Genomic DNA, 57,671 nt, shown 5'->3' with positions numbered 1-57,671 from the left:
GTTTTCGCCATACCAGCACACCGCTCCATTTTCATCTTCCTGGGGTACTCCCCGGATAAGAAACCAGCGGTACACACCGTCATGTCTGCGCAGTCTGGCTTCGTATTCACCGGGTGCGCCTGTGCGTAGTCGATCCTGAATGTAGGCACCCAGGCCCTGCAGGTCATCAGGGTGCAGCAACCGCCTCCAGCCACCGGAGCTTGCTTCCCTGATGGTCATGCCGGTGTACTCATACCAGCGGTCATTCAGAAAAGTCACGTAGCCATTGGGGGCGGCACTCCAGACGAAACCGGGGACAGCGTTGATCAGGTTTCGCAGCCGATACTCTGAACTTCGGACCTCCGCCAGCGCCTTTGCGATCAGCGCTTTGTCCCGCTTCTGCTCTTCGATCTCAACCTGAAGTACGCACCAACGGAGGATTTCTCCGTCTCGATTTCTAACGGGTAGTGCACGGCTCTCGATCCACCTGTACTCGCCATTGGCAACGCGTATCCGGTGCTCCATGTTGAAAGGTGCACCCGTGGCAAGAGAAATGCTCCACAGCTCAAGCATTCTCGGCAAGTCGTCCGGGTGGATCAGATCCGATCCTTCCCACTCCTTACGTTCCCGGAAAGATGCACCGATGTAATCCAGATTTTTCTGATTGGCGACTTCCAGAACACCATCAGGGGTCATGAAGACCACCATGGCTGGAATGCAGTTGATGATTGAAAGTGGGTCCAGCCCAAGTTTGGCTTCCGAGTTGTCGGCATCATGGATGTCGTAACACAGCCCGCACCACTTCTCGACGTTGCCCTCCGGGTTTCGCAGCGGGTTGGCGCGTAAAGAGAACAAGCGATAACGTCCATCCCGCCCACGCAAGCGGGCTCTTAGTTCCCGTCGAACACCTTCAGACGTCGTGACATGCCACCAACCAATGAAATGAACGTGATCATCCGGATGGAGGACTCCCTGCCATCCCCCGCGCACAGACTCTGCCAGCGTGTGGCCAGTGAACGCACACCAGGCTTCATTCACGTAATCAACAGCGCTGTCCGGCGTTGCAGTCCACACCATGCCTGGTAGCGCATCCACGACGCGTTGCAATTCACTGTCCATGATGATTCCGTCGATGTGTAACGCCAGTCGCCGAGACTGCATCGATTGCTGGCAATAGCCAATCATACTTGGGTCTCGGATGATTGTTCAGGCCATAGACGCTTTCTGGATACGATCAGGTTCCGGGGTAACGGGTGAAAGCGCTTGCAACGCAAAGCTTGCAATCCTGTTCAATTGCTGACGGGTTGCGCCACCTTTAGCGCTGACTTTCATGCCGCTCAGTGTTGCCATCAGGAAGTCGCAGGCCCCGGCGATGTCGGTATCGGCCTGCAACTGACCTGCCTCAACGGCTTGCTTCAGGGTTCGCTCAAATGCGGCGTTGAGCGTCCGAGCGGAGTTCTCATTGAGCTGATTGAGTTCCTCATCACGAAGGCCGAACTCACAAATCGCATTCACCCCCATACATCCTGCACTCCCCTCCCGTTCCTCGCGTGAAGCGAAAGAAATGAGGGTGTTGTGCAGTGACTGCAGTGGGGTGGCGTCCTTGTTCAAGCGCCAGATCAGGTCCTTTATGCTATTGGCCTGATACTGACGCATGGCCTCGATGTACAGGCTGCGCTTGTCGCCGAATGCGTTGTACATGCTCTGCCGGCTCAGTTGCATCGCCAGCATCAATTCGTCCGTCGATGCGGCTGAATAGCCCTTGTCACAGAACACTCTTATCGCCTGCAGCAACGCATGGGTTCGGTCGAACTGTCTGGGTCTGGCCATGGCGCGCCTCGGCGATGAAGAGTGTTGAAAGATCAGGCCAGATAGCCGCCATCGACCGTCAAGCTGGCACCCGTAATGAAGGAAGCGTCGTCGCTTGCCAAAAACGCAGCCATGCTCGCGATCTCGTCGGGTGTGCCCAAGCGTCCCAACGGCACCAACCCGATGACTTGAGCCATATACGGCGCGTCAGCGGGATTCATATCGGTGGCGGTTGGCCCCGGCTGAATGTTGTTGACCGTTATACCGCGTGGCGCGAAATCCAGCGCAAGGCCGCGAATCATACCGGCGATCCCGGCTTTGGTCATCGAGTATGCGCTTGAACCGGCAAATCCCGAACGCTGTCCGGCAACACTGCCAACGGTGATGATTCGATCCCCGGCATTCATGACTTTAGAGCTGGCCTGAGCGGCAACGTAGGTTGCGCGCACGTTGACAGCGTACATCTCATCAAGCGCCTGGACGGTGAAATCGTCGACCATGCCGAGCCCAAGAATCCCTGCATTGTTGACCAGGATGTTCAATGCACCGAAATGCTCAACCGTCGTGGCTACGGCCCTTTGAATATCCTCCGCAATCTTGCTGTCCGCCTGGATCACGAGCGCTCTTGCACCCTCGTTCCGAATGTGTTGTGCGAGCTCTTCTGCTTTGTCGGCGGCCGAGGAATAGGTAAACGCAACGGCTGCGCCTTCGGATGCCAGGCGACGGACAATAGCCGCCCCAATGCCACGCGAGCCGCCCGTAATCAGGGCTACCTTGCCGGTGAATCGTTGTGATGATGAAGACATGTGGGAGACCTATTTTGGATTAATTTATCTATAACGTATCTATTTACGCCACAGAATCAGCTACAAGGCAATCTTTAATAGATAAATAAATCCATAACAGGGAGTCGCCTGATGCCCAGACCCGCCACCGGTGACCCGGGCATTCAACCGAAAGTGAACGCGTAGAGTTCCGGGCCGGGATCGAGAAACTCGATCTCGATCTGATGATCGATTATCGGGGAAGGCTGACGAATCAACTGATACATCCTGGCAGTGTTGACGATGCCATTTCCGTCACTGTCAGTGTCTTCGCCATGCGCTGCGCCCGGGGCTTTTCCGTCCAGTGTTACACGTATACGGACCGGAGCACCGGATGATGACCGCATCACTAAATGGACATCCCTTGCATGGAAGCGGTAAACGACTTTACTTGCGCCCTGTTGCCCTATGGCGGATTCTTCGCCCACCCGCCAGTTTCCGGAAAAGGCCCACCGGTTGGATGGAAGGTTCGCAGGCAATGCGTAGCGGTGAGTGCGGTCCTGCACAATACCTGCCGCTGAGGAAAACCGTTCGGCGCGCCCATAACCGACATAGGTCTCCGGTGATCGCAGATTGTCCCAGTCAGCGGCAAGCTCGACCCCTTGAGCCGTCACGGACACCGGCTCACCGTCAGGCTGATGACTTCCGGCTTCGCGCAGCAGCTGTTCAATGACTTGCTCGGATGCAGCATAGTCGCCCTCACCGATGTAGACGTGGCGCACACGGCCCTGGGTATCGATGAAGTAGAGCGCAGGCCAGGCATTGTTGCCGAATGCCTGCCAAACGTGATGTTCATTATCCACCGCCACCGGATAATCGACTCCCGCCTCCTGAATACCGCGTCGCACGTTCTCGATATCGTGCTCAAACCCGAACTCCGGAGAATGCACCCCGATCACGACCAGTCCTTTGGATTCGTATTTGTCTGCCCAGGCACGCAAGTAGGGCATCTGGCGCAAGGAATTGATGCACGAATACGTCCAGAAGTTGACCACCACGACTTTCCCGCTAAGGTCCCCGACGCCTGAGGCGCTGGTATTGAGCCAACGCGTTACCCCCCCGAAACGATGAGCGGCTGCGGTCGGAATCGCGACCCGGGATTGGGAGGATACGGGCTCAAGCCCCAACTCCCCGGCGTAGATCCCGGGTGCGCTGATCAGGCTGGCGGCAATCAACAGGTTCACTGGCAAGCTGTTGCACTTCATGGACGTCGTCATCTCGCGTGAAAAACGTAACAGGAGCGTTTGACGCTACCGTTTTTGCAAGAGATTAAAGCCGGGCTTCGCGGGAGTGGCGATCGCACCATGGTATTGGTCGTGATAAGTCAGGGCTGATCGGTTGAATCCAAAAGCAGACTTCCCCTCTACTGCCCCCCACTCCCCTACACTGACCTCCAGATGACTTGATGGAGAAGGTGCTGCGACGATAGCCCGGTTCAGGCCGATTGTGCGCTCGGCCCCTGAATCGCATTTCTGGCGAGGACGCCAGGTTATTTTCCGAGACCGACTTTACGCAGGCGAAACAAGCCACGCCTCAGGACTCTGAAAAAACGCTCTGGCGTTACTCTCAAGCGTCTCCAGGTGATACCCGCCTTCCTGCACGATCACGCAGGGCAGCCCCAGGCTGCGAATGCGTTCGCCCAATCTGGCGAAGCCTTGTTGGGTGACCGCGACCTTGCTTTGCGGGTCCAGCTCATAGATATCGAAACCCAGGGAAAGCACCAGCGCATCGGCCTGGAAATCCTTCACGGCGCTCAACGATTGTTCGAGCTTTTCCATGAACAGGTCTTCGCTGGCGCCATGGGGCATCGGCAGGTTGAGGTTGAAGCCCTCGCCTTCGCCTTCACCGCGCTCGTCGTCGAACCCGGCCACGCCCGGATAGAAGTTGGTCGGGTCGCCGTGGATCGAGACGTAGAGCACATCGTTGCGGGCGTAGAAGATCTCCTGAATGCCCTGGCCGTGGTGCATGTCAGTGTCCAGCACCGCCACGCGCGGGAAGCGCTCGCGCAGCACTTGGGCGGCGACTGCGGCGTTGTTCAGGTAGCAGAAGCCGCCGGCCGCTTCGGCGCGGGCGTGGTGCCCCGGTGGCCGGCACAGCGCATAGGCCGCGGGCTCGCCGTCATTGATGGCTCGGGCTGCTGCGACTGCGCTTTGCGCCGACCAGTACGCCGAACGCCAGGTCATCTCGCCCACCGGGCAGCTGCCATCGGCCAGGTAACGGCCGGCCTGGGCGAGGATCCCGCGCAAGGCGTTGGGCTCACGCACGAAAATGTTCGACATGACCTCATCGCCCCAATCCTCTGGCACTTCCTTCCAGCGCAACCAGGCCTCTTCGAGAAACGCCAGATACGCCGCGCCGTGTACCGCCAGCAGTGGATCGAGGCCGAAATCTGCCGGTTGCTGGATCTCGAAACCCAATGCGTGGGCGGCTTTCAGCAGATTCTGTGCGCGCTCGGGCACTTCCTGGGGCGTGCGCATCTGCCCGCGGGAGTAGTAGCTGCGTGGGTGGTGCAAGAGTTGTTCAGGGTGAAAGAAACTGCGCATCACAGGTCTCCTTGGTCGACACGCCCGGCGCGGGCCAGCACGGCATTGAGCAGCACATCGGTGCCCTGGCGAACGTCTTCGGGCAAGGCGTCTTCGGCTTCGTTATGGCTCAGGCCGCCGACGCAGGGAATGAAAATCATCGCGGTGGGGCAGAAACGCGCCAGGTGAATCGCGTCGTGGCCGGCACCGCTGACGATGCGTTGTTGGGCGTAACCCAGGGCGTCCACGGCCTGTTGCACGGCCGCGACGCACTCGGCATCGAACGGCGTCGCCGGGCTGATCCAGTGCGGCTCGACGCTGACCTGCAGGCCGCGCTGATCGGCGATGTCCTGCAAACGCAGGCGCACCTGCTGCTCCATGGCCGCGATGGCTTCATCGCGATGGTGGCGCAGGTCGACGGTGAAGTTGACCAGGCCTGGAATGGTGTTGCGCGACGACTTGGCGATGCTCAATTCGCCGACAGTGGTCAGGCCCTCGGGGGCGAAATCGCTGGCCAGCGCTTCCAGCGCCTGAATCATTTGAGCGGCACCGTACAACGCATCCTTGCGCAGCTTCATTGGCGTCGTGCCAGCGTGGGCGGCGGTGCCCTCGACGCGCACGTCGAGCCAGCGAATCGCCTGGCCCCCGGTGACCACGCCGATGCTCTTGCCGTTGTCTTCCAGGATCGGGCCCTGCTCGATGTGCGCCTCGAAGTAGCCATCCACCGCGCCGCCCAATGGGCGCTCGCCGTTGTAACCGGTGCTGGCCAGCGCCTGAGCGACGCTGATGCCGTCGACGTCTTTCGAGGCCAGGCCCTGTTCCAGCGACAGGCTGCCGGTGAACACCGCCGAACCGAGCATGGCCGGGGTAAAGCGTGCGCCCTCCTCGTTGGTCCAGACCGCCACCTCCAGCGGCTTGCGAGTCTGAATGCCGAGGTCGTTGAGGCGGCGAATCACCTCAAGCCCGGCCAGCACGCCGTACACGCCATCGAACCGGCCGCCTTCGGGCTGCGTGTCCAGATGGCTGCCCATCATCACCGGCGCGGCATCCGGCTCCGTACCGGCACGGCGGGCGAACAAGTTGCCGATGCGATCGACGCTCAGGGTCAGGCCCGCTTCGCGGCACCAGTGGGCGAACAGCTCGCGGCCGGCCTTGTCGTCTTCACTCAGGGCCAGGCGGCAACTGCCGCCGCGCGCCGTGGCGCCGATTTCGGCCATGGCCATGAGGCTCGCCCACAGGCGCTCGCCATTGATTTTCAACATCGTCAAACTCCTTGAATCGTAGAACGTGTCAGGCCATTTCCAGGCGCTGAGCGGTGGCATGGCGGCGCGACAAGGCCAGGACGCAGACCAGCGACAGCGCCGCGATCAGGCTGTAGAACACCGCCATCGGCCACCACTGGCCGCTGTACTGGTGGGCCAGCCAGGTGCCGATCAGCGGCGTCAGGCCGCCGGCGATCGCGCCACAGATTTGATACGCCAGGGAGATCGCGGTGTAGCGCACACGGGTTTCGAACATGCCGCTGACGTAGCCGGCGATCACTGCGTAGAACGACGCCATGCACACCACGGCCAGGGCAATACCAGCGATGATCAACGGCGCCTGCGCAGTGCTGACCAGTACGAACATCGGGTACGGCGAGGCCATGGCCAGCAGGGTCATGACGCAGAGAAAGCGCGTCGCGCCGATCTTCTCGGCCACCCAGGCGGCCACTGGCTGGATGCAGAACTGGATGATCGCCACGAAAAACAGGCATTCGAGAATCAGCGAGCGCGGCAGGCCCAGCTGTTGGGTGCTGTAGGCGATCATGAAGGTGTTGGTGAAGTAGACGCCGGCGATGCCCAACGTGTTGGCGCCAATGCACAGCAGCAGCGGGCGCCAGGAGCTTTTCAGCACTTCCAGCACCGGTGTCTGCGCCTTGCGCACGGCTTTGGCTTGCTGGTCTTTTTCGGCGAGAAACTCCGGCGACTCGCTGACCCCGAGACGAATCGCCAGCCCCACCACCAGCAGCAGCGCGCTGGCCAGAAACGGCAGGCGCCAGCCCCAGCTCATCAGATCGGCCTCAGGCAAACGGGTCACGGCGCTGAAGGCCAGCAGCGACAGAATCAGGCCCGCCGGGCTGCCCAACTGGGCGAACGACGCGAAGAAATTGCGCCGGCCCTTGGGCGCATGTTCGCCAGCCATCAGCACCGCCCCACCCCACTCGCCACCGACCGCAACGCCCTGCACCACCCGCAGCAGAATCAACAGCACCGGCGCGGCGGCGCCGATCTGCGCATAGGTCGGCAGCAGGCCGATGCACACGGTCACCACACCCATCATCACCAGGGTGATGACCAACGACTTCTTGCGGCCGATCCGGTCGCCGATATGGCCGAACACCACGCCGCCCAAGGGACGCGCGAAGAAGCCCACGGCGAAGGTGCCGAACGCCGCCATGGTGCTGAACAGTTTATCGTCGGACGGGAAAAATAGCTGGCCGAACACCAGTGCCGCTGCGGTGGCGTAGATGTAAAAGTCGTACCACTCGATCATGGTGCCGATAAAGGCGGCGGCCGCAGCACGGCGTGGCTGGGGCGAAGCGGAAGGCTTCATGGGTCAGGCTCCTTTGGGGTTGTTTTTTTGGCAGGAGAAAAGCGGTTGCGATTCGCTCTGATGGCGATTGGATTGCAGTGATTTTTCGCGGCAGGCCTATGATTAGTCAATTTTCTATTTATTATTCAAACTATAAACACAGCTTATGATCGAGACTTCTCCTGTGACCGAGCCTCGCCGCGACATCCACCCGCTGCTCAACGACCGACTGGACTGGAACCTGCTGCGCACCTTTCGCGTCATCGGTCAGGAGCTGAGCATCAGCCGCGCCGCCGCGCGCTTGCACCTGACTCAACCGGCAGTCAGCCAGGCCCTCAAGCGCCTCGAACAACAACTGGATTGCCAACTCATCGCCCGACGCCGGCCGCGCTTTGCCCTGACCGAAGCCGGCGAGCACATCTTCGCCATCGCCGGCGAGATGTACGGCCAGGTGTCGCACCTGAGCAGCGTCCTGCAGCAGCCGGGTGATGAAGTGATCGGCAAGGTACGCCTGTTGATGATCAGCCGGATCGTCTCGGAGCGTTTCGACCGGTTTCTGGCCGACTTTCATCGCGACCATCCGCGGGTCGATCTGGAAATCGACGTGATGCGCAGCTCGGACATCGTCGCCGCGCTGCTGGAAAAAACCGCCACCCTGGGCTTGAGCCTGAATCGTCGGCCGCAACCCAAGCTTGAGCAGCGGCTGTTCCTGCGTCAGCGTTACGCCTTCTACTGCGGGCGCAACCATGGGCTGTTCGGGCGGGAGAACCTGAGCGAAAGCGATTTGCAGTCGGAAAACTTCGTGAGTTTCACCAGCGACCAGATCGGCGGGATGCTGTCGCCACTGACCATTTTCCGCGATCAGCAGGGCTTCAGCGGGCGGATCGTGGCCTCGTCGCCGAGCCTGGAAGAGGTGCGCAGGCTGGTGATCGCCGGCTATGGCCTGGGCTGCCTGCCCGAGCATGTGGTGGCCGAGGATGAGCAAAAGGGCCTGCTGTGGCGACTGCCACCACGAGAGGGAATCGCCGACGTGGACATCCACCTGCTGTGGAATCGCGAGCAGAAGATGAGCCCGGCCGAAACGGTATTCATCGCGCGGCTGTCGGCCAACAGCGCAGATTCGGATTAACAAGATTCAGATAAGATGCCCCACCAGAAGCGCCACCCACAATAAAACCCAGTTCAAGGCTCAACCATGACGGCAACCCAACCCTCGCGCCCTATCTTGCAGATGGAGGGTGTCGTTCCCCTGTTGATCATGGTCATTCTGGGGCTAACCAGTTTCAGCATCCTGCTGCCGTTGTCGCCGACCTGGGCGATTGCCCGGGGTGCGAGCGAAGCCGCCGCCGGCGGTGTGACCACGATCCTGATGGCGTTCACCATCCTCAGCCAGTTCGCGATGAACCGGCTGGTGAAGCAGTTCGGCTGGAGCCGCACGCTGGCCATCGGGCTCATTGCTTTGGGCCTGCCCGCAGGGCTGCAACTGGTGTCGTCAGGCTACTCGCTGATCCTGTTATCCAATGCCGTTCGCGGCGTGGGCTTCGGCATCCTCACGGTCGGCGGTGCCACCGCGATTGCCATGCTGGTGCCCGCCGAACGCAGAGGCGCGGCCATTGGCATCTATGGGCTGGCCATGGCGACGCCGCAATTGATCTTCATCTCGGCGGCCCCGGTGATCGATAAAACTCTGGGCAGTCATACCGTCGCGCTGCTGGCAACACTGCCTGTGCTGGGCCTGGTGTTTGTGCACCGCCTGGGCGGCCTGCTCAAACAGCACATGAGCGAGCACAAGACTGCGGCTCAATCGGCAGGTGCTTCGTATTTTTCCACGGTGCGCATTATCCTGCCGGCCCTGTTGCTGCTTCTGGTGGCCACCAGCACGGGCGGTGCGATCTTCACCTTTGCCAACCAGATTTCGGTCGACATCACCACGGCATCGATCACCCTGCTGTGCATTACCGGGTTTGCCACGCCGGCCCGATGGGTCTTTGGTGTGCTGGGTGACCGGATGAATCACCTGACCCTGCTGGCCCTGCTGTGCGTGATGTTCCTCGGCGGCCTGGCGATGCTCACGCTGTCGCTGTTCATGGCGCCGCCGACGTCCTTCCCGGCCCTGCTTTACTCGGGCAGCGTGTTGATCGGCGTGGCCTACGGCGGGCTGCAAAGCGCGACGATGGTGTACGCCTTCAAGGCGGCCGGTATCGAACGGCTGCCCCATGTTTCGGTGCTGTGGAACGTGACCTTCGATCTGGGCACCGGTGTCGGTGCGGTGATCGTCGGTGCCCTGGCCACCGTGGCCGGGTTCAACGACGCCTTTGCCTGCACCGCCGTGATTGCGCTGCTGGCGTGCGCCTATGCGATTTTCTCGCTTTCCAGAAAGCCGACCACGGCCTGAGTGCATTCGGCCAGAAACAGGATTTCAGGTTGCCGGACGGCCTTGCAAAACCGTCCGCGACCCTTGACAGGAGTTCACCGTGCGCAAGGATGACCTGGCGTTTTTCATCTCGCTGTTTCTCTCAAGGCTGGCGGATCAGATCCTGCTGTTCATCGTGCCGCTGGTGGTGTTCCAGTCCACCCACAGTGCGTCATGGGCGGGGTTGGCGTTCTTTGTTGAATCGCTGCCCCGCTTTCTCGCCTTCCCGTTGTGCGGCGCGCTGTGCGACAAGTACTCGCCGGTCAGGATTCTGCACGTCAGCCAGGTCTACCGCGCCCTGCTCTGCGTGCTGGCGATGGCGCTGTATGGCGTGGTTGGCGGCATCGGCTGGGTCGTGGCGCTGTCGGCGCTGTGCGGCGTGCTGACCACCCAGGGCATCATGGCGCGCGAGGTGCTGATGCCACAGATTTTCCCGCACTACACCTACAGCAAAACCCTGTCCTACTCGCAGATCGCCGACCAGACCGGGCTGGTGCTGGGACCATTACTGGCGGCGTTGCTGCTGGAGATCTGGGCGTGGCATTGGGTGGTACTCGGGGTGGCCGGACTGTTCCTGTTGGCCGACCTGAGCATGCGGGCGTGGCAGCGCCTGAGCCGTATCACGCTCAACCCGCCCGTCTCGCATCCGGGCCTCTGGCTGCAGCCGTTGAAGACGGCATTCGGGCACATCAGCCGCCTGGCCGAACTGAAAAAAATCATCACCCTGGCCGTCGGCGTCAACCTGATCGTCGGCGTCACCCTGGCGACCTCGGCGGCCATGGTCATCGGCCAGTACAGCGCCGACAAGAATCACTACGCCGCGCTGCAAGCGGCTGGCGCGATCACCACCATCGCGATCCTCTTCGTGCTCGCCCGGGTCGCGCTGCCACTGCGCGTGCTCGGTGGGGTCGGATACGCGATGATCGCAACCGGCGCATCAATCACCGCGCTGAGTCCCAACCTGCCCGGCTATGTGGCGGGTTTTCTGCTGATCACAGGCTTCGACAAGATGTTCAACGTCTACATGCGCACCCTGCGCCAGCGCGTGATCCCGCCGCAGGATTTCGGCAAGACGGTGGGCGTGATCACGCTGCTGAACAATCTGTCTCAGCCGCTGGCAGGCTTGATGGTGGCAGTGCTCGCTGCACCCATCGGCACGCAGCAGGTGATATTGCTGCTGGCCGTGCTGACGATTCTGCTTGGGGCGTTTGCTGTGTGGCGGTTTGCAAGCGCGGGCGATCGGAGCCCGCCCGCAGCGTTTGAGGCGGAGCAGGAAAGCTGATCGATGAGCGTCGGCCCATGGGCGGTATTCAGGACTCCACCACTGCACGCTGGCTGTACCCTGCCAGCCACACACCCAACTGATGTACCTCGTCGCGATACGGCCGCCCCTGATTGGCCATGAGGTAATAACCACGGCCTGAGCTGACCGTGAGGGACGACAGCCGGGCCAGCCGTCCGCTTCGAAGTTCCTGATCGAGCAGATGGCGCGTGCCGATGGTGACACCCCGGCCGCGCGTGGCGGCATCTACCAGCACGATGTAATTGTTGCCGTATTCGGTGGGCTTGAGTTGGCGGGCATCGATACCCAGCGAGCCGAACCAAGCCCGCCAGTTGATCCAGTTCGGTTCCAGTCGCTCGTAGTCCAGCAGATTGAGCTTGAACAGCGCTTCAGGCCGGTCGTTCTCCAGCGCATGGGCCGCGATGTAATCCGGGCTGGCGACAGGAAACAGCTGTTCTTCGAACAACAGTTGCGCTGACCAGTTCTCGCGGGCGACCGGGTCGTAGACGATGGCCAGATCGACACTGTCGTCGAGCAGATCGCGGGTGTGATCCGAGGTGATCATTCTGATGCTCGCCGAGAAATGCGGGTGATGCTCGCGGAATTCCCGCATCACTTCGCTGAGCCAGTAATGGGCGGTGGCGGTGTTGGCCGCCAGCGTGATGGGCTGCCATTGATCCCGCGCGCGAATCTCCTCCACGGCATCGGCCAGGTAGTTGAACGACGTGCTGACCTTGCCCAGCAACTGCTTGCCGCGAGGCGACAGCGTCACCCGTCGGCCGTTTCGCTCGAACAACGCGATCCCCAATGTTTCTTCCAGCTGGCGGATCTGTTTGCTGATCGCTGCCTGAGAAACATGCAGCTCCTCAGCCGCGCGGGAAAAATTCAGGGCGCGAGCTGCAGCTTCGAAGGCCATGAGGCTGGTGAGTGATGGAAGACGGTGGCGAAGGCTCTTCACTTGATAACCTCAGGTTGTCAAGAATCATGAATTTCCGTCTGTGTACACCTCGAACAGACGCCTTGTAAAGTCTGGCCAAGACGGAATGAAAGAACACACGCCACGCTCTGCCAAATCCGCTGCCGTTGATAACCGTCAGTTAACCTTGAGCCTGGACACCCACATGACAACCCTGGATTGGCATCGCGAACGCTCGGACCTTTCACACGCAAACCTGCTCGACAGCATCGCTGCCAGCGACGATATCGACGTGCGCGCCGTGCGGCTCTACCGCCTGGGCAGAGTTCGCGAACAGATGCGCAAGCGCGGCATCGCTGCACTGATCATCAGCGATCCTGTCAACATCCGTTACGCGACCGGCGCCCGCAACATGCAGATTTTCTGCGCACGCAATACACCTTCACGCTACCTGATCGTCACTGACAACCGGACCCTTCTGTTCGAGTTCACCGGGTGCGAGCACCTGGCCAACGGCCTGGAAACCATCGATGAAGTCCGCGCATCGTCCACTGCCAGTTTCGTTGCTGCCGGGCCTCATATTGCTGCGCGCGAAACGGCTTGGGTGGCCGAGATGCTGAGCACGCTGACAGAGCTGGTGGGCAGCAACGCGACCATCGGCATGGAACGGATGAACGCCGGCGTGTCGATCGCGATGGCCCAAACCGGCCTCAGGATCGTCGACGCCCAGGAGGCCATCGAAATGGCGCGGGCGATCAAGTCCAGCGAAGAAATGAAGTGCGTTGTCGCGTCGTTGCGGGCGACCGAACTTGCCGTCGGCAAGCTTCGCGAGGCCATCCGCCCCGGCATCACGGAAAACGCGCTGTGGTCGGTGCTGCACCAGTCGATCATCGAGCAGGACGGCGATTACGTGGAAACCCGGCTGCTGAGTGCAGGCAGCCGGACCAACCCCTGGTTCCAGGAAACCAGCAGCCATGTGATCGGAGACAACCAGTTGATCGCGCTGGATACCGATGTCGTCGGTTGCCACGGGTATTACTCGGACTTCTCCCGCACCTTTCATGCCGGCCCCAATGCGCCCACCGAGCGCCAACGCACCCTCTACAACCTGGCGTACGAGCAGGTGCAGCACAACATGGCAATCATCAAGCCTGGCATGACGTTCAAGGAGTACAGCGAGCAGGCTTGGAACATCCCCGAGAAATACCATGCCAACCGCTATTACCTGTCGGCCCACGGCTGCGGCATGACCGGGGAATACCCTTACCTCTACCACCACCATGACTACCCGGCATCGGGTTATGACGGCGAGATCCAACCTGGCATGACGCTGTGCGTCGAGAGTTACATCGGCGAAGAAGGCGGCCGCGAAGGCGTGAAGCTGGAGCAACAACTGCTGGTGACCGAGACCGGCACACAGCTGCTCTCGCTGTTCCCGTTCGAAGAACAACTGCTGCGCTGAACCCCGATGCGTGAACCGCATTGAATCCGGTCTGAAAAAAACAGGGCAATCCAAAATGATAAAAAAACTGCAAGCGTTGCTACTGGGGCTATGTCTGGTCGTGAGCGCCGTATCCCAGGCAGCGGACGCGAAGAAAATCACCATTGGCGTGAACAGCTGGGCAGAGAACATCGCCGTCGCCAACCTGTGGAAACTCATCCTTGAAGAGAAGGGCTACAGCGTGACCCTGCAGAACGCAGGCAAGATCATCCTTTACAACAGCGTGGCCCAGGGCAAGATCGACGTGTCGTTCGAAGTCTGGCTGCCGGCCTCCGACAAGGCGGCTTATGACAGCATCAAGGACAAGGTCCAGCTCATCGGCCCCTGGCTGGCCGAAGCGAATCTGGGGCTGGCCGTTCCCGACTACGTGAACATAAAAAGCATCGATGAGCTGAACGCGCACAAGGACGAGTTTCAATGGCGTGGTCGCTCGTCCATCTTCGGCATCGATGCGGGCACCGGGTTGATGGGCCTGACCGACAAGGCGATGACCGAGTACAACCTCGATTACACGCTACTGCCCTCCTCCGAAGCCGCCATGCTGCAATCGCTGGATCGGGCCATGAAACGCAAGGAGCCGATCGTCGTGACGCTGTGGAAGCCGCATTGGGTCTGGGCCAAGAAAGACCTGCGCTACCTCGACGATCCGAAGAAGGTCTTCGGTGCCACCGACTCGATCTACGGTATCGCCGCCCAGTCCTTCAAGGCAGAACACCCGCAAGCCGAGCAGTGGCTGCAGCAGTGGAAAATGGACGAGAAATCCCTCGGCGACTTGATGGCGACCATCAACGAAAATGGCGCGACCTCGCCTGAAAAAGGGGCCCGCGCCTGGATCGATGCCAACAGGTCGGCTGTCGAAGGCTGGCTCAGATAGCGTATCCGGGGCTGATTCGCCCTATTGCACGCAGCAAGGTCCAGAGCGTTATTGAACACTGTGGACCTTGCTCCTGAAGCCTCCCTCACCCTGCCGGGTCCGCAACACCTGAATCCACCGAAGGCTGGCGCACCAGGGAAATGCTCAGCAGCATGCCGCCGGCCAGACAAAGTCCGACGCACAGCAGCGCGGTCATGAACGCTTCTTTAATGGCTGCCGGGTCGCTCCGGGTGCCCAGCAGGCTGTAGAAAACACCGCCTATCACGGCAACGCTCAGCGCTGTGCTGATCTGCAGGGTTGAACTCGCAACCCCGGCAATCATGCCTGAATACGCCGGCGCTACGCGGCCCGTCACCATGCGCATGAGCGAAGGCATCGCGATGCCCTGCCCGAAGCCGATGCTGAACAGGATCGGAACAAGCAGCAGCGGCTGAGGATATTCAGCGCCTGAGGTCAGCAGAAGCAGCCCGATCAGCGCAAAAAAACCGGCGGCCTCCAATCCAAGCCCGATCGGGTTGACGTACTCGCCAAACGCTCGGCGGCACAACGGCGTCAACAATGGCCCGAGTAGAAACCCTGCACCAAACGGCAAGAAAACCAATCCTGCGCTCAGTGGCGAGACGCTCAGCGCAGCCTGCAGATAGACCGAGAACAGCAGGAAAAACGGCGCGATCGTGTAATACAGCAATGCGACGACCAGCGCACGCGCCAGTCCTCGCGCCTGCAAGGCGCTCGCGTCGATCAGCGGGAAACCGCCGCTGTGCTTCAGGCGGGCTTCGTACACCCAGAACGTGCGCACCAGTATCGGAACGGCAAGCAGCGACGCCCAGGCCCACCACGGCCACCCCGCCTCTCGCCCCTCGATCAACGGCACGATAAGCGCACCCAACGTCAGGACCGATAATGCCACCCCGCCCAGGTCCAGCCTGACCAGACTACGCGCCCGTGGTTGCTTGAGTACGGCCAGCCCAAATAGTACGACCAGCGCAGCTACCGGCAGATTGACCAGAAAGATGATCCGCCAGCCAAGCCCCAGCACATCCAGCGAAATCAGCAAGCCTCCCAAGGCCTGCCCGATCACCGAGGCCAGGCCGAAAACCGCGCCATACAGGCTCAGCGCAAAGGGCTTCTCAGTCTCGGGAAAAATCGCCTGTACCGATGCCAGCGCCTGTGGCGCCATCACGGCCGCCGTCACGCCCTGCAACGCGCGCCCGGCAACCAGTGTCCAGGAAGACCACGCCAGGCCGCACAACAGAGAAGCCAGCGCAAAGCCGACCAGGCCCAGCAGAAACATGCGGCCACGCCCATAGATATCGCCCAGGCGGCCACCGGTGATCAGGGTCACCGCGTACAGCCCGGCGTAGGTGGAGATCACCAATTGTTCGGCAGAGGCCGATGCCTGCAAATCGTGCCTGATCGACGGCAAGGCGACGTTGATGATGAAAAAATCCAGCGGTGGCAGGAAAGCGCCGACCAGCAGAATCACGAACATGGCCCAGCGACGCGGGTCAGGTTGGGATGTGTTTTCCCGGGACATTGAAGCCTCCATGGGCGACGCAAGCGCCGCAGGGGGGAATGAGAGGAGATGCAAATCAGGGGGCGCTTCGCAGAGTTCGAAGCGCTCGTCGATCAGAAACGCGCAGGCATTAGACGCGTTCGAATTTTTCCGAGCCGGCCACTGGCAGCCAGTTGTGCAGAGGCGTCAGGAAGTGCAGCTCGAAACGGCGTGACGCAAACCGCCACTCTCCCTCGCGCCGCTCGAATCGATCGTGATAAAGACCGCTGACCTGAACCGGACCCTGTTCAACGTCGTGAAACAGGCAGTCCGCAGCGACGGTTGCCGTCGCGCTGTCGCCATCGAGGCGAATCATGGCGTTGGACATCCAGTGGTGCATGTGCGGCATGCGGCGCCAGTTTCGGCGGGCCATGGCCAGAATCTCGTCAGGGCTGGCCCCGCCGCCGAAGCCGGGCAAGTCCAGTGTCGCGTCGTCATGCCAAAGGCTGTGCAAGAGATCGCTGTCCATCAGGTCAAAGGCGTTGGCGTAGCCGGATATCAGCGACTCGATCGCCAGGCGGCTTTCCAGTGCGTCCAGACGTGCGGCGAGGGCTTCGATATTCATTGAGCGTTACCTGTTTGAGTGGAGGCGTCTGCTGCGGTGGTGAATTTGTCCAGGCTGGCGAACACCGACCAGTCGCGATCGCCCAGGCCACGGGCAACCGCCTGGGACATGGCAGCCCGCACCACTCTGGCGGCGGGCAGTTGCAGGCCCTTGCCACTGGCGGCATCCAGCGCCAGGTCGACGTCCTTCAGACCAAGGGACAGCTTGAAGCCGGGCTCGTGAATGCCACTGACAATGAATGCCCCATAGCGTTGGTAGCTCGGGCAGTCGAACAACGTCTGCGTGAGGATCGCGCTGAAATCCGCAGGGCTGACCTCATACGCCTCGGCCAGCCTGAGCGCCTCACCCAGCGACTCGATGGCCTGGGTGATCATCATGTTGCCGGCGATTTTCGTGATGCAGGCGTGCACCGGACGCTCACCCAGCCGCCAGGTCTTTTTGCCAAGGACGTTGAACAGCGGTTCAACCTTTTCGATCGCCCAGGCAGGACCAGCCGCCAGAATGTTGGCCTGGCCCCGGCTCACGACCGCAGGCACGCCGAACACCGGTGCGGCGATCAGCGCAATGCCAGCTTCGACGTGTAGCGCATGCAGCTGTTCGACAAGTGCAGGCGAGAGCGTTGACATGACGATATGAATGCAGCGCTCGCCCGCATGCGCCAACGCGTTTGAAGACAGCAGCACCTGCTGCACTGCGTGGTCGTCGGCCAGCATGCTGATGACCACCTCAAACTCGAATGCCTGCGCAGGCGTATCCAGCGCGACCACGCCTTCAAGTTCGTCCAGACTGCGCCGGTTACGATTCCAGGCGCTTACCCGGTGGCCCGCCTGGATCAGCCGCGGGATCATTGCCCTGCCCATGCTGCCCACGCCAATAAAACCGATATTCATCAATGCCTCCCGTAGGCTCTTGTTCGCTTACGGGACCATTGTCCAGACGCCAGGCTTGCGGCGGGACTGCCATTGCTGCATCTTCGCCGTTCATTTTTGTACGAGGTGAGCCATGGATTGGAATGACCTGCGCGTCTTTCTGGCCATTGCCCGAAGTGGCTCGCTGGGCGCGGCTGCAAAACTGCTGGGCGTCAGCCATCCCACGGTCGGGCGGCGTCTGCATGCGCTCGAACAGCACAGCGGGGAGACGTTCTTTCGTCGTACCGCGACGGGCCTTGTGCTGACCGACAGCGGCGAGCGCATTTTCGAACTGGCCCAGGACATGGAGCGCAGCGCGCTGACGATCGAGCGGCGAATCGCCGGTGAAAGCGACCAGCCCGAAGGCCTGCTGCGCATCTCCTCAGCGGACTGGTTTGCCTGTTACGTGCTGGGGCCGGTGTTCAAGCAGTTGCTCGCCCGTCATCCGCTGATCGTGCCTGAAGTGATCGCGGGGCACCGGCTGTTCGACCTCACGCGCCGAGAGGCCGACATTGCGTTCAGGATCGTCCCCTTCACCGAGCCTGACATCGTCCAGCGCCGCCTCACCACCCTGCCCTACGGCCTGTACGGCAGCGTGCTGAACCACTCCGGGCAGGCCGGTGTGGATGACAGGATCGCACTGATCACCATGAACACCGCGCAAGCGCACTATCCGGACGTACTCTGGCTGCAAGAGCAATTTCCCGGGGCCAGAATCGCATTCACCAGCAGCAGCCGAACGGCGCAAGCGCAGATGTGCGCGCTGGGGCTTGGGGTTTGCGTATTGCCACGTGTCCTGGGCGATCAGTTGCCTGCATTGAGACTGCTGGACATCGGCCAGACGCCGCCGGGGCGCGACATCTGGATGGGCTATCACCAGGACATGCGACAGATGGATCGACTGCGAGCGTTCGCCGACCTGGCCGGGCAAATGATTGGCGGGATCTGATCCAAAAGGGGCTGCCGTGCTGCTGGTCGTCACGCCCACCCTGCACGGCGGGTAATGGCGTGAACGATGACGATTGAGCCGATCGCGCAAAAAACCGAGCCGATCTCGCACAACCAGTCCTGCCTGCACTTTTAAGCTGGAGCCACATCAATATTCGAGGCTCCACGACATGAACACCCAAGCGTCACTGCTTCATTCGCTACTCACTAAAGCCACGCATCTGGACAAGCTCGGTATCCACTTGATACGGCTGGGCGTGGCGGTGATTTTCATCTGGATCGGCGCGCTGAAATTCGTGCCCTATGAAGCCGACAGCATCACGCCGTTCGTGGCCAACAGCCCTGTCATGTCGTTCTTCTACGAGCACCCGCAGGCGTACAAGGCGCACCTGACCCACGAAGGCCAGCTCGATCCCGTCAAACGCCAATGGCAGACGGAAAATCACACCTATGCGTTCTCCGACGGGCTGGGAACGGTGGAAATTCTGATCGGCCTTCTGGTGCTGTCCTATGCCTTCTCCCGACGCCTGGGCATGGTCGGCTCGATTCTGGCGTTCCTCACGCCGCTGGTGACGCTTTCGTTCCTGATCACCACACCGGAAGCCTGGGTGTCGAACCTCGGCGATGCCGACTTCGGCTTTCCCTACCTCTCCGGCGGCGGACGCCTGGTGCTCAAGGACGTGCTGATGCTCGCCGGCGGCGTGGTGATGATTGCCGACTCCGCACGCCAGTTGCTGCAGGACAAGCCAGCAGCAAGGGCGTACGAGACGGGGAGCATCTGACGAACAACTTCGCACGCTGGAGCGCACTGTGCGGCCTGCGCCTGAACGCGTCCCCGCCGGTCCTGAAAGGCAGCGCTGAAGCCACTCGCCTCAGCCCCGATACCGCCCAGGCTTGTGCCAACTGATCAGCACCAGATTCATCGCCACGGTGCCGATCAACGACCACAGCAGTTTGTCGGTCGGCAGGTAAAGGTTGGCGATGGCGAACAGGACGGCGTCGAGCACCAACTGGCAGAGCCCGGCGTTGATGGCGAATCGGCGCTGAATCCACAGCACCACCGATCCGGTTCCGCCCATGGACGCGTTGTGCCTGGCCAGGCACAGGATGCCCATCCCCAGCAGCGTGCCACCCAGGATCCAGCCGACCTCAGGATCGATGCCGGAGAGGTTCAGGGCCGGGGTGACCAGCTTGACGCCCAGCCCCAGCGCGAAGCTGACCAGCACGCTTTTCAGGGTGAACGCACGCCCCATGGTGAACAGGGCGAACAGCAGAAACGGCACGTTGATCGCTGGCACCAGAACCGAGGCCGGGTACGGGCTGACGAACGAACCGAGCAGCGCCATGCCGGCAATGCCTCCGGTGATCAAGCCACTTTTGCTCAGTATTGCGATACCCGTGGCGGCCAGGGCGATCCCGGTGAACAGGCCGTAAGCGTCATCGAGTGTGCTGTGTCGCGGGTACAGCGCGGTGTCATCGCAGCTCATACGGCGCCCCCATCAGCACGGTCGAACGCTTGTCGCAGCCTTCGGTGGCAGTGATCCGGGCGATCTCGATGCCCTGGCGCAGGATGATGACTTCTGTCCCATGGATGACCTGTTCGAGGATGTATTCAAGGCTGGACTGAGCTTCGGGCATGTCGTACTTGACCTGGTGCATGGCGGTTTCCTTTTGGGATTCGAGTGGTTCTGGCAGTGCCCGGCGGGTTGCGCCGTTGGGTCTGCGCTGCAGCCTGTCTTTGGAGGAGGCATGAACGAGATTTTAGGGATTGATGCGCCGAAAGTGCTTTCGTATTTTTGGCGCTGGCGCTAGATTCCGGGAAAATATTTTGCGAATGACCAGAAATGCAGAAAAACAATCTAGATGACATGGACCGCCGCATTTTGCAGGTGCTGGCACGCGATGGCCGGGCCAGCCTGCAGGACATCGGCAAGCAGGTCGGCCTCTCATCCAGCCCTTGCTGGCAGCGCATCAAGCGCATGGAAGAAACCGGCATCATTCAGGGTTACCAGGCCCGCATCGACATGGCGGGGTTGGGCTATGGCGACGGGCTGATCGTCATGGTCACGCTCGACCAGCATGGCGACGAGATACTGGAGCGCTTCGAGCGCGCCCTGGCTGAAATTCCCGAGGTGATCGAGGCGTATCTGGTGTCGGGGGAGTACGACTATTTCCTGCGCCTGGCGGTGAAGGACACCCGCGACTACGAGCGCCTGCTGCGCGAGAAGCTGTACAAGATCCCGGGCCTGCGTCATTCGGTGTCCAGCTTCGTGCTGCGTCAGCTCAAGGCCGCCAGCGTTCCGCTTTGAAGGCCGCGGGTAGCGCAGCGCCCCGCCGCTGACGGATAATCCCGCGCAAAATCCGCAATGCCCGCTGTCGATGCACGGCGTTACCAAGGAGCAATTGATGGTCAAGACCAAACCGCGTCCCGCCGTGAACGGGGTGGCATCCGCCGACCGGGTGCTGACCGTACTGACCGCGTTTCGCACCGGCGACACCGCACTGACGCTGGTCGAGCTGGCCGAGCGCACGGACCTGATCAAGAGCACGATCATGCGGCTGATGGTGTCGCTGGAGACCTTCGGTTTCGTCAATCGCCTGGCCGACGGCCGCTACACCCTGGCCAGTGAAGTGATGCGCCTGAACGCGGTGTATCAGGAGTCGCTGGATCTGGAAAAACACGTGCTGCCGCGCCTGCATCGTTTGTGCGATGAAACCGGCGAAACCGCTTCCTTCTATGTGCGCCACGGCGCCTATCGCATGTGCCAATATCGGGTGAACTCCCCTCACCGCCTGCGCCTACACCTGCAACCCGGCGACATCCGCCCCATGGACGGCGCCGCCAGTGCCGAGGCGCTGCGCTGCACTTACGCCCGCGCGGCCGAGCATCCAGAACCCTTCTATTCGGCCGGCATCACCGACCCGCACTCGGCGTCCATGGCCATGCCGATTTTCGGTGCGCAGCAGGAGTTGATGGGGGCCATCGTGGTGTCCGGCCCGGCCGGGCGCCTGACCGCCGAGCGTGCCGATTCGCTGGCGGCGGTGTTCAAAGAAGTGGCGGAAGATCTGACCCGCAGCCTGGGCGGGCGGATCCAGTAAGACCCGCCCCACCCCGCTTGCCGGTAGTGGATACAGCCTGTCAGTTGGCGCTGACAGGCTCGGCGCCTTGCGCCTGATTGCGTTGGTGCCGACGCCCCAGGATCAGCACCATGCTGCCGGCCGCCAGATTGAGCAGGGCCAGCGGCATCAGGGCCAGCGCGTAGCTGCCGGTTGCACCATGGATCGCGCCGTAGACGTTGACCATCAAACCACCACCGAACAGGTTCGCCCACGCCCCGATCACCGCCAGCCCGGCCGCTGCCGTGCTGCTGGACATCCAGCTGGAGGCCAGGGCCCAGAACGGCCCTTTCATCGAATAGGCGCCGATCAGCACCATCGACAGCAGCACGACCGTGGCCACCAGCGACGAAGTCACCAAGGCCAGCAACAGCCCGGCGGCGATCAGGAACAAGGTGGCTGCGGTGTGCCAACGGCGTTCGTTGCGCCGGTCCGAGCTGCGCCCCCAGAGGATCATGATCAGCGAAGCCAGACCGTAGGGAATGGCGTTGACCAGACCGATCTGCAGGCTGTCCAGATGGAAGGTCTTGAGCAACTGCGGCGCCCAGACACTCATGGTGCTGCCTGCGGCCGAGGCGCCGGTGTAGATCAGCACCATGGCCCAGATGTCCTTGTGCCGGAGCAATTGCCACAGCGAGATGTGGCCGATCTGCGCCTTGCGCTGGCGTTCCTCGGCCAGCCTGCCGACCAGCCACTGGCGTTGATCGTCCGCCAGCCACTTGGCCTGCTCGGGGCGATCGGTCAGCACGAACAGGCAGGCAATGCCCAGCAATACCGCCGGAATCCCTTCGAGGATGAACAGCCAGTGCCAGCCGCGCATGCCCAGCATGCCGTCCAGGGTCAGCAGGTAGCCCGAAATGGGCGAGCCGAGAAAGTTGGCTCCCGGAATCGCCACCATGAAGATCGCCACCATCCGTGCCCGATAGGTCGACGGCAGCCAGTAGGTCAGGTACAGCAGCACCCCGGGAAAGAACCCGGCCTCGGCCGCGCCCAACAGAAAGCGCATGACGTACAGCGAGTTCGCGCCTTCGACAAAGGCGGTACCGGCCGACACCAGCCCCCAGGTGATCATGATCCGGGCGATCCACAGCCGCGCGCCAAAGCGCTGCAACGCCAGATTGCTTGGCACCTCGACCAGGAAATACGAAACGAAAAACAGGCTGCTGGCCAGACCGAACACCGCAGGCGTCAGGCCCAGGTCCTGGTTCATCTGCAGCGAAGCCATGCCGATGTTGCCGCGATCGATGATCGCGATCAGGTAACACATGATCAGAAACGGCAGCAGGCGCCACGCCACCCGGCGCATGGTCGCCCGCTCCAGTTCACTGATCGCTGTCTGTGAAGTCATGCTGTTCTCCTGTGTTTATTGTTGTGGAGATAACGCCGCTTGCAAGGCTCGCCGCAGGCTAGCGGCGAGCGGCTCGGTTCATGCGTCGATCAGTTGGCGATTGACCACGCAGCGCGGATCCAGCGGCTTGCCGTCCAGCGCGTCGAGAATCTGCTGCACCGCGACCAGCCCCACGCGCTCGCGGGCGGCATCGGTGTTGGCGCCGACGTGTGGGGTCGCCACCAGATTGCTCAGACCCCACAGCGGGCTGTCTGCCGGTGGCGGTTCCGGGCTGAAGGTGTCGAGCCCGGCAGCGCCGATCTGCCCGCTGGACAGGGCCTCGACCAATGCAGGCGTGTCGATCAACTCGCCTCGGGCGGTGTTGATCAGCAGGCTGCCGGGGCGCATCAGGGCGAACTGCTCGCGGCTGAACAGGTGGCGATTGGCGTCGGTCAGCGGGCAATGCAGGCTGATGACATCGCAGTCCTGCAGCAGGCGCTCGAAGCTTTCTTCGCGACGGACATGATCGCGCGCCGGCAGCGCCTTCAGATAGGGGTCGTAGACCCTGACCTGCATGCGCAGCGGCGCCACCAGGTCCATAAGGATGCTGCCGATGGCGCCCAGCCCCACCAGGCCCAACGTCTTGCCGAACAGCTCGGTGCCATTGGCGGTGGCCTTGTCCCAGTGCCCGGCACGCACCCGCGCATCCAGCCAGGCGGTCTGGCGGGCGGCGCTGAACATCAGGGCAAAGGCATGCTCGGCCACCGATTGCGCATTGGCGCCGACGGCGATGGTCACCGGCACCTTGCGCGCGGCCGCCGCCTGGATGTCGATGGTGTCGTAGCCCACGCCGTGCTTGGCGATGATTTTCAGGTTGGCGCAGGCGTCGATCATTTCCCGCGTCAGCTTGCCGGTGCGCACCACGATGGCGTCCGGCTGCTCGGCCTTGAGGGTTTCGATCATCTGCTCAGCCGGCAGGTACGGCGTGGTGGGAATCACCGTCACGCCACGCGAAGCTGCCAGCGCCATTGCATCGGGAGCCAGCGCGAGGCCGGTGAGGAGGATTTTACGAGTCATGCTGTCACCTTGTTTTTATGGCTGACCTTTCGAGGCCTGAAAACACCCTATCACAATGAAACGTCGTTGCAATATTAAAAAACCAACCACCTATCACCTCGATAAATTCATGCAAAAAGATCGTTGATATTGGATTTATGAAATGCAATTCTATTTTCACACCCGGCGAGTCCCGCCGGCGGCATCACACAATTTCAAGAGAGAATGCCCATGACGATCGGATTTCGAGTGCTACAGGCACCGCGCAAAGTGAGCCCTGAGTGGGTCGCACGGTTTCGTGAAGTACCAGTGGCCAACGTCAGCGATTCGATGAACCGCATGACCGCAGGCGGCGCGAACCTGCGCCCGATGCACCGCGAAGGTGTGCTGGCCGGCCCGGCCCTGACGGTCAAGGCCCGCCCCGGCGACAACCTGATGCTGCATTACGCGATCGACATCGCCGAGCCTGGCGACGTGATCGTGGTCGACGCTGGTGGCGATCTGAGCAATGCCCTGATTGGTGAAATGATGGTGGCCTACGCGATCAAGCGTGGCGTGGCGGGCATCGTCATCCATGGCGCGATCCGCGATGCCGGCAGCATCGGCGCCGGCGACTTCCCGCTGTTCGCCGCCGGTGTGTCCCATCGCGGCCCGTACAAGGACGGCCCGGGGGAAATCAACGTGCCGATTGCCATTGCCGGCATGGTCATCGAGCCGGGAGATCTTGTGATCGGTGACGACGACGGCCTGCTCTGCGTGCCGTTCGATGAAGTCGCTGCCGTCTATGACCGCGCCCACGCCAAGCATGCGGCCGAGGTCAAACAGCTCGAGCAGATCGCCCGTGGCGAGAACGACCGCAGCTGGGTCCTCAAATCCCTGCAACAGAAAGGCTGCGCGCTGCCGCAATGACGCCAGCCTCGGGGTGCCTGTCAGGCGCCCCGTTACCTGTTCCCCCCACCGCCTGCGACCACATCAGGAGCCGCCATGAGCTTCTTTCCCGCCCCACAGATCACTGAAACCACTGTTTTCACCCGCCTGCCCGAGCACTTCCGCAAGCCGCGCCGCACCGCCTGGGCAGACGGCAACCGCCAAGGCCAGCACATCGACTCGTTTCTGGAAGGCCCGTCGTTCGACCGCCACGGCAATCTGTACGTCACCGACATTCCCTACGGGCGGATTTTCCGCATCTCTCCAGTTGGCGAGTGGGAACTGGTGTGCGAGTACGACGGCTGGCCCAACGGCTTGAAAATCCACCGCGACGGACGGATTTTCATCACCGATTACAAGCGCGGCATCATGGTGCTCGACCCCGCCAGCGGGCACATCGAACCCCTGCTCGAATCGGCCGGCTCCGAAGGCTTCAAGGGGGTCAACGATCTGGTCTTTGCGCCCAATGGCGACCTGTATTTCACCGATCAGGGCCAGACCGGCCTGCAGGACCCGACCGGGCGCGTCTACAAGCTGGACGCTCAGGGCCAGCTCAGTTGCCTGATCAACACCGTGCCCAGCCCCAACGGCATCGTCTACGACCCCAAGCTCAACCACTTGCTGATCGCTGTCACCCGCGCCCAGCAGATCTGGCGCATCCCGCTGGGCAACGGCTCGATCATTAGCAAGGTCGGCGTGTTCGCTCAACTGCATGGTGGGCTGGGTGGTCCGGACGGCCTTGCACTGGACGCCGAGAGCAACCTGTACATCGCCCACACCGGTTTCGGCTCGGTCTGGCGCCTGTCGAAAGTCGGCGAGCCGTTGCAGCGCATTGTGTCGTGCGAAGGCATCAGCAACACCAACCTGGCCTTTGGCGGCGAAGACGGCCGCACGCTGTTCATCACCGAATCGCAGAGCGGTTCCATCCTGCAAGTGCGCACACCGGTGCCGGGCCTGGCCATGTATTCACGCAGCTGACCCGCGGCAATGCAGTCCCCCTATAACAATGACAAAAGAAGTGACGCCATGACCCGAGAAACCCCGCCCCTCCCCGGGCTGACCGAGGCCGAAGGTGAACAGCTGCTGCGCCGCGTGATGCTGCGCATCCTGCCGTTCATCTTCGCCTGCTACGTGATCAGCTACCTGGATCGCACCAACGTCGGCTTTGCCGCCATCAGCATGAACAAAGACCTGGGCCTGACCGCCACGATGTTCGGCTGGGCGGCGGGCCTGTTCTTCTTCGGTTATTTCATTTTCGAGATCCCCAGCAACCTGTTGATGCAGCGCTTCGGCGCTCGCATCTGGATCGCCCGGATCATGATCACCTGGGGCCTGATCTCCATCGGCACTGCCTTCGCCACAGGTCCTGTGAGCTTCAGCATCATGCGTTTTCTGCTGGGCCTGGCCGAAGCCGGTTTCACGCCGGGGGTGTACCTGTATTTCACCTACTGGTTTCCCGGCAAATGGCGGGCGAAAGCCACGGCGGCGTTCCTCTTGGGCATTCCGGTGGCCAATATCTTCGGCTCGCCGCTGTCCGGCTTGCTGCTGGACATGCACGGGATTCTCGGCCTTAAAAACTGGCAGTTCCTGCTGGTGGCCGAAGCCTTGCCAGCCGTACTGCTGGGCATTGCCTGCCTGTTCGTGCTGGTGGATTCCCCGGCGAAGGCGCGCTGGATGAGCGAGCGGGAAAAAGCCTGGCTGACCGAAAAACTCGGCCACGAGCAGGCGGCCATCGGCGCGTCCCACGGCACTACGCTGCGCGGCGCGATGACCAACCCGAAAGTCTTCGTGCTGGCGGCGATCAATTTCTGCTGCATCGTCGGCTCCATCGGCATCGGCCTGTGGATGCCGCAGATCATCAAGAGCCTGGGGATGCAGAACAGTACGGTCGGTTTGGTTGCGGCGCTGCCCTACATTCTCGGCGCGATTTCCATGACGCTCTGGGCGCGCCTGGCCAACCGCAGCAAACAGCGCCTGCCTTACGTGGTGAGTGCTTTGGCGTTTGCGGCGCTGGCGCTGGTCCTGGCCGCGTTGATCGACACTCCGGTACTGAAAATCGCCAGCCTTGCCTGCGCCGTCGCCGGCATCCTGTGTTTCCAGGCGACCTTCTGGGCGATCCCGTCGACCTTCCTCACCGGGCGCGCGGCAGCGGGCGGGCTGGCGCTGATCGTGTCCATTGGCAACCTGGGCGGGTTCGTCGGGCCGTTCATGATCGGCCTGATCAAGGACGCTACCCAGTCGTACTCCGGCCCGTTCTATGCGGTGGCCTCGATCCTGATGCTCGGCACCTGCCTGATGCTGTGGCTGGGGGATCCGGCGCGGCGCAAGCACGATGGCGCCGATGACCTGCAGCCGAGCACCGCAACCCGTTGACTCCCCGCTACTGACCGCCTGCGCCATGCAGGCGGTCACCCTCGCTTGCTCACCTCGATCGCTTCGAATACCCCGCCGCTGACCCGACTCCCTCGTTCGAAGGGATTCACAACTTTTTTTGAACTATTAGACAACTGGCTAGCTGGCTATCTTTTTCGTTCTTGCGTTTGTATTCAGAACGTTACAAATGCCAATCCAAACGAGGGTGGCATCCGTCAAAACCCCTGCATTGAACTCGCGTGGATCCAATCTAACGTTTGGTGATCCATACCTGTGTAGAGGCTGATTGCGCTCGCCTGGCTCACCAATAAGAGAAACGTCTGACACGCCCCGCTATGGATCTTGGACTGCATCAACGCCCAAGCAATTGTCGCGTAGTTGTTTGTTTAGAAAGCGAAAGAAAGGGATTGGAAATGGAAAACGTCGTTGTCGCCGACAAAGCAACCTCTCAGATCGATGCCCATGCCTGGGGCGATCTGCAGCTGAAAAACCCCTCCGTCGTGCAAGTACCCGTGTCTCCCGACAAAGTGGCATCGGTCAGCCGCAACGGCCAGGACCTGGTGGTCAACCTCAAGAACGGTGAACAGCTCAAAGTCGCCAATTTCTTCGCCAGCAACCCGGAGGGAGTCACCAGCGACATCGTGTTCCAGGGTGAAGACGGCGCCCTCTGGCAGGCGCAGTACAGCGCACAGGCATTCGACGGTTTTACCTTTGAAGAGATCTCTTCGATCGATGAACTGATTGCCGGCGCCGGCGTGGTCGGCGGTTCGACCTCGGCCTGGGCCGTCGCCGGCCTGGGCCTGTTGGGTGCCGGAGGCGCGGCGGCGGTCTCGGGTGCTGGTGGTGGTGGAGGTGGAGGCGGCGGTGGTGATGGCGGTACACCCGGCGACACCACCGCCCCCGATGCGCCGACCAGTCTTCTGGTGTCGGCCAACGGTCTGATCCTGACCGGCCTCGGGGAAATCGGCGCGCGGGTCACGGTGCGCGACGCGTTCGGCAATGTTCTGGGTACCGGTATCGTGGGCAGCGACGGGCATTTCGAAATTGCGCTGAATGCCCCACAAACCAATGGCCAGTCGCTCAACGTCACCCTCACCGACGCCGCCGGCAACACTTCGGCGCCGGGCACGGCCATTGCCGGCGACACTACGGCGCCCGATGCGCCGGCCAATCTACTGGTCAATGCCGACGGCACTCATCTGACCGGGACCGGCGAGCCTGGCGCGACCATTCAGGTACGCGCCGCCGACGGCACCCTGATCGCCAGCGGCTTAGTGGCGGCCGACGGCACCTTCAACCTCACGCTCAACCCGGCTCAGGTCGACGGCCAGACCCTGTCGGTGACCGCCACCGACGCCGCTGGCAACGTCTCCGGCGCAGCGCAAGCCCAGGCGCCGGACATCGATAACCCCGGCACGCCGGACCAGACACCGCCGGATGCGCCGACCGATCTGGCCATCAGTAACAGCGGCACCCTGCTCACCGGCCATGGCGAGGTCGGCGCGCGAGTGACTGTCATCGACGCCAACGGCAATGTGCTGGGCACGGCGGTCGTCGGTGCGGACGGGCTCTTCCAGGTCACCCTTTCGCCTGCGCAGGTCAACGGAGAGTTACTGCAAGTCAGCCTGACTGATGCGGCGAACAACACCTCGGCCAACGTGTCGATTCAGGCCCATGACAATACGCCGCCCGTCACGCCCACCGACCTGTCTCTGTCCGCCGACGGCTCGACAGTGACGGGCCACGGCCACCCCGGCGTGCGCATCCTGATCCGTAATACCTCAGGCCAGGTCATCGGTGCCGGGCGCGCGGATGCCAACGGCGATTTCAGCATCACCCTCACGACACCGCAGACCAACGGCGAGCATCTGGATGTGGTGACCACCGATGCCGCGGGCAACAGTTCCGCGCCGGTGGTCATTACTGCACCGGACAACGATCCACCGGCGATCGTCACCAATGTGGTGATCAGCGCCGATGGCACACAGATTTCCGGCAAGGGCGAACCCCTGGCCACGGTGACCATTCTCGGGCCGAACGGTGCCGTCATCGCAACGGCGGTCGTGCAGGCCAATGGCAGCTTCGAAGCGACGCTGTCTCCCGCGGTCACCGTTGGAGACACTGTCCAGATCACCCAGACCGACGCTGCAGGCAATCCTTCGCCGACCCTTTCGGTGAACGCGCCCGATGCAACCGGCCCTGCGACACCGGGCAACCTTGCAGTCAGCGCGGACGGCACCCACCTCACCGGTACTGGCACGCCGGGCAATCTGATCGAGGTACGTGATGCCAACGGCACCGTGATCGCAACCGGCACCGTACAGCCCAATGGCACCTTCGATATCACTTTCAGCCCGCCGCAGATCAGCGGCGCAGTGGTGGACGTGGTGGCCGTCAGCGGCAGCGGTGGCAGCAGCGAAAGCTCGGTGACCGTTCCCGTCACGACACCGGACGCCACCCCACCCGCGGCCACCACCGACCTTGCCGTCAGCAACAACGGCCTGGCCTTGACCGGCCGTGGCGAACCGGGCGCGACCGTCAAGGTCACCGATGCCCAGGGCAATGTGCTGGGGACCGCAGTGGTCAACCAGGCGGGCAGCTTCAGCGTGACGCTGTCCAGCGCCCAGACCAACGGCCAGACCCTGAGCGTGGTGCAGACCGACGCCGCCGGCAACACCTCCACCGCGACCCCGGTGACCGCCACGGATCTGGACGGCCCGCTGCAACCGACGGGCCTCAGCGTCAACAGCGATGGCACCGTGCTCAGCGGTACTGGTGAAGCAGGTTCGCGGATCACCGTCAGGGACAGCAATGGCAACGTGTTGGGCACCGCGACCGTGGGCGCCGACGGCCACTTCAACGTGGCATTGAGCAGCCCGCAACACAACGGCCAGACGCTGCAGATCACAGCAGTCGATACGGCCGGCAATGCAGCGCCGCCCCTGCCCTACGTCACCCCCGATACCCAGGCCCCGGCACCGTTGACCGGCCTGGCCCTTAACACTCAAGGGCTGGTGCTGACCGGCAACGGAGAAGTGGGCGCCAACGTCATCGTGCGCGATGCCTCGGGTGCGATCATCGGTACAGGCTCGGTGGGCACGGATGGTCATTTCACCCTGACCCTGAACAGCCCACAGGTCGACGCGCAGGTTCTGCAAGTCACCCAGACCGATGCCGCTGGCAACGTTTCGCCGCCCTCTTCCATCACCGCCCCGGACACCACGGCACCCGGCGCTGTCACGGCGGTGAGCATCTCCGCCAACGGCCTGGTGATCACCGGTAATGGCCAGGTCGGCGCAACCGTTACCGTCCTCGACTCGACAGGCCATAGCCTGGGTACGGCGGTGGTCGGCGCCAACGGACGCTTCGAGGTCAATCTGTCTGCCGCACAAATCAACGGCCAGAACCTGACGGTGACCCAGGCCGACGGTGCGCCGGTCTCTTCGCCCCCGGTCCCGGTGCAGGCGCCGGATCTGCAGGCACCCGTGGCGCCAGAGCAACTGGTGCTCAATCCTGCAGGCAATGCGCTCTCCGGCACCGGCGAGGCCGGCGCCACGGTGCACGTCTACGGGCCGGGCGGCGTGTTGCTCGGCAGCATCGTGGTGGGCAGCGACGGCACCTTCACCGTGCCGCTGTCGGCGGTGCAGAACGACGGCCAGTTGCTGGTGGTCAATCAGACCGATCCGGCCGGGCATGTGTCGCCGGACGCTTCGCTCACCGCACCGGACACCACCGCCCCACCGCCACTGAGCAACGTGGCCCTCAGCGCCAACGGCGCCACAGTGACGGGCTTAGGTCAGGCCGGCGATACCGTGACCGTCAAGGACGCCCTGGGCAACGTGCTCGGCACCGCCGTGGTGGCCGCCAACGGCAGCTTCAGCGTGGCCCTGAACACACCGCAGCTGGACGGCCAGGTACTGAGCGTCACCCAGACCGACGCCAGCAACCTGCCCTCGCCGGTCAGCAACGTCACTGCACGCGACGTCACGGCGCCGCTTGCTCCGACCGGGCTGAGCGTCGATTCCAGCGGCGGCAACAGCGTGGTGCACGGCTCGGCCGAGGTGGGCAGTACCGTTCAAGTACTGGACGCCAACGGTCAGGTGCTGGGCAGCATCGTCGTGGATTCGAGCGGCACGTTCGCCATCCCCCTTGGCTCGCTCCTGGCCAACGGCGAAGCGCTGCATCTGGTCGCCACAGATGCGGCCTCGAACAGCTCGTTGCCTGCACCGGTCAGTGCACCGGACACCACAGCACCGGGCATCGTCACCAACCTGGCCATCGATCCGGCCGGCACCAGCGTTTCCGGTGTCGGCGAACCTGGCACCATCATCACTGTGCGCGTTGCCGGAGGTGCGGTGATCGGCACCGGCACCGTGGGCAGCAATGGGGTGTTCGTGGTGACCCTGACCACCCCTGCCGCGCCCGGCAGCAGCCTGCAAGTGGTCAGCACCGACGCGGCCAACAACGCCTCGACACCGGTGACACTGGCAGGCCCCGACGGCACGCAACTGGCGACCCCGAGCAGCCTGGCACTGAGCACCGACGGCTTCACCCTGACCGGTGTCGGCACGCCGGGGAGCACCATCACCATTACTGCCAGCGACGGCAGCACACTGGGCATTGGCCTGGTCGACAGCTTCGGCCGGTTCAACATCCGCCTGGCATCCGCGCAGATCAACGCACAGACCCTGCACGTCACCGCCAGCGACGGCGTGCACACCTCGGTACCGGGCACCATCATCGCCGCCGACAACACGCCACCCGATGCACTGACCCAGCTGACCATCAACGGCACCGGTACTGTGGTCTCCGGCCGAGGTGAAGCAGCCGCGACGGTGAGCATCAGCAACAGCGCCGGTACCGTGCTGGGCACCGCCGTGGTGGGCAGCGACGGCAGCTTCAACGTGACGCTGAACACCGCGCAACATGACGCGCAGTCGTTGATCGCCACCCAGCGCGACCCGGCCGGCAACGTCTCACAACCGGCCACCGTCGTTGCGCCGGACCTTACGGCGCCGGCAGCAGCCACGGGCTTGAGTATCAACAACGTCGGCACCGTGGTCAGCGGCCAGGGCGAGGCCGGGGCGACCGTCACCGTACGTGACGCCGCTGGCAACTTTCTCGCAGATGGCATCGTCGACCAGAGCGGTCATTTCCAGGTGACCCTGCCCGGCGCGCAGACCACCGGCGCGCCGCTGCACGTCACCCTCAGCGACGGCGCAGGCAACACCTCGCCTGACGCACTGCTCAATACGGTCGACAGCACCCCGCCAGCCGCCGTGCAGGTGGGTGTGATCAGCCCCGATGGCAGCACCCTCAGCGGCACCGGCGAGGTCGGCGCCACGGTCAAGGTGACCGATGCCAGCGGTAACCTGCTGGGCACCGCCGTGGTGGGCAGCAACGGCCTGTTCACCGTGACCCTCAACCCTGCGCCCAACAACGGCCAGACCCTGGACATCAGCCAGACCGACCCGAGCGGCAACGTCTCGCCTTCGGTCACCGCAACGGCGCCCGATATCACGCCACCTGCCGCACTGACCCAGGTGTCGGTCAATGCCGACGGCGTCACGGTGATCGGCCATGGCGAACCCGGCGCGACGGTCACCGTGCGCAGCGCCGACGGCACCCTGCTCGGCACGGGTCTTGTGGCGGCCAACGGCTCGTTCAGCCTGACGCTCAACACGCCGCAACTCAACGCTCAAGTGCTGACGGTCACTCAGGAAGACCCGCCGGGCAACGTGTCCACGGCGGTGACGGTGATCTCTGTCGACCACACAGCGCCAGACGCCCCGCTTGGGCTGACCCTCAACCCGGCCGGCCTGCAACTGGGCGGCACCGCCGAAGCGGGCAGCACGGTGACCGTGCGCGATGCCGCAGGCAACGTGCTCGGCACTGCTACCGCTGCGGCCAACGGCACCTTCCAGGTGGTGCTCAACAGCGCCCAGCTCAACGGCCAGAACCTCAGCGTCACGGCCACCGATGCGGCGGGCAATGTGTCGGCCGCCACGCCCCTCCAGGCCGGCGACACCACACCACCGGCAGCGGCGGGCAATCTGGCGATCAGCGCGGACGGCCTGACCCTGGCCGGCAGCGGCGAAGCAGGCGCGACGGTGGTGGTGCGCGATGTCAACGGCACGCAACTGGGCACGGCCACCGTCGGCAACAACGGCGCTTTCAGCGTAAACCTGTCGCCAGCGATCGGCGCGGGCACCACGGTCACCGTTGTGCAGACCGATGCGGCAGGCAACCCCTCGCCGAGCGCCACCGTCACCGCGCCCGGTTCGCTGGCAGAACCGGCCCCGACTCAACTGAATCTCAGCGCCGATGGCCTGACGCTGACCGGCGCCGCCCACGTCGGCAGCACCGTCACCATTCGCAGCGCCTCGGGCGCCGTGCTGGGCAGCGCGCTGGTGGGCAGTAACGGCACCTTTAGCGTCACCCTCAGCGCCGCGCAACTCAATGGCGAGCACCTTTCAGCCAGCGCCACCTCCAGTGACGGCATCAACTCGCTGGCCACGGACTATATTGCCGCCGACGTCACTGCTCCGTCAGCCCTGACCAACCTGGTGCTGGCGGCGAACGGCCTCGCCCTGAGCGGGCGCGGCGAAGCCGGTGCAACAGTCACGGTGACCGGCAACGGCGGCGTGATTCTGGGCACCGCAGTCGTGGCCGCCAACGGCACCTTCAGCCTGAACCTCAATGCTGCGCAAACCGCAGGCCAGCAACTGCACCTGAGCCAGACCGACGCCAGCGGCAACGAATCGGTCAGCGTCAACCTGCTGGCACCGGACCTGCTGGCGCCCAATGCGCCGGCCGCCCTGGCGGTCACCGCCGACGGCACCGTGCTGTCCGGCACCGGGGAAGCCGGGGCGACGGTCAATATCTACAACCCGTCCGGCACGCTGGTCGGCACCGGCACCGTGCGCATCGACGGCACGTTCTCGGTCACCCTGAACACGCCTCAGAACAACGGCCAGGTGCTGTCGGTCACGCTGACCGATGCCTCGGGCAACATTTCCTTGCCCGGCAGCCTGACCTCGGTGGACACCACCGCACCGAGTGCCCTGACCCAGCTGGCAATTTCCAGCGACGGCCAGACCCTGACCGGCCATGGCGAAGCGGGCGCGCTAGTGAAAGTGACCGACGCCCTGGGAAATACCCTGGGTACGGTCACCGTGGGCAGCACCGGCACCTTCACCCTGGTGCTGACCACCCCGTTGACTAACGCTCAGATCCTGACGTTGGTGCAAACCGATACGGCGGGCAACGTCTCGGCGCCGACAAACCTGCTGGCACCGGACACCACCGCGCCCGATCCGCTGAGCGGCGTTACCATCAATACCTCCGGGCTGCTGGTCACCGGTAACGGCGAGGCCGGGGCCACCGTCACGGTCAAGGATGCGGCGGGCAATCTGTTGGGCACCACCGTGGTGCTGGCCAACGGCACCTTCGCCGTCACCCTCAGCTCGCCGCAGCTCAACCATCAGGTGCTGAGCGTGCAGCAGGCCGACCCGCCGGGCAACGTCAGCGCGCCGGTGACCATCACCGCGCCCGACCTCACTCCGCCGCAAGTGGCGAGCAACCTGTTGCTCAATGCTACAGGCGATACCCTCAGCGGCAATGGCGAGGCTGGCGCGAGCATTCGCGTGACCCTGGCCAACGGCGCCGAAATCGGTACTGGCACTGTCCTCGCCAACGGCAGCTTCCTGATCACCCTGACCCAACCTCAGACCAACGGCGAAAAAGTCTTCGTGGTGCTGACCGACGCAGCGGGCAACGCCTCGGTGGCCGGCACCCTCACCGCCCCTGACATCACGCCGCCCGCCGCGGTCGCGCAACTGGCGATCGACAACACCGGGCTGATCCTCACCGGGACCGGCGAGGCCGGTGCCCAGCTGTCCATCACCAATGCCGCCGGCACCACCCTGGGCACCGGCACGGTCGGCGCTGACGGGCGTTTCACGGTCATCCTCAATCAGGCGCAACTCAACGGCGAAGTGATCAGCGTGGTGCAGCGCGACGGCGCGGGCAATCCGTCGGTTGCCGCAACCGTCACTGCCGTCGACCACACACCGCCTGCCCCGCCTGCAGTCACGGCCATCAGCGCAGACGGCCTGACACTCAGCGGCACCGGCGAGATCGGCGCGACCGTGCGCGTCACCAGCGCCAGTGGCGCCGTTCTGGGCACTGCAATTGTTGGCGCAAACGGCAGCTTCAGTGTGGCGCTGTCTGCCGCACAATTGAATGGCGAAACCTTAAACCTGACCCAGACCGACGTCGCCACCAACCGCTCGGATGTGGCGACCTATCAGGTGCCCGATGTCACCGCCCCAGCGGCGGTCACCAACCTGGCCGTGGGCCAGAGCGGCCTGATCCTCACCGGTAACGGCGAGGCTGGAGCCAGCGTCACGGTCACCAGCAGCACCGGCACCGTGCTGGGCACCGGGACGGTGCTGGCCAACGGCGCCTTCTCCATCACGCTCAACAGCGCCCAGCTCAACGGCCAGGTGCTGACAGTGGTGCAGACGGACGCGGCGAACCATCTATCGCCACCGGCGCCGGTCACGGCCCCCGATTCGACACCGCCGGTCATTCCGAGCAGCGCGACGCTGAACGTGGGCGGGACGATCCTGTCAGGCACCGCCGAAGCGGGCAGTACCGTCACCGTCACCTCCGCCACCGGCGTGGTGCTGGGCAGCGGGCAGGCCGACGCCAGCGGTCACTTCGACATAACCCTCAACGCGGCACAGACCAACGGCCAGCTGCTCTCGGTGGTGGCCACCGACACCGCGAACAACCATTCGCCGGTGCTGACCGTCACCGCACCCGACACCACGGCACCGGGCCTGGTGACCAACCTGACCATCAACGCCGCGCACAACCAACTGGTCGGCCGCGGTGAAGCCGGGGCCAGCGTGGTCGTCACACTGGCAGGCCTGACCGTCGGCACCGGCACTGTCGCCGCCGACGGCACCTTCTCCATCACGCTGAACACCACCATCCCGTCCACCCAGGTGCTCAACGTGGTGCAGACGGACCCCAGCAACAACCACTCGCTGGGCGTCGACTTCACCGTGCCTTCGCTGCTGCCACCCGCAGCACCGACGCAACTGGCCCTTAGCGCCAACGGCCTGACGATTACCGGTTCAGCGGCGGCCAACACCACCATCAATGTCTATGGCACGGGCGGCACCCTGCTCGGCACCGCAACCACCGGCGCAGGCGGCACCTTCAGCGTGACGCTCAACGCTGCGCAGACCAATGGCCAGAGCCTGCAAGTGACCGCCACGGCGACCACGGGCGAAACCTCGTTGCCGACCGCTTACCTCGCCGCCGACACCACACCACCGACGCCGCTGACCGACCTTGCGATCAACGCCACCGGGACCCTGGTGACCGGCCGCGGTGAAGTCGGCGCCACCGTCACCATCAACGCCCCCGGCGGCGCCGTGCTGGGCACTGCCGTGGTCGGCGCCAACGGCACGTTCAGCGTGCTGCTGACCACCGCCCAGGCCAACGGGCAGATTCTCAGTGCCCATCAGGCTGACGCAGCCGGCAATTCGTCGACCTCCCTCAACGTCACGGCGCCGGACATCACCGCGCCAAACGCGGTGACATCCCTGGGCCTGAACGGCGCCGGGCTGATACTGAGCGGGAGGGGTGAAGTCGGCGCCACGGTCACCGTGCGCGGGGCCAGTGGCGTGCTGGGCAGCGCCGTAGTGGACACCAACGGTACCTTCTCGGTGACCCTCAGCGCGGCGCAGCTCAACGGCCAGGCCTTGACCGTGAGCCAGGCGGATGCTGCGGGCAACGTTTCCGTCAGCGTGCCGTACACCGCTGCCGACACAACGCCGCCTGCGGCGCTGACCAACCTGACGCTGAACGCGGCGGGGTTGCTGGTGGGCGGTAATGGCGAGGCCGGTGCGACCGTCACCGTCACCAATGCTGCCGGCACGGTGCTGGGCACCGGCGTGGTCAATGCGTCCGGCACCTTCGCCATCACGCTGAACGCGGCCCAGCTCAACGGCCAGATCCTCAACATTCAGCAGAGCGATGCAGCGGGCAATCTGTCGCCGGTCGGCCACGTTACGGCCACCGATATCCAGGCACCGCTGGTGCCGACCTCGCTGGCCCTGGCGGCCAATGGCACCACCCTCACCGGCGTCGGCGAGGCAGGCGCCACGGTCAACGTGTACAACGCCGCAGGCACCTTGCTGGGCACCGGGCAAGTGGGTGTCACGGGCACCTTCAGCCTGACCCTCAATACCCCGCAACTGGACGGCCAGGCCCTGACCGTACGCCTGGTGGACGCCGCCAACAACGTTTCGGCGGCCGGCACCCTGACCGCGCCGGACACCACGGCGCCAGGCGCACCGACCGGCGTGGCGGTCAATGCCACCGGCACCCTGCTCACCGGTACCGGCGTTGCCGGCTCGACCGTCAGCGTACGCACGGCGGGCGGCCTGGTTCTGGGCACGGGCACCGTGGCCGCCAACGGCACCTTCTCGATCGCGCTGTCCACGGCGCAGATCAACAACGAAGTGCTGAGCGTGACCCAGGCCGATGCGGCCGGCAACGTCTCGGTGGCCGCCAACGCCACCGCGCCGGACCTCACCCCGCCAGCAGCGGCCACCACGCTGGTGGTCAGCGGCGACGGCCTGAGCCTGAGCGGGGTCGGCGAAGCGGGCTCGACCGTCACGGTCAAATCCGCCAGCGGCGTGGTCTTGGGCACTGGCACCGTGGGCGGCACCGGGGTGTTCAGCATCACGTTGAACGCCGCGCAGATCAACGGCGAAAAACTGACCGTCAGCCTGACCGACAGCCGCGGCAACGTTTCCGTGGGGGCCAACGTCACCGCGCCGGACATCGACGCCAACGCGCCGGTCACCGCCAGCGACAACATCGCGATCGCCAACGTGATCATCACCCCCGCCACCACGGTGCAGAACTACAGCGACTCGTTCACCACCCTGCTCGCAGGTTTCAGCAAGACCTACACCTTCACCATCAACAGCGGCACGGCGGTGGACCCGATCCTGACGCTGACCGCCGGCAGCGTGTTGAACCTGCTCAACGGCATCAGCTACACGCTGCAGGTCAAGAACGCCAGCGGCGCCTGGGTGACCCTGGACGTCAACGGCAACAGCGGCCTGCTCAACCTGCTGGGCATCGGCAACAACGGGCTGCAAGTGAGCATGGGCCACCTGCTCAGCGGCGATTACCGGCTGGTGGTGGGCAGCTCCGGCATCGGTCTGCTGACCACGGTCACCACCCAACTGGCGCTGAGTATCACTAGCCTGACGCAGTTCAACGGCGCAGCGGGCGTGGTCACCACCGGCAACGTCATCACCGACGTCGGCACCAACGGCCAGGCCGACCAGACCGGGCCGGACAACGGCGCCGTGCTGCAGATCATGAAAGGCGGCAGCTACGTCGCGGCCGGTGCAGGCACCACGGTGCAAGGGCTGTACGGCACCCTGACCATCGACTCCAGCGGCCATTACACCTACACCAGCAATGGCAGCGTCAGCAGTGTCGGCAAGGTCGACGTGTTCAGCTATCAGCTGCTCCACGCCAACGGCCTGAGCGCCACCGCCAACCTCTACGTGCGCATCGACAGCCCACAGGCCACCGAAGTCTGGAGCGACAGCAGCCCGGCAAGCCCGGCGCTGCTGGTGGACGCCACCAACGACATCGCCCACTCGAGCATCACCCTGGCGAACAAGGTCGACACCTCGACCACCGGGGGCAGCTTCGGCATCGTCCTGGGTGGCGGCAGCGGCTCGTACACCACCACCGTGGCGGCCAATGCCACGGGTAACCTCAATGTCGTGCTGCATGCCACCAACCTGCTCAACCTGCTGGGCGGCCTGACAGTCGGGCTGTACAAGCTCAACACGGTCAGCGGCCAGTACGAGCTGGTCAAATCCTACGCCGGCAACGCCTTACTCAGCATCGGCGGGGGCGATTACGGCATCAACTTCACCGGCCAAGGCACAGGGACCTATCAGGTGAGGGTCGCGGTCAGCGGGGTCAGCCTGCTGACGACGGTCACCACCACCGTCACTAACACCAGCACCTACAGCAACCAGTTCGTGGTCGGCAGCTACACGCCGGTCTCGGGCAACCTGCTGACCGACACCGCTGGCGGTGGCGTCGATGTGCTGGGCTCGCCGTACACCCTGCTCAGCGTGTTGCTGGCCGGCAGCTACGTGACCCCGGGCTACAACGGCGTGACCATTGCCGGCACCTACGGCTCGCTGCTGGTGCATGCCGACGGCAGCTACACCTACACCCTCAACGCCGGGCAGACCAACTCGGTGATCGGCCATCAGGACGTGTTCACCTACCAGTTGACCCACCCCAACGGCACCACCGACACCGCGACCCTGACCGTCACCCTGGATCAGGCCAGCGCGGTAACCGCCACCACCTTCTCCGCGCTGAGCACGGTGGAGGATCACAGCGCGCTGACCGCGGTGGCGGCTGCGTCCACCGCCGAAACCCTCCAGGGCACCTCGGGCAACGATACGCTTGACGGCTCCCACGGTGGCGCCGTCACGCTCAACGGTGGCGCGGGCAATGACACGCTGATCATCGCCGACCAGCACTTCGCCTCGGTCGATGGCGGCACCGGCACCGACACCCTGCTGTGGGCCGGCGGTGATGCCACGATCAACCTGGGGGATCTGCAGAGCCGCATCCACAACATCGAGATCCTCGACCTCAACACCACCAGCGCGGTGTCGCTGACCCTGAATCTGGCGGATGTGCTGGCGATCACCTCCTCGGACAACAACACCCTGGTGATCAAGGGCGACAGCAAGGACAGCGTGCACATGACCGACACCTGGACCGCCGATGCCGGCACCCACCAACTGGATGGAATCGACTATACCCAATACACCCCTTCGGAGGATCCGAGCCACCATTTGTGGGTACAGAACGGCGTACACGTAGTTTGACAGCAGGGCAGCCAGCAAACCGACAGTAAGGGAATCATGTGAAGTCTGTTCGCCGCAGCACCAAATGGCCGATGGTCGTACTGACCCTCGGCCTGTGTCAGGCAGGTATCGATACATCATGGGCCGAGGACGGTATCGATCCGGCCCTTCGCAGCATCAGCCCTTCAAGGCTTCAGGCAAAGCCGGACACAGAGCACAAGAAGAGCGCCACCGCGCAACGCAAGACACCCGCCTGGCCACAGGTGCCGGGCAACGACGCAACAGGGCAAGACACAGGCTCGGGCGGTGAAACCCTGGGCCTGCAACAGGCCGTGCGGCTGGCCGTGGACTGGCACCCCAGCATCAGCGAAGCCATCGGCACGCTGTATCAACAGGCCGAGGGAATCAACGTGGCCGAGGCTGGGTACTACCCGCAGATCTCCGGCGGCATCAAGGGCGGCTACAGCAGTGGCTACGGCAGCGATGCGGGCAGCCAGTCGGTGAGCATTTCCCTCAAACAGATGCTGTATGACTTCGGCAAGGTCGACAACGCCGTGGAGGCGGCCAAGGCCAGGGCGGCGCGCAGCCAGGCGAGCATTCTGCTGGCCATCGATCAGGTGGGGCGTGACACCGCGTTCGCCTACATCGAAGTGCAGCGCTACCAGCATCTGCTGGAGATCGCCCGCGAGCAGATCCACGGCGTGGGCGACATCGTCGAGCTGGCCAAACAGCGCAGCGACATGGGCGCCAGCACCCGCTCCGATGTGGTCCAGGCGCAGTCGCGGGTCGATGGCGCCATCGCCACCCTGCAGGAATACAAATCGCAATACGCGCGCTGGGAGATGACGTTGGCCAACCTGCTGGGGCGTCAGACCACGCCGCAGGTCAACGATTACTTCGACCCGGCGCTGAACCAGTCGTGCAATGCGCCGGTGATCACCGACGCGCTTCCAGCAGTACTCCAAGCCGTGGCCCAGCGCACCCAGGCTCAGGCCGAGCTGGCCCAGGCCAAGGCCGAGGCCTATCCGACGCTGTCACTGGAGCCATCACTGAACCAGTACCTGGACAACAATTACGACAACCAGAACCCGGCCATCGACCGCACCCAGGCGGCGATCTTTCTCAACCTGGAAGTGCCGATCTATCAGGGCGGCGCCATCAGCGCCCGCAGCCGCGCGGCGGGCTACGCGCTCAGCGCGGCAGACTCGGCCGAAGACGCCGCCAAGCTGCAAGCCCGCCAGGGCCTGACCGAATCCCAGGCGCAGACCTCAGGCCTGACCCGCCGGCTCAACTCGCTGGAGTTTCGCCAGAACAGCATCAAAGAGGCCCGCGAGCTGTACGGCAAGCAGTACCTGGAACTGGGCACGCGGCCCCTGCTCGACCTGCTCAACGCCGAGCAGGAAATCCATCAGTCGCGTTTCGATCTGGCCAATACTCAGGCCGACCTGCGCCGCCTGCAGATCGACTGCCTGTACAACAGCGGCGGCCTGCGTCGGGCCTTCGCGATCGATCACAGCACCATCCAGCATGTGGAGATCCTGCCATGAGCGATGCCATCGTCATCCCCAACGACAGCGCAGGCGACGGCAGCCGGCAGAACTTCGCGCCCTGGCTCGAAGCGGTGCTCAAGGTGGCGCGGCACTACAGGCTTGATGTGTCTCCGGAAAGCATTCGCCTGGCCTCGCTGCAAAACGAGGGGCGGGTCGAAGAAGTGGTCCGGCACATGGCGCGCCAGGCGGGCCTGAGCGTCAAGTTCGCCAGCTACGACCGCAAGAGCCTGAGCCGCTGGCGCACGCCGCTGGTGGTGCAGTTGCGCGACGGCCAGGTCGGAGTGATCGAAAGCGTCGGCGAACAAGGTGAATTGGGCATTGCCTACAGCGGCGATCAAGGCCTGCAGAGCCGCATCGACCCGGCAACCCTAGCCGAGCAGGCGCTGCGCACCGTGGTCCTGCGGCCCATTCAGCCGCTGAGCGACGTGCGCACCAACGACTACATCAAGCCCTACGACGAGCACTGGTTCCGGCGCATCGTGCTCAGCGACCTGCGTCCCTACTCCCAGGTGATGCTCGCCTCGCTGGTGGCCAACCTGCTGGGCATGGCCGGCGTGCTGTTTTCCATGCAGGTGTATGACCGGGTGATCCCCGCCGAATCGCTGCCGACCCTCTACGTGCTGTTCGGCGGCGTGCTGCTGGCGCTGCTGTTTGATCTGGTGATGCGCCTGATGCGTCTGCGCATCACCGACGTGCTGGGCAAGCGCGCCGACCTACGAGTCTCCGACCTGGTGTTCGGCCACGCCCTGCGCCTGCGCAATTCGGCGCGGCCCAAGTCCACCGGCTCGTTCATCTCGCAGCTGCGCGAGCTGGAACAGATTCGTGACCTGATCACTTCCAGCACCGCCACCGCGCTGGCGGACATGCCGTTCTTTCTGCTGTTTCTGCTGGTGTTCTACCTGATCGGCGGGCCGCTGGTGCTGATCCCCTTGCTGGCGGTGGTGGCGATGGTCCTGCCGGGCATTCTGGCCCAGCGCCGTCTGGCCCGGCTGGCCAACGAGTCGATGCGCGAAGCGGCGCTGCGCAACGCGATGCTGGTGGAAAGCGTGCAAGGCATGGACGACATCAAGGCGCTGCAGGCCGAGCAACGCTTCCAGCAGCAATGGAACCACTACAACGCCGTGTCGGCGGAAAGCAGCCTGCGCCTGCGCTCGCTGACCAACAGCCTGGTGGCCTGGACGCAGAGCGTGCAGGGCGCGGTATTCGCCGTGGTCATCGTCTGCGGCGCACCGATGGTGATCGCCGGCGACCTGACCACCGGCAGCCTGGTGGCCGCCTCGATCCTGTCGTCCCGGATGCTGGCGCCGCTGGCCCAGGTGACCCACGTGCTGACCCGCTGGCAGCAGGCCAAGGTCGCGCTGGAAGGCCTGAACCGGATCATGCAGATGCCGGTGGATCACCCCGAAGGCAGCCAGCGCGTACACCTGCCGGCGATTCGCGGCGACTACCAACTGCATCAGGCGGGCTTTCGCTACAGCGAAGAATCGCCCATGGCCCTGAGCGGACTGGACCTGAAAATCCGTCCTGGCGAGCGCATCGCCGTGCTCGGGCGCAACGGCGCGGGCAAGTCCACGCTGCTCAACGCCCTGGCCGGCGGCATGGATTTGAGCAGCGGCGAAACCACGTTGGACGGCATCGCCCTCGCCCACCTGGACCCCGCCGACCTGCGTCGCGACGTCGGCCTGATGTCGCAACAGGCGCGGCTGTTCCACGGCACCCTGCGCGACAACATCACCCTCGGCGCGGGCCAGGCCAGCGATCAGGAAATCATCGCCGCGCTGGCGGTCACCGGGGCGCTGGACTTCGTGCGCCAGTTGCCCAAGGGTATGGATCACCTGATTCTCGAAGGCGGACTTGGCCTGTCCGGCGGCCAGCGCCAGAGCCTGTTGCTGTCACGCCTGCTGATCCGCCAACCGCAGGTCTTGCTGCTCGATGAGCCGACCGCCTCGCTGGACGACATCACCGAACGCATGCTGCTGGACCGGCTGGCGACCTGGTGCCAGGGCCGCACCCTGATCGTCGCCACCCACCGGGTCAGCGTGCTGCAACTGGTCGAACGCATCATCGTGCTGGACAACGGACGCATCGTCATCGACGACCATCGCGACGCCGCCCTGGCAAGGCTGCGCCAGCCGCAAGGAGCAACGGCATGAAAGCCATGACCATTGAAACCACGCCGCGCCTGCCCGATCAGATTTCCTATCTGGATGGCAACGACGAGCGCAAGATCACCGGCGGCGTGCGGGTGATCTGGGGCTGCGCCTTGATGCTCGCCTGCTTCTTCATCTGGGCGGCGTTTTTCGAGGTGGTGGAAGTGTCCACCGGCACCGGCAAGGTGGTGCCCAGCTCGCGGGAGCAGAACATCCAGTCGATGGAAGGCGGCATCGTCAAGGAGATGAACGTCGCCGAAGGCGACCTGGTCGAGCGCGGCCAGGTGCTGGCGCAACTCGATGCGGTGAAGACCGAATCCAACGTCGGCGAAAGCGAGGCCAAGTACAAGGCGGCGCTGGCCAGCGTCAACCGGCTGCAGGCGGAAGTCAGCGACCAGCCGTTGAAGTTTGACAACTCGCTCAACGACTCGCCCGACCTGATCCGCTCGGAAAGCGAGCTGTACAAGGCCCGCCGCAAAGGCCTGGAAGATACTCTGGCCGGTATTCAGAGTTCGCTCAAGCTGGTGCGCAGCGAACTGGAGATCACCGAGAACCTGGCGAAGATCGGCGCGTCGAGCAAGGTCGAAGTGCTGCGCCTCAATCGCCAGCGTTCGGAGCTGGAACTGAAGGCTACCGAGGCGAAATCCGAGTACATGGTTCGCGCCCGGGAAGACCTGGCCAAGGCCAACGCCGAAGCGCAGATGCTGGTGGCGGTGATTCGCGGGCGCAACGACTCGCTGTCGCGCCTGACCCTGCGCTCGCCGGTGCGCGGGATCGTCAAGGACATCGAGGTCACCACCATCGGCGGCGTGGTGCCGCCCAACGGCCAGCTGATGCAGATCGTGCCGCAGGATGAACAACTGCTGATCGAAACCCGCATCTCGCCCCGGGACATCGCCTTCATCCACCCCGACCAGCAGGCCAAGGTGAAGATCACTGCCTATGACTATTCGATCTACGGCAGCCTGGACGGCAAGGTGGTGACCATCTCCCCGGACACCCTTCAGGACGAGGTCAAGCCCGAGGTCTTTTACTACCGGGTGTTCATCCGCACCAACTCTGACGTGCTGCGCAACAAGGCCGGCAAGACCTTTGCCATCGTGCCCGGGATGATCGCCACGGTGGACATCCGCACCGGCGAGAAAACCGTGCTCGACTACCTGATCAAACCGCTCAACCGCGCAAGGGAAGCCTTGCGCGAGCGGTGAATCGGAGCGATTCAGTCAGCGGCTGGCCAGGTGCACCGGCGCAGGTGTGGCCGGTTTGGCCTGGGCCAGATAGCGGTTCCACTCGCGGGTGATTTCCGCGTAGGGCAGGAAGATGCTCACCCGTGGCTGGCTGGCCAGATCCGGGCGGTGGATGGCCTTCAGATCGTCAGCCGAGAGAAACGCCACGGTGATGCCCACCACCTTGCCGTCCGCCGAGAACACCGGGCCGCCAGACATACCCTTGGCCACCGGGCCATCATGGGTGCCATACATCACACTGCCTTCGTTGGTGTTCAGACGCACCAGCGCTGGCAGCGTGTGGCCACTGCCCTTGACCGACATGTACAGCGAGTTGAACCCCACCGCCGTCACCGCTTCGCCCGGCTTGTAAGCGCGCCACAGCGGAACGCCGTCGGCCTTGTGCCGGAAGAACTGCACATCGCTGCGGCCCTGGTAGACCGATCCCGGAAGATAGGGAATGTGCTTGACCGTCACGGCGTAATCTTCATTCCACTGCACGGCGGTGCCCATCAGCATATAGGGCAACGGGCCGCCGGAATGAACGACGAAGGCCTGATCGAACACGGGATCCTGGGTAAACGCGGTGGGCATTCCATTGCATCCGCCAAGCAGCGCACAGGCTGCTACCAATGACGAGATGGCACGCATGTTGGCACACGAGGGATGAGTTGAAGACGGCGCAAATATGTCATTGCGCCATCATTGCAGCAATAGACTCAGACTACCGTTTGTCCGCATGCGATGCATTTAGCTTATTGGATCCAAGTATTGTGCATCGTTGGATTAAATTTTCTGCTTAAACCGGCAAATGAGCGTCAACGTCGGCAAAACTGCTAGTGTGTGCGATCAACCAACCCCTGTTGCCTTCCGTCAGGATGTTGCCATACGGACGGGCGCAACCGCAGAATCCGTCTGAACGGATACCTGAAAAACTAGGAGTGCCATGTTCGAATTCATCTTTCTCGCCCTGCTCATCGGCATTGGCGGCACCGCGCTGCTCGACCTCTGGGCGCAGTTGCTCAAGGCCACTTTGGGCCTGCCCACCCCGCCGTGGCATCTGGTCGGCCGCTGGTTCGCCGGCCTGCGCGAAGGCCGGTTCGTGAACCGCAACGGCATCGCCAATTCGCCTGAGGTGCCGAATGAGCTGCGCATCGGCTGGATTGGCCACTACACCGTCGGGGTGATCTTCGCTGCTGCGCTGCTACTGATCTGGGGCGTGCAATGGGCCCATGCGCCGACCTTCTTCCCGGCGCTGGCGGTGGGTCTGGTCACGGTGGGTGCGGGCTGGTTCATCCTGCAACCGGGCATGGGCGTGGGCATCGCTTGCAACAAGGCACCCAACCCGCCAGTGGCAAGGCTGCAGAATGTGGTGGGGCATGTGGTGTTTGCCATCGGCATGTATGGCACGGCGTTGCTGGTGGGGTAACAGCTGATTTGTGGGGCCGGGTTGCTGGCAAATTCAAACGACTTGGCCGTGTCAGGTACACCGCGTACGGAGGAAGACCAGGATCAAAGGCGTTCTTCCTAACGTCAGACCTGTTTCGACTTCGTCGAGTTACTTGAAAGGACCAAGTAACCAAGTCCTTCTGCTCCTGGTTGGGCCCGACTTCGTCGGGTCCCCTCTCTCCGGTCCCGCTCCGTGGGCCCGGCGTGAATGGGCCATCCATGGCCCACACGCCTCTCGCCGCATCCATGCGGCTCGACCCACTCCGCGAGACCTCCGTTCGGCCTGCACCCAAGTCGCGTTTTGTGGTGTCTGGACTGGCGCGTACGAAGATCAAAAGCCAAATCAAGAGCATGACGGCGACGCCTCTCCCGTAGCAGCACGGCTTGCCGCCGGGGCGATCTTGAGGGCGACCCGCGAGCAAGCTCGGCTGCTACGGTCCCGAGAACACCAGACATCCCGTAGCAGTCCGGCTTGCCGGCGATCTGGCGCGCAGCGGCAGTAAAATCAGGCGACTTGGTTGTGTCAGGTATACCGTGTGCACAGGGTTTGCTGCCGCTTCGCGCCAGACCGCCGGCAAGCCGGACTGCTACGGGGGGCGGCGTTAGACGTGAGCTTTTGATTTGGTTTTTGATCTTCGTGCGCAAATCCCACAAACGACACAAAACGCGACTTGGGTGCAGGCCGGAACGCAGGCGTTGCGGAGTGGGTCGAGCCGCATGGATGCGGCGAGAGGCGCGTTGGGCCATGGATGGCCCTTTCGCGCCGGGCCCACGGAGCAATGCCTTCGTTTCGGGAAGTCCGACGAAGGAGGACCCAAACCAGGAGCAGGACACCTTGGTTACTTGGGTGTCTTTTCCAAGTAACTCGACGAAGTCGAAACAGATCTGACGTTAGGAAGAGCGCTTTTGACCTTGATCTTGATCTGGATCTCACCCACCTACCCCCAGATCACCGCCGTTTCAACCGATCAACAATCGGCGCAGCACAGCGCCCTCATGATCGCTGTCGCCGGCAAGCCGGACTGCTACGGGATGTTGTTTGATTCAGATGACTTAAAGCGTCCCCACCAACCGCCCGACCTCGGCCATTAGCGCATTGATCTGCTCGGCACTGGCCTTTGAATGGGTGTAGTAAACGGTGACGATCACCGGCTTGCGCTTGGGCCGCCACACCACCGCCACATCGTTGCTGGCGTTGTTGCTGCCGGAACCGGTCTTGTCGCCCACCCGCCAGCCCTTGGGCAAGCCGGCGCGCAGTTTCTGATCGCCGGTCCTGTTGCTCACCAGCCAGGCGATCAACTGATCCCGCGAGGCCGGTGACAACACATTGCCGTAAATCAGCGTACGCAGGCTGTGCAGCATCGCCACCGGGGTGGTGGTGTCCTGCAGGTCGCCGGCGCGGTTCTCGTTCAGTTCGGGTTCACGTCGGTCGAGCCGGGTCACTTCATCGCCCAGCGAACGCAACCAGGCCGTCAATGCCGGCGGGCCACCCACGCTGTCCAGCAGCAGGTTGGCGGCGGTGTTGTCGCTCAGGGTGACCGCTGCTTCGCAGATCGAGCCGACGCTCAACCCGCCCTCCCCGGTGTGTTTCTCGGTGATCGGCGAATACGGCACCAGCTGTTCTTTGCCGTAGACGATCAGTCGCGAAAGGTCTTCCTGGTTGCGGTCGACACGCACCAGCACGAACGCCGCCAGCAACGCCTTGAAGGTGCTGCACAGGGCGAAGCGCTCGTCGCCGCGCTGGGTAATCAGTTGCTGGCTGCCGGTGTCGAGAATCGCCACGCCCAGCCGCCCGCCATGACGGCGTTCGAGCTCGGCCAGTTGTTGTTCGATCGACGGGTTGGATGAGGCGCCGGTCTCGGCCGCCAATGAAGTGAGGCTGTACAGCGCGGGGATCGCCAGGAGCGAGCCACCGATCAGGTTTCTTCGGGAAATCAAGACACACGTCCTTGTAAAGGCAGATGAACGACGCCGGTTACCACCAACGGCAGCCGTCTGCGGCGGCTGCCATCACAGGCTGATGCTCGGCTCAGGCAGGCACGCCCAGGATGATATACGATGCCTTGATCACTGCAGTGGCGTCGACGCCAGGCGCCAGGCCTAGCTCGGTCACCGCTTCGCGAGTCACAATAGCGTAGACCTCGGTGCCGCCGGCCAGGGTGATGATCACTTCGGCATTCACCGCGCCATCGCTGACTTTGCTGACCTTGCCCTGCAGGCTGTTGCGCGCCGACAGACGAAAGCCTGCGGCATCGGTCATGACCATGACCCACGGCGCCTTGATCAGCGCCACCGCTTCCTTGCCCACGGCCAGCCCCAGGCTCTTGACGCTTTGCAGGGTGACCACGGCCACCAGCTCTTCACCGCCCGGCAGGGTCAGGACGACTTCGGCGTTGACCGCACCTTCCTGAATCTGCTTGACGGTGCCTTTGAATACATTGCGGGCGCTGACTTTCATGTCGTGCTTCCTGATGATGAGGTGTCGAGAATCGGCGGCCATGGTCGAACCGAGCGTCATGTCATTTCAACCATAGCGCTCAATTTTCTGACTCAAAAGTCAGGCCAGCAGATCCTCATAAAAGGCGCCATAAGGCTTGCTTGGGTGGGCAATCTGAATTTCCAGAATCCACAGGCCCGGGTTGGGCACGGCGTCGAAATCACCAAGATTGCCGCCGCGATAGATCGCATGTGGGAAGTCGCAGACCCGGTGGCCCTTGATCTCAAGGTTGAGCTTCCAGCCCATGGCCGTGGCCTGTTCCTCAGCGAAGCGGTACAGCTCGACGCCCTGCACCTGGCCACTCTTCCAGCGTTGTTCAACCACATCGAACAGGGTTTTGGCCGCCTTGGCGCAGGCCTGCATTTCCGGGTCGCTGCCCGTGGTGAAGGTCGCCCCGGCATCGCCTTCATGGCCTTGCCACACAGCGCCCATGTCGATGAAGTAAATGTCGTCTTCGCCCAGCACCGGATCGCCTTCGGAGCGCTGCTTGAAGGTTTTCAGGGTGTTGGCGCCGAAGCGGATCAGCATCGGGTGCCAGATGCGCTGGGTGTCGAGTTCGGCCAATGCCTGCTTGCCCGCCGCCACAGCCTCGGACTCCAGCATCCCCGGCTTGATGCGTTGCGACACAAGCTCGATGGCTTTCCAGGTCATGGCCTGGGCGTGGCGCATGGCCTCGATGTCGTAAATCGCCCCGACCGCTTCCTTCGCTGCTGCGTTCATTTCTTCCTCTTGTGTGTTGCCTGCCTGATATCGCTATGACATTTACTACATAGCGATCACAGCGGCAATCACTGATGCCGACTCAGGCCTGAAACCGAACGCACCCAACTGATCAGACGCAGGGTCGCGGGGTTGTCCTGCTCTTCATGGTCGGCGGCCAGTTCGCCGGCCAACGAGGCCAGGGATTGAGGCAGCAGCCACGACACTTCCTGCTCGGACGTCTGGTACTGGTTGGGGTCGTCTTCTTTCTCGAAAGCGGGCCAATGATTCATCGCAAACACTCCTGCACACGCATGGATGGTTACAGATCGAGCACCAACGGCCCTTCGGCCGGGACTGCGCAGCAGATCAGCACTTGGCCCTGCGCCGGCAATTCGGCGGGCGGGACCGGGTAATGCACCTGGCCACTGACGAGCCGGGTCTTGCAGGTGCCGCACGAACCGCCGCGGCAACTGTATTCGGGTTCCAGGCCACGGCTTTCGGCCAGCTCCAGCAAGGTGCCGCCATCGGGCTGCCAGCGCGCCTCCTTGGCCGACTTCTCGAAAATCACCGGCACCGAGGTGGTGGCCGCCGGGGGTTGCTCGAACGCCACCGCCTGTTTGTCGCCGGTGCGCTTGAGGGTCGAGGGTCCGAAGGTTTCGGCGTGGATCCGCTCGTCACGGATGTGCATCGCCCTCAACTCGTCATACAGCCCCTGGGTGAAGCTTGCCGGCCCGCAGACATAGAAATCGAAGTCGTTGAACGGCAACAGCATCTTGAGCAGATTCAGGTCAATGCGACCTGCGAGGTGAAAATCCTCGCCCAAGCGAGCCTCGTGTTCGGGCTGGCTCAGCAGGCGGACAGCCGTGAGTTTGTCGGCGGTGTCGCCCACCAGTGTGTCCAATTCCTCGCGAAAAGCCAGATCCGCCAGACGACGTGCACTCTGCACGAACCAGGTGGGGCGCTGCTTGCGCTTGCGTTTGCCCTGATAAATCACCTCGCGCAGCATCGACAGCATGGGCGTCACGCCGATGCCGGCCCCCAGCAGCACCAGCGGCCGGGTTTCCAGCGGGTCGAGCACGAAACTGCCCTGTGGCGCCCGCGCTTCGATGACATCGCCGACCTTAAGGGTGTCGTGCAGATGCCCCGAGACCAATCCATCGCGCTTGACGCTGATGCGGAGAAAATCATCCGACGGCGCGCTCGACAGGCTGTAGGTGCGAATGATCGGCTTGTCGTGACCCGGCAGCGACAGGCGCATCGGCAGATGCTGGCCGGCCTGAAACGCCGGCATGCCTGCACCGTCAGTCGGCTCGAAATAGAACGAGCGAATCCCTGCACTTTCATCCTCGATACGCACCACTTGCAGTGGCCGCCATTGGTCGCGCAAGGCATCGGCCTTGAGCCGGGTGGCAGCCTGCTCCCAGTCGCCAGTCAGTAAGCTCATGGGCGAAAACTCTTCGAAATCCCAGCGTGAACGCAACGCCTGCGGTCGGCGCACCACAGCTTCGACCTCGACCTGCCACAGCCGCTCGGCGCCCTGGAACGCGGCGATTTCCGGGCCATCGAGAATCACCTTGGCCTTGCCGCTCAGTTGCAGCACATCCCCGCTGGGAAAATCGATGAACAGCAGGCCGGCCTTCGGGTTGACCAGGATATTGCCCATGGTGTTGAAAAACAGGTTGCCGGCAAAATCCGGCACGGTGAGCACATTGCCTTCGACCCGCACGAAACCGGCCTGCCCGCCCCGGTGGGAAACGTCCACCGAACGGTGCGGCGCGTCGCCTTGCAGATCCACATAGCTAGCAACGAACAGCGTATCGGCCGCACGAATCATCGCCACCGCCGCCTCGTCCAGGGCGTCCATGCGTTGCGCGGCCGGGCGCTGCTGAACGGTCGCCAGAGGCACCTGCTTGAGATCACGCAATTGAATGTAGGCCGGGCAGTTGCCGAACGAATACTCGACGCCGATTGAAAAGCCGTGATCGTCGAGGGCATGGATATGCCCGTTCATGCGGTTGCGCCGCCGGGTGTGCAGGTCGATGCCCAGCAGCCCGACCGCCGTGCCGAGGGCGAACTGCTCGCCGGCCGGGTCGTCCTGGTCAGGGAGCCTGGCGATGTCCAGCCGGTGCTCGGTGGGCGATGCGATGAAACCGGCATCGGCGTCCAGCAGGCTGGCCCAGGGCCGACCCTGGCTATCCACCGCACCGATGAACAGGTACGGCAGATGCTCATAGAATTCTCGATGTTGATCGGGCATGTAGTCGCGCACGACCTTCTTGCCCAGGGCTTGCATCCGCTCGGCGACACCGGCGTGGACCTGCATCTGCAGTTCGCCTGGGTGCCAGGGTGAGACGTTTTCAGAAGAAATGCCGTTCATGACGCAAAGCTCCGAGCAGTGAAGTCATCGACAGGTAGCGGGAGTGCGCGGGCGCGCACTCCCATCAGGGTCAAACCACCAGGCCGGCCTTGGTGCCCGGCATTGGCACGAAGCCCTTGAGCCCTTCGATGCGGGCCAGCCAGGCGCGTACATTCGGGTAGGTCTCCAGCGACACGTTGCCTTCCGGGGCGTGGGCGATGTAGCTGTAGCCCGCGACGTCGGCGATGGTGGCGTGATCGGCGGCCAGGAACTGGCGGCCGGTCAGGTGCTTCTCGATCACTTGCAGCACGGCGTGGGCGCGCTCGATGGTGTCCTGCGGGTCGAAACCTGCGCCAAACACGGTGATCAGGCGGGCACGGGCCGGGCCGTTGTTGATCTGGCCCGAGGCGACCGACAGCCAGCGCTGCACTTCAGCGGCACCTTGCGGGTCGTTGGGCAGCCACCGGCCGGTGCTGTCGTATTTCTTGGCCAGATACACCAGGATCGCGGTGGAGTCGGCAACCACGGTGCCGTTGTCATCGATCACCGGCACTTGGCCGAAGGTGTTCAGGGCCAGGAACTCGGCGTTTTTCTGTGCGCCCTTGGCCAGGTCGACGAACTTGATTTCAGGCTCGAGTCCCAGCAGCGACAGCATCAACTGTGCACGATGGGCGTGGCCGGACAGCGGGAAGTGATACAGCTTGATTGCGCTCATGGTTGGCTCCTGAATCTGTCGTGTTTAGGGAACAGTGCGGTGATCCGCTCTGATGGGACCCATACTGATCCGTATCAGAACAAGACAGAATCACCACGAAAGACAATCCAGCGTTTCACCGGATGAAATTATCTACAGGATTTTCGTGCGGTCAGGCGCTCAAGACCGGATGCTGACGCAAGCGCTCGACGGCGAAATCGACAAAGCTGCGCACCCTTGCCGATGCACGCCGTCCCTCACGATAGACCAGATACACCGGAACGGGAGCCGGTTCGAAGGCTTGCAGCACGGCCACCAGCCGGCCCGCCTGCAGATGCTCGTGCGCCTGATGCTCAAGGCAGCAGACCAGCCCGGCTCCGCGCACCGCGGCATTGATCGCCGAAGTCGGCGTAGTGCATCGCAGCACCGGCTTGAGCGAGGCCGCGCGGGTGACGCCATCCTGGCGCAGGCGCCACTCCTGCATGCGGTTGTCGGCGCTGCACACCACCACGGCGTGATCGGCCAGGTCGGCGGGTTTCGTCAGGCCCGGGCGCTGGCGCAGATAGTCGGGGCTGGCGCAGATGATCTGGCGTACCGCGCCGACTTCGCGCGCCACCATGAAGGCGTCGGGCAAGGCGCCGATCAGCACCGCCACGTCGATGCCTTCCTCGTGCATATTGGGAAAGCGGTCGGAATAGGTCACTGACACTTCGACGCCCGGCCAGGCGTGCAGGTAGTCGAGGATGATCGGCATCAGCAGGCGATTGCCGAACAGCAGCGGCATCACCAGCGTCAGCAGGCCCTTGGGTTCGACGTGCAGACCGTTGGCCGACGCATCGGCCTCGTCGGCCAAGCGCAGCAGGCGCTCGCATTCATCGGCGAACACCCGGCCGACCTCGGTGAGGGTCACACCGCGAGTGGTGCGCTTGAGCAATTGCGCGCCCAGGCGCGTCTCCAGCGCCGCCAGCGCGCGGCTGATGGTGGCCTGGGACACCCCGAGGCTGCGCGAGGCCGCCGCCAGCCCCTGCTCCCGGGCGACGGCGGCAAACACGCTCATCTGCTGATGCCGATCCATCAACGGCTGCGCCCGGCGGCCTTGATGGCGGGGTCGCTGGACATGCGCTCGACGCAATAATCGACGAAGGTGCGCACCTTGGCCGAGACCTTGCGCTCGGCCTGATAACACACGTGCACCGGCACCGGCGGTTCTTCGAAATCTTCCAGAATCAGCTCCAGCTCACCGCTGGCCACCTGGCTTGCGACCTGATAGGACAGCACCCGGGTCACGCCCCAGCCCATGGCCGCGGCCGTGATCGCGCCCTGGTTGGCCGACACCGTGAGTCGCGATTGCAGGTCCACCTGCAACGGCTTGCCGTCCTCCACGAAATCCCAGCGCCGCACCAGCACGCTGGACGCCGACACCACCAGGCGATGGCGCTTGAGATCGCTGGGGTGCTCCGGCCGGCCGTTGGCGTCGAGGTAGGCCTTTGATGCGCAGAGCACCCGGCGCACTTCACCGACCTTGATGCCGTGCTGGCTGCTGTCCATCAGGTGGCCGATGCGCACGGCGACGTCGATGCCCTCCTCGACCATTTGCGTCACGCGGTCGAGCAACAGGGCGTTGATGCTCACGCCGGGGTATTGCTGCAGGTAGCCGACCACCAGGGGCATGACGAAGAGTTCGCCGAACAGCATCGAGGCGGTGACGGTGAGCTGGCCGACGGGCTCGGCGATGCTGCCGCCGGCGGCGTCTTCGGCTTCTTCGAGTTCGCTGAGGATGCGCCGGCAGTCGCTCAGGTAGCGCTGGCCGGCTTCGCTCAGGTGCACGCTGCGGGTGGTGCGGGACAGTAGCAGTGTGCCGATGCGTTTTTCCAGCGCGGCGACGGCGCGGGTGACGCTGGGGGCGGACATTTCCAGACGCCGGGCGGCGGTGGCGAAGCTGCGTTCTTCGCAGACGGCGATGAAGACCTGCATTTCCTGGAATCTGTCCACGGAGGGGGCTCGGCTGGCTGGAGGTGGGCAAAGGGTAATGGTTTTTGCGGTGGTGCGGGAATTGCGTGCTTGTTTCGTCAGGGTGGTGACGCTTGCCAGACCTGTTTCGACTTCGTCGAATCAAGATCAAGATCAAGATCAAGAGCGCTCTTCCTAACGTCAGATCTGTTTCGACTTCGTCGAGTTACTTGGAAAAGACCCCCAAGTAACCAAGGGGTCTTGCTCCTGGTTTGGCCTCGACTTCGTCGAGGTTCCTTCATTCCGGTCCCGCTCCGTGGGCCCGGCGTGAAAGGGCCATCCATGGCCCACACGCCTCTCGCCGCATCCATGCGGCTCGACCCACTCCGCGAGACCTCCATTCAGCCTGCACCCAAGTCGCGATTTGTGTCGTCTGGGCTATCGCGCATGAAGATCAAAAGCTTGAGTGCGATGCCCTCCGTAGCAGCACGGCTTGCCGGCGGTCGCCCGGGGTCGGCGTTAGCCGGTCGCTTTTGATCTGGCTTTTGATCTTCGTGCGCAAAACGCACAGACGACACAAAACGCGACTTGGGTGCAGGCTGAACGGAGGTCTCGCGGAGTGGGTCGAGCCGCATGGATGCGGCGAGAGGCGTGTAGGCCATGGATGGCCCATTCACGCCGGGCCCACGGAGCGGGACCGGAGTGAAGGAAGTCCGACGAAGGAGGACCCAAACCAGGAGCAGGACCCCTTGGTTACTTGGGGGTCTTTTCCAAGTAACTCGGCGAAGCCGAAACAAGCCTGCCGTTAGGCAGGCCCTCTCAGCCACACCACCGAAAACGGATCAGCCCCAGATCACAAGGCCGGCTAGGCCTTAACCCCATAAGACCGATATACCGGCTTCCAGAAGTTGGCCTCGACCGACTCGCGAAGCGCCTCATCAGACATCCCCGCCGCCACCCCATCAGCCTGCGCTGCCTTACCCACGGCGAAGGCGATTTTCTTGCTCACCGCCTGCACATCCCGCAACGGCGGCAGCATCTGCCCTGCCCCGGCACTGTCGGCCAGTGCCTGGGCGGAGGCCATCAGCATGCCTTCGGTCACCCGAGTCGCCTTGCTCGCAATCGCCCCCAGGCCAATGCCGGGGAAGATGTAGGAGTTGTTGCACTGCGCGATCTTGAACGTCTTGCCGCCCATCTCGATGGGCAAAAACGGACTGCCCGTCGCCACCAGCGCCTGGCCCTCGGTCCATTGCAGGATGTCCTTGGGGTGCGCTTCGATCTGCGAGGTCGGGTTGGACAGCGGCATGATGATCGGCCGTTTGCAGTGGGCGTACATCGTCTCGATGATGTCCTGGGTGAACAACCCGGACTTGCCCGACACGCCGATCAGCACGCTCGGCTTGAGGTTGCTCACCACCTCCTGCAGCACCGGCCATTCGCCGCTGAACTGCCAGTGCGCCAGCGACTCGGTCGGGTGCGACAGGCGCTGCTGGAAGTCATACAGCCCACTCTGTTTGTCGGTCAGCAGGCCCTTGCTGTTGAGCAGGAAAACCTGGCGCCGCGCCTGGGCCTCGCTCACGCCTTCAAGCTGCATGGCCGAGATGATCTGCTCGGCGATCCCGCAGCCGGCCGAGCCTGCGCCAACGAAGGCGATGGTCTGGTCGGCCAGGCGCTCGCCCTTCATCTTGCATGCGGCCAATAGCGTGCCCACGGTCACTGCTGCAGTGCCCTGGATGTCGTCGTTGAAGCAGCACAGTTGATCGCGGTATTTGGCCAGCAGCGGCATGGCGTTGCTCAGGGCGAAGTCTTCGAACTGCAGGATCACCCCCGGCCAGCGGCGTTTGACGCCATCGACGAAAGCCTGCAGGAAGTTATCGTACTCCTCGCCGCGCACCCGCTCCTTGCGGCGTCCAAAGTACACAGGGTCGGCCAGCAGCGCGGGGTTGTTGGTGCCCACGTCCAATACCACCGGCAGCGTGTAGGCCGGGCTGATGCCGCCGCAAGCGGTGTACAGCGACAGTTTGCCGATCGGAATGCCCATGCCGCCGACGCCCTGGTCGCCCAGGCCCAGAATGCGTTCGCAGTCGCTGACCACGATCACTTTGACGTTGTTCTTGGTAACGTTGCCGAGGATTTCATCGATGCGATCCTGATCGCCAATGCCGATGAACAGACCGCGATGGCTGCGGTAAATGCGCGCGAATTCCTGGCAGGCCTTGCCGACCGTTGGGGTGTAGATGATCGGCAGCATTTCGTCGACATGATCGTCGACCACGCGATAGAACAGGGTTTCGTTGAAATCCTGCACCGAGCGCAGGAACACGTGTTTTTCCAGGTCGGTGTTGCAGGCCTTGAACTGCTGATAGGTGCGCTCGGCCTGTTGTTCGATGGTTTCCACCTGATCGGGGAGCAAGCCGGTCAGGTGCAGATCCTTGCGTTCTTGCGCGCTGAAGGCGGTGCCCTTGTTGAGCAGCGGCGTGCCCAGCAGTGTCGGGCCTTTGAAAGGTACGTTCAGAGTGCGGTCGGATGAAGCAGACATCATTACCTCCAGTGCATGTTTTTTGTATTTTGTATGCAATATACACCGATGAATCACGATTCCAAGCTCGGGCTGCAAAGCGGCTGGCGTTGGGAGTTTAGACAGGCTTGGCGATTCGTGGCTGAGCGTCACTCGCTGAGCCTG

42 protein-coding genes (1 of these 42 only partly in view) are annotated in these 57,671 nt (G+C 63.4%); 17 read left to right on the top strand and 25 right to left on the bottom strand.

Features of this window, described 5'->3' with window-relative positions; genetic code table 11:
* The 7 genes from AC1MEK_RS21250 to AC1MEK_RS21220 form a co-directional block, all read right to left on the bottom strand.
* On the bottom strand, window positions 1-1,098 hold the beginning of the coding sequence (locus tag AC1MEK_RS21250; RefSeq protein ID WP_480398242.1) for a PAS domain-containing protein. It extends 1,737 nt beyond the left edge of the window; the window shows 1,098 of its 2,835 coding nt (coding positions 1-1,098); it begins with the start codon at window positions 1,096-1,098; its stop codon lies beyond the left edge, outside the window.
* Between the two features lie 87 nt (window positions 1,099-1,185).
* Complete coding sequence (locus AC1MEK_RS21245; protein ID WP_480398241.1) at window positions 1,186-1,809, bottom strand: TetR/AcrR family transcriptional regulator; 624 nt, start codon at window positions 1,807-1,809, stop codon at window positions 1,186-1,188.
* Window positions 1,810-1,841: 32 nt separating this feature from the next.
* Window positions 1,842-2,594, bottom strand: coding sequence for an SDR family NAD(P)-dependent oxidoreductase (locus AC1MEK_RS21240; RefSeq protein ID WP_480398240.1), 753 nt, complete (start codon window positions 2,592-2,594; stop codon window positions 1,842-1,844).
* Window positions 2,595-2,737: 143 nt separating this feature from the next.
* Window positions 2,738-3,817, bottom strand: coding sequence for a redoxin domain-containing protein (locus AC1MEK_RS21235; RefSeq protein ID WP_480398239.1), 1,080 nt, complete (start codon window positions 3,815-3,817; stop codon window positions 2,738-2,740).
* 303 nt (window positions 3,818-4,120) lie between these two features.
* Window positions 4,121-5,155 carry a histone deacetylase family protein gene (locus AC1MEK_RS21230; protein ID WP_480398238.1) on the bottom strand — a complete coding sequence of 345 codons (1,035 nt, stop codon included), beginning with the start codon at window positions 5,153-5,155 and terminating at the stop codon, window positions 4,121-4,123.
* Window positions 5,155-6,396 carry a Zn-dependent hydrolase gene (locus AC1MEK_RS21225; protein WP_480398237.1) on the bottom strand — a complete coding sequence of 414 codons (1,242 nt, stop codon included), beginning with the start codon at window positions 6,394-6,396 and terminating at the stop codon, window positions 5,155-5,157. The genes AC1MEK_RS21230 and AC1MEK_RS21225 overlap by 1 nt, the downstream gene beginning before the upstream one ends.
* A gap of 28 nt (window positions 6,397-6,424) precedes the next feature.
* Window positions 6,425-7,729: an MFS transporter gene (locus AC1MEK_RS21220; protein WP_480398236.1), complete on the bottom strand. Its 1,305-nt coding sequence runs from the start codon at window positions 7,727-7,729 to the stop codon at window positions 6,425-6,427.
* Window positions 7,730-7,892: 163 nt separating this feature from the next.
* Between AC1MEK_RS21220 and AC1MEK_RS21215 the strand changes: the two genes are divergently transcribed.
* The 3 genes from AC1MEK_RS21215 to AC1MEK_RS21205 all read left to right on the top strand — a co-directional run bounded on the left by AC1MEK_RS21215 (window position 7,893) and on the right by AC1MEK_RS21205 (window position 11,403).
* Window positions 7,893-8,837 carry a LysR family transcriptional regulator gene (locus AC1MEK_RS21215; protein ID WP_480398235.1) on the top strand — a complete coding sequence of 315 codons (945 nt, stop codon included), beginning with the start codon at window positions 7,893-7,895 and terminating at the stop codon, window positions 8,835-8,837.
* A gap of 66 nt (window positions 8,838-8,903) precedes the next feature.
* On the top strand, window positions 8,904-10,103 hold the full coding sequence (locus AC1MEK_RS21210) for an MFS transporter (RefSeq protein ID WP_480398234.1): 1,200 nt from the start codon (window positions 8,904-8,906) through the stop codon (window positions 10,101-10,103).
* A gap of 79 nt (window positions 10,104-10,182) precedes the next feature.
* Window positions 10,183-11,403, top strand: a complete 1,221-nt coding sequence (locus AC1MEK_RS21205) for an MFS transporter (RefSeq protein WP_480398233.1) — start codon at window positions 10,183-10,185, stop codon at window positions 11,401-11,403.
* A 28-nt stretch (window positions 11,404-11,431) separates the two neighbouring features.
* On the opposite strand, the gene AC1MEK_RS21200 is transcribed toward AC1MEK_RS21205, so the two are convergent.
* A complete protein-coding gene (locus tag AC1MEK_RS21200) occupies window positions 11,432-12,319 on the bottom strand; it encodes a LysR substrate-binding domain-containing protein (protein WP_480398232.1) in 888 nt (295 codons plus the stop codon).
* A gap of 205 nt (window positions 12,320-12,524) precedes the next feature.
* Between AC1MEK_RS21200 and AC1MEK_RS21195 the strand changes: the two genes are divergently transcribed.
* Both AC1MEK_RS21195 and AC1MEK_RS21190 read left to right on the top strand, forming a co-directional pair.
* On the top strand, window positions 12,525-13,781 hold the full coding sequence (locus tag AC1MEK_RS21195) for a M24 family metallopeptidase (RefSeq protein ID WP_480398231.1): 1,257 nt from the start codon (window positions 12,525-12,527) through the stop codon (window positions 13,779-13,781).
* 55 nt (window positions 13,782-13,836) lie between these two features.
* Window positions 13,837-14,694, top strand: coding sequence for a glycine betaine ABC transporter substrate-binding protein (locus AC1MEK_RS21190; protein WP_480398230.1), 858 nt, complete (start codon window positions 13,837-13,839; stop codon window positions 14,692-14,694).
* 85 nt (window positions 14,695-14,779) lie between these two features.
* Here AC1MEK_RS21190 and AC1MEK_RS21185 read toward each other — a convergent pair whose 3' ends face one another.
* The 3 genes from AC1MEK_RS21185 to AC1MEK_RS21175 all read right to left on the bottom strand — a co-directional run bounded on the left by AC1MEK_RS21185 (window position 14,780) and on the right by AC1MEK_RS21175 (window position 17,704).
* Window positions 14,780-16,231 carry an MFS transporter gene (locus AC1MEK_RS21185; RefSeq protein WP_480398229.1) on the bottom strand — a complete coding sequence of 484 codons (1,452 nt, stop codon included), beginning with the start codon at window positions 16,229-16,231 and terminating at the stop codon, window positions 14,780-14,782.
* Window positions 16,232-16,340: 109 nt separating this feature from the next.
* A complete protein-coding gene (locus AC1MEK_RS21180; RefSeq protein ID WP_480398228.1) occupies window positions 16,341-16,814 on the bottom strand; it encodes a nuclear transport factor 2 family protein in 474 nt (157 codons plus the stop codon).
* The gene (locus AC1MEK_RS21175) at window positions 16,811-17,704 is read right to left on the bottom strand and encodes an NAD(P)-dependent oxidoreductase (protein ID WP_480398227.1); all 894 of its coding nucleotides are present in this window, start codon (window positions 17,702-17,704) and stop codon (window positions 16,811-16,813) included. The genes AC1MEK_RS21180 and AC1MEK_RS21175 overlap by 4 nt, the downstream gene beginning before the upstream one ends.
* A gap of 112 nt (window positions 17,705-17,816) precedes the next feature.
* Between AC1MEK_RS21175 and AC1MEK_RS21170 the strand changes: the two genes are divergently transcribed.
* Both AC1MEK_RS21170 and rclC read left to right on the top strand, forming a co-directional pair.
* A complete protein-coding gene (locus AC1MEK_RS21170; RefSeq protein ID WP_480398226.1) occupies window positions 17,817-18,671 on the top strand; it encodes a LysR family transcriptional regulator in 855 nt (284 codons plus the stop codon).
* A gap of 169 nt (window positions 18,672-18,840) precedes the next feature.
* Window positions 18,841-19,452 (top strand): reactive chlorine resistance membrane protein RclC, encoded by a 612-nt coding sequence (gene rclC, locus AC1MEK_RS21165; RefSeq protein ID WP_480398225.1) that lies wholly within the window; start codon window positions 18,841-18,843, stop codon window positions 19,450-19,452.
* A gap of 90 nt (window positions 19,453-19,542) precedes the next feature.
* On the opposite strand, the gene AC1MEK_RS21160 is transcribed toward rclC, so the two are convergent.
* Together AC1MEK_RS21160 and AC1MEK_RS21155 are read right to left on the bottom strand one after the other, a co-directional pair.
* Entirely contained in the window at window positions 19,543-20,157 is a 615-nt protein-coding gene (locus tag AC1MEK_RS21160) for a DUF6198 family protein (protein ID WP_480398224.1), read from the bottom strand.
* Window positions 20,144-20,329, bottom strand: coding sequence for a hypothetical protein (locus tag AC1MEK_RS21155; RefSeq protein WP_480398223.1), 186 nt, complete (start codon window positions 20,327-20,329; stop codon window positions 20,144-20,146). Before AC1MEK_RS21155 ends, AC1MEK_RS21160 begins: the two co-directional genes overlap by 14 nt.
* Window positions 20,330-20,538: 209 nt before the next feature.
* Here AC1MEK_RS21155 and AC1MEK_RS21150 point away from each other — a divergent pair, with 209 nt between their 5' ends.
* A complete protein-coding gene (locus AC1MEK_RS21150; RefSeq protein ID WP_480398222.1) occupies window positions 20,539-20,979 on the top strand; it encodes an Lrp/AsnC family transcriptional regulator in 441 nt (146 codons plus the stop codon).
* A 97-nt stretch (window positions 20,980-21,076) separates the two neighbouring features.
* A complete protein-coding gene (locus tag AC1MEK_RS21145) occupies window positions 21,077-21,769 on the top strand; it encodes an IclR family transcriptional regulator (RefSeq protein ID WP_480398221.1) in 693 nt (230 codons plus the stop codon).
* 40 nt (window positions 21,770-21,809) lie between these two features.
* Here AC1MEK_RS21145 and AC1MEK_RS21140 read toward each other — a convergent pair whose 3' ends face one another.
* Together AC1MEK_RS21140 and AC1MEK_RS21135 are read right to left on the bottom strand one after the other, a co-directional pair.
* Entirely contained in the window at window positions 21,810-23,135 is a 1,326-nt protein-coding gene (locus AC1MEK_RS21140; RefSeq protein ID WP_480398220.1) for an MFS transporter, read from the bottom strand.
* A gap of 78 nt (window positions 23,136-23,213) precedes the next feature.
* Entirely contained in the window at window positions 23,214-24,191 is a 978-nt protein-coding gene (locus tag AC1MEK_RS21135) for a hydroxyacid dehydrogenase (RefSeq protein ID WP_480398219.1), read from the bottom strand.
* 210 nt (window positions 24,192-24,401) lie between these two features.
* Here AC1MEK_RS21135 and AC1MEK_RS21130 point away from each other — a divergent pair, with 210 nt between their 5' ends.
* The 7 genes from AC1MEK_RS21130 to AC1MEK_RS21100 all read left to right on the top strand — a co-directional run bounded on the left by AC1MEK_RS21130 (window position 24,402) and on the right by AC1MEK_RS21100 (window position 45,322).
* The gene (locus AC1MEK_RS21130; protein WP_480398218.1) at window positions 24,402-25,079 is read left to right on the top strand and encodes an RraA family protein; all 678 of its coding nucleotides are present in this window, start codon (window positions 24,402-24,404) and stop codon (window positions 25,077-25,079) included.
* A gap of 75 nt (window positions 25,080-25,154) precedes the next feature.
* Window positions 25,155-26,075, top strand: a complete 921-nt coding sequence (locus AC1MEK_RS21125; RefSeq protein WP_480398217.1) for an SMP-30/gluconolactonase/LRE family protein — start codon at window positions 25,155-25,157, stop codon at window positions 26,073-26,075.
* Window positions 26,076-26,123: 48 nt separating this feature from the next.
* Window positions 26,124-27,470, top strand: a complete 1,347-nt coding sequence (locus tag AC1MEK_RS21120; RefSeq protein ID WP_480398216.1) for an MFS transporter — start codon at window positions 26,124-26,126, stop codon at window positions 27,468-27,470.
* A gap of 413 nt (window positions 27,471-27,883) precedes the next feature.
* On the top strand, window positions 27,884-40,435 hold the full coding sequence (locus tag AC1MEK_RS21115; RefSeq protein WP_480398215.1) for a BapA/Bap/LapF family large adhesin: 12,552 nt from the start codon (window positions 27,884-27,886) through the stop codon (window positions 40,433-40,435).
* A 38-nt stretch (window positions 40,436-40,473) separates the two neighbouring features.
* The gene (locus AC1MEK_RS21110) at window positions 40,474-41,961 is read left to right on the top strand and encodes a TolC family outer membrane protein (protein ID WP_480398214.1); all 1,488 of its coding nucleotides are present in this window, start codon (window positions 40,474-40,476) and stop codon (window positions 41,959-41,961) included.
* Window positions 41,958-44,117, top strand: a complete 2,160-nt coding sequence (locus AC1MEK_RS21105) for a type I secretion system permease/ATPase (protein ID WP_480398213.1) — start codon at window positions 41,958-41,960, stop codon at window positions 44,115-44,117. Before AC1MEK_RS21110 ends, AC1MEK_RS21105 begins: the two co-directional genes overlap by 4 nt.
* Window positions 44,118-44,122: 5 nt before the next feature.
* Window positions 44,123-45,322 carry a beta-barrel domain-containing protein gene (locus tag AC1MEK_RS21100; protein WP_480398266.1) on the top strand — a complete coding sequence of 400 codons (1,200 nt, stop codon included), beginning with the start codon at window positions 44,123-44,125 and terminating at the stop codon, window positions 45,320-45,322.
* A gap of 15 nt (window positions 45,323-45,337) precedes the next feature.
* On the opposite strand, the gene AC1MEK_RS21095 is transcribed toward AC1MEK_RS21100, so the two are convergent.
* On the bottom strand, window positions 45,338-45,934 hold the full coding sequence (locus tag AC1MEK_RS21095; RefSeq protein ID WP_480398212.1) for a trypsin-like peptidase domain-containing protein: 597 nt from the start codon (window positions 45,932-45,934) through the stop codon (window positions 45,338-45,340).
* Between the two features lie 352 nt (window positions 45,935-46,286).
* Here AC1MEK_RS21095 and AC1MEK_RS21090 point away from each other — a divergent pair, with 352 nt between their 5' ends.
* Complete coding sequence (locus AC1MEK_RS21090) at window positions 46,287-46,769, top strand: DUF2938 domain-containing protein (RefSeq protein WP_480398211.1); 483 nt, start codon at window positions 46,287-46,289, stop codon at window positions 46,767-46,769.
* 1,073 nt (window positions 46,770-47,842) lie between these two features.
* On the opposite strand, the gene bla is transcribed toward AC1MEK_RS21090, so the two are convergent.
* From bla to AC1MEK_RS21045, 9 genes are all read right to left on the bottom strand, one after another.
* Window positions 47,843-48,727, bottom strand: coding sequence for a class A beta-lactamase (gene bla, locus AC1MEK_RS21085; protein WP_480398210.1), 885 nt, complete (start codon window positions 48,725-48,727; stop codon window positions 47,843-47,845).
* Window positions 48,728-48,818: 91 nt separating this feature from the next.
* On the bottom strand, window positions 48,819-49,247 hold the full coding sequence (locus tag AC1MEK_RS21080) for a TOBE domain-containing protein (protein ID WP_480398209.1): 429 nt from the start codon (window positions 49,245-49,247) through the stop codon (window positions 48,819-48,821).
* A gap of 99 nt (window positions 49,248-49,346) precedes the next feature.
* Window positions 49,347-50,006: a M24 family metallopeptidase gene (locus AC1MEK_RS21075; protein ID WP_480398208.1), complete on the bottom strand. Its 660-nt coding sequence runs from the start codon at window positions 50,004-50,006 to the stop codon at window positions 49,347-49,349.
* 68 nt (window positions 50,007-50,074) lie between these two features.
* Window positions 50,075-50,278: a hypothetical protein gene (locus tag AC1MEK_RS21070; RefSeq protein WP_480398207.1), complete on the bottom strand. Its 204-nt coding sequence runs from the start codon at window positions 50,276-50,278 to the stop codon at window positions 50,075-50,077.
* A 29-nt stretch (window positions 50,279-50,307) separates the two neighbouring features.
* On the bottom strand, window positions 50,308-52,365 hold the full coding sequence (locus AC1MEK_RS21065) for a 2Fe-2S iron-sulfur cluster-binding protein (RefSeq protein WP_480398206.1): 2,058 nt from the start codon (window positions 52,363-52,365) through the stop codon (window positions 50,308-50,310).
* A gap of 70 nt (window positions 52,366-52,435) precedes the next feature.
* Entirely contained in the window at window positions 52,436-53,059 is a 624-nt protein-coding gene (locus tag AC1MEK_RS21060; RefSeq protein WP_480398205.1) for a glutathione S-transferase family protein, read from the bottom strand.
* Window positions 53,060-53,210: 151 nt separating this feature from the next.
* Window positions 53,211-54,113, bottom strand: a complete 903-nt coding sequence (locus AC1MEK_RS21055; protein WP_480398204.1) for a LysR family transcriptional regulator — start codon at window positions 54,111-54,113, stop codon at window positions 53,211-53,213.
* Window positions 54,113-55,030 carry a LysR family transcriptional regulator gene (locus tag AC1MEK_RS21050; protein WP_480398203.1) on the bottom strand — a complete coding sequence of 306 codons (918 nt, stop codon included), beginning with the start codon at window positions 55,028-55,030 and terminating at the stop codon, window positions 54,113-54,115. The genes AC1MEK_RS21055 and AC1MEK_RS21050 overlap by 1 nt, the downstream gene beginning before the upstream one ends.
* 823 nt (window positions 55,031-55,853) lie before the next feature.
* On the bottom strand, window positions 55,854-57,527 hold the full coding sequence (locus AC1MEK_RS21045) for an NAD-dependent malic enzyme (protein WP_480398202.1): 1,674 nt from the start codon (window positions 57,525-57,527) through the stop codon (window positions 55,854-55,856).
* Window positions 57,528-57,671 lie beyond the last annotated feature (144 nt).

This window comes from Pseudomonas sp. 2 (assembly GCF_056627435.1).
Note: the sequence above shows the minus strand (reverse complement) of the source record. Positions and strands in the feature narration are given on the sequence as shown.

Excerpts from the sequence above, each read along its gene's own strand:
- AC1MEK_RS21095 (WP_480398212.1), bottom strand. The coding sequence starts at position 45,934 with ATGCCCACCGCGTTTACCCAGGATCCCGTGTTCGATCAGGCCTTCGTC.
- AC1MEK_RS21170 (WP_480398226.1), top strand. The coding sequence starts at position 17,817 with ATGGATTGGAATGACCTGCGCGTCTTTCTGGCCATTGCCCGAAGTGGC.
- AC1MEK_RS21145 (WP_480398221.1), top strand. The coding sequence starts at position 21,077 with ATGGTCAAGACCAAACCGCGTCCCGCCGTGAACGGGGTGGCATCCGCC.
- AC1MEK_RS21090 (WP_480398211.1), top strand. The coding sequence starts at position 46,287 with ATGTTCGAATTCATCTTTCTCGCCCTGCTCATCGGCATTGGCGGCACC.
- AC1MEK_RS21245 (WP_480398241.1), bottom strand. The coding sequence starts at position 1,809 with ATGGCCAGACCCAGACAGTTCGACCGAACCCATGCGTTGCTGCAGGCG.
- AC1MEK_RS21105 (WP_480398213.1), top strand. The coding sequence starts at position 41,958 with ATGAGCGATGCCATCGTCATCCCCAACGACAGCGCAGGCGACGGCAGC.
- AC1MEK_RS21080 (WP_480398209.1), bottom strand. The coding sequence starts at position 49,247 with ATGAAAGTCAGCGCCCGCAATGTATTCAAAGGCACCGTCAAGCAGATT.
- AC1MEK_RS21100 (WP_480398266.1), top strand. The coding sequence starts at position 44,123 with ATGACCATTGAAACCACGCCGCGCCTGCCCGATCAGATTTCCTATCTG.
- AC1MEK_RS21130 (WP_480398218.1), top strand. The coding sequence starts at position 24,402 with ATGACGATCGGATTTCGAGTGCTACAGGCACCGCGCAAAGTGAGCCCT.
- AC1MEK_RS21155 (WP_480398223.1), bottom strand. The coding sequence starts at position 20,329 with ATGCACCAGGTCAAGTACGACATGCCCGAAGCTCAGTCCAGCCTTGAA.
- AC1MEK_RS21220 (WP_480398236.1), bottom strand. The coding sequence starts at position 7,729 with ATGAAGCCTTCCGCTTCGCCCCAGCCACGCCGTGCTGCGGCCGCCGCC.
- AC1MEK_RS21045 (WP_480398202.1), bottom strand. The coding sequence starts at position 57,527 with ATGTCTGCTTCATCCGACCGCACTCTGAACGTACCTTTCAAAGGCCCG.
- AC1MEK_RS21150 (WP_480398222.1), top strand. The coding sequence starts at position 20,539 with ATGGACCGCCGCATTTTGCAGGTGCTGGCACGCGATGGCCGGGCCAGC.
- AC1MEK_RS21075 (WP_480398208.1), bottom strand. The coding sequence starts at position 50,006 with ATGAACGCAGCAGCGAAGGAAGCGGTCGGGGCGATTTACGACATCGAG.
- AC1MEK_RS21055 (WP_480398204.1), bottom strand. The coding sequence starts at position 54,113 with ATGGATCGGCATCAGCAGATGAGCGTGTTTGCCGCCGTCGCCCGGGAG.
- AC1MEK_RS21185 (WP_480398229.1), bottom strand. The coding sequence starts at position 16,231 with ATGTCCCGGGAAAACACATCCCAACCTGACCCGCGTCGCTGGGCCATG.
- AC1MEK_RS21115 (WP_480398215.1), top strand. The coding sequence starts at position 27,884 with ATGGAAAACGTCGTTGTCGCCGACAAAGCAACCTCTCAGATCGATGCC.
- AC1MEK_RS21225 (WP_480398237.1), bottom strand. The coding sequence starts at position 6,396 with ATGTTGAAAATCAATGGCGAGCGCCTGTGGGCGAGCCTCATGGCCATG.
- AC1MEK_RS21210 (WP_480398234.1), top strand. The coding sequence starts at position 8,904 with ATGACGGCAACCCAACCCTCGCGCCCTATCTTGCAGATGGAGGGTGTC.
- AC1MEK_RS21230 (WP_480398238.1), bottom strand. The coding sequence starts at position 5,155 with ATGCGCAGTTTCTTTCACCCTGAACAACTCTTGCACCACCCACGCAGC.
- AC1MEK_RS21125 (WP_480398217.1), top strand. The coding sequence starts at position 25,155 with ATGAGCTTCTTTCCCGCCCCACAGATCACTGAAACCACTGTTTTCACC.
- AC1MEK_RS21190 (WP_480398230.1), top strand. The coding sequence starts at position 13,837 with ATGATAAAAAAACTGCAAGCGTTGCTACTGGGGCTATGTCTGGTCGTG.
- AC1MEK_RS21140 (WP_480398220.1), bottom strand. The coding sequence starts at position 23,135 with ATGACTTCACAGACAGCGATCAGTGAACTGGAGCGGGCGACCATGCGC.
- AC1MEK_RS21070 (WP_480398207.1), bottom strand. The coding sequence starts at position 50,278 with ATGAATCATTGGCCCGCTTTCGAGAAAGAAGACGACCCCAACCAGTAC.
- rclC (WP_480398225.1), top strand. The coding sequence starts at position 18,841 with ATGAACACCCAAGCGTCACTGCTTCATTCGCTACTCACTAAAGCCACG.
- AC1MEK_RS21240 (WP_480398240.1), bottom strand. The coding sequence starts at position 2,594 with ATGTCTTCATCATCACAACGATTCACCGGCAAGGTAGCCCTGATTACG.
- AC1MEK_RS21120 (WP_480398216.1), top strand. The coding sequence starts at position 26,124 with ATGACCCGAGAAACCCCGCCCCTCCCCGGGCTGACCGAGGCCGAAGGT.
- AC1MEK_RS21065 (WP_480398206.1), bottom strand. The coding sequence starts at position 52,365 with ATGAACGGCATTTCTTCTGAAAACGTCTCACCCTGGCACCCAGGCGAA.
- AC1MEK_RS21160 (WP_480398224.1), bottom strand. The coding sequence starts at position 20,157 with ATGAGCTGCGATGACACCGCGCTGTACCCGCGACACAGCACACTCGAT.
- AC1MEK_RS21235 (WP_480398239.1), bottom strand. The coding sequence starts at position 3,817 with ATGAAGTGCAACAGCTTGCCAGTGAACCTGTTGATTGCCGCCAGCCTG.
- AC1MEK_RS21175 (WP_480398227.1), bottom strand. The coding sequence starts at position 17,704 with ATGAATATCGGTTTTATTGGCGTGGGCAGCATGGGCAGGGCAATGATC.
- AC1MEK_RS21180 (WP_480398228.1), bottom strand. The coding sequence starts at position 16,814 with ATGAATATCGAAGCCCTCGCCGCACGTCTGGACGCACTGGAAAGCCGC.
- AC1MEK_RS21200 (WP_480398232.1), bottom strand. The coding sequence starts at position 12,319 with ATGGCCTTCGAAGCTGCAGCTCGCGCCCTGAATTTTTCCCGCGCGGCT.
- AC1MEK_RS21060 (WP_480398205.1), bottom strand. The coding sequence starts at position 53,059 with ATGAGCGCAATCAAGCTGTATCACTTCCCGCTGTCCGGCCACGCCCAT.
- AC1MEK_RS21195 (WP_480398231.1), top strand. The coding sequence starts at position 12,525 with ATGACAACCCTGGATTGGCATCGCGAACGCTCGGACCTTTCACACGCA.
- AC1MEK_RS21135 (WP_480398219.1), bottom strand. The coding sequence starts at position 24,191 with ATGACTCGTAAAATCCTCCTCACCGGCCTCGCGCTGGCTCCCGATGCA.